General features: G+C 63.5%; 45 protein-coding genes and 1 pseudogene (2 of these 46 cut by a window edge). 24 read left to right on the forward strand and 22 right to left on the reverse strand.

The window, feature by feature from the left end; genetic code table 11:
* Positions 1-856, forward strand: the 3' portion of a protein-coding gene (locus tag NITMOv2_RS14760) for an NnrS family protein (protein ID WP_187299227.1). 362 nt of this gene lie to the left of the window's left edge; 856 of the gene's 1,218 nt are visible here — the last part of the coding sequence; its start codon lies beyond the left edge, outside the window; the stop codon is at positions 854-856.
* A gap of 15 nt (positions 857-871) precedes the next feature.
* Here NITMOv2_RS14760 and NITMOv2_RS14765 read toward each other — a convergent pair whose 3' ends face one another.
* On the reverse strand, positions 872-1,189 hold the full coding sequence (locus NITMOv2_RS14765) for a hypothetical protein (RefSeq protein ID WP_053380599.1): 318 nt from the start codon (positions 1,187-1,189) through the stop codon (positions 872-874).
* A gap of 208 nt (positions 1,190-1,397) precedes the next feature.
* On the opposite strand from NITMOv2_RS14765, the gene NITMOv2_RS14770 reads away from it, so the two are divergent.
* From NITMOv2_RS14770 to NITMOv2_RS14795, 6 genes are all read left to right on the forward strand, one after another.
* On the forward strand, positions 1,398-3,149 hold the full coding sequence (locus NITMOv2_RS14770; RefSeq protein ID WP_053380600.1) for a thiamine pyrophosphate-dependent enzyme: 1,752 nt from the start codon (positions 1,398-1,400) through the stop codon (positions 3,147-3,149).
* 21 nt (positions 3,150-3,170) lie between these two features.
* Positions 3,171-4,658, forward strand: coding sequence for a molybdopterin-dependent oxidoreductase (locus tag NITMOv2_RS14775; protein WP_053380601.1), 1,488 nt, complete (start codon positions 3,171-3,173; stop codon positions 4,656-4,658).
* A gap of 34 nt (positions 4,659-4,692) precedes the next feature.
* On the forward strand, positions 4,693-4,947 hold the full coding sequence (locus NITMOv2_RS14780; RefSeq protein ID WP_053380602.1) for a hypothetical protein: 255 nt from the start codon (positions 4,693-4,695) through the stop codon (positions 4,945-4,947).
* Positions 4,948-5,317: 370 nt separating this feature from the next.
* Positions 5,318-6,919: a DHA2 family efflux MFS transporter permease subunit gene (locus tag NITMOv2_RS14785; protein WP_238590362.1), complete on the forward strand. Its 1,602-nt coding sequence runs from the start codon at positions 5,318-5,320 to the stop codon at positions 6,917-6,919.
* Complete coding sequence (locus NITMOv2_RS14790; RefSeq protein ID WP_053380604.1) at positions 6,916-8,424, forward strand: efflux transporter outer membrane subunit; 1,509 nt, start codon at positions 6,916-6,918, stop codon at positions 8,422-8,424. The genes NITMOv2_RS14785 and NITMOv2_RS14790 overlap by 4 nt, the downstream gene beginning before the upstream one ends.
* Before the next feature lie 4 nt (positions 8,425-8,428).
* Positions 8,429-9,931 carry an HlyD family secretion protein gene (locus NITMOv2_RS14795; RefSeq protein ID WP_083448057.1) on the forward strand — a complete coding sequence of 501 codons (1,503 nt, stop codon included), beginning with the start codon at positions 8,429-8,431 and terminating at the stop codon, positions 9,929-9,931.
* A gap of 157 nt (positions 9,932-10,088) precedes the next feature.
* Here NITMOv2_RS14795 and modA read toward each other — a convergent pair whose 3' ends face one another.
* Positions 10,089-10,877, reverse strand: a complete 789-nt coding sequence (gene modA / locus NITMOv2_RS14800) for a molybdate ABC transporter substrate-binding protein (RefSeq protein WP_187299228.1) — start codon at positions 10,875-10,877, stop codon at positions 10,089-10,091.
* Positions 10,878-11,237: 360 nt separating this feature from the next.
* Here modA and NITMOv2_RS25115 point away from each other — a divergent pair.
* From NITMOv2_RS25115 to NITMOv2_RS14825, 5 genes and pseudogenes are all read left to right on the forward strand, one after another.
* A pseudogene (locus NITMOv2_RS25115) lies at positions 11,238-14,418 on the forward strand (efflux RND transporter permease subunit).
* On the forward strand, positions 14,415-15,650 hold the full coding sequence (locus NITMOv2_RS14810) for an efflux RND transporter periplasmic adaptor subunit (protein ID WP_083448059.1): 1,236 nt from the start codon (positions 14,415-14,417) through the stop codon (positions 15,648-15,650). Before NITMOv2_RS25115 ends, NITMOv2_RS14810 begins: the two are co-directional and overlap by 4 nt.
* 10 nt (positions 15,651-15,660) lie before the next feature.
* The gene (locus tag NITMOv2_RS14815; protein ID WP_053380606.1) at positions 15,661-17,274 is read left to right on the forward strand and encodes an efflux transporter outer membrane subunit; all 1,614 of its coding nucleotides are present in this window, start codon (positions 15,661-15,663) and stop codon (positions 17,272-17,274) included.
* Positions 17,275-17,337: 63 nt separating this feature from the next.
* Entirely contained in the window at positions 17,338-19,269 is a 1,932-nt protein-coding gene (locus NITMOv2_RS14820; RefSeq protein ID WP_053380607.1) for an ATP-binding protein, read from the forward strand.
* Positions 19,266-20,657, forward strand: a complete 1,392-nt coding sequence (locus NITMOv2_RS14825; protein WP_053380608.1) for a sigma-54-dependent transcriptional regulator — start codon at positions 19,266-19,268, stop codon at positions 20,655-20,657. Before NITMOv2_RS14820 ends, NITMOv2_RS14825 begins: the two co-directional genes overlap by 4 nt.
* Before the next feature lie 86 nt (positions 20,658-20,743).
* Here NITMOv2_RS14825 and NITMOv2_RS14830 read toward each other — a convergent pair whose 3' ends face one another.
* Together NITMOv2_RS14830 and NITMOv2_RS14835 are read right to left on the reverse strand one after the other, a co-directional pair.
* A complete protein-coding gene (locus NITMOv2_RS14830; protein ID WP_053380609.1) occupies positions 20,744-21,061 on the reverse strand; it encodes a cupin domain-containing protein in 318 nt (105 codons plus the stop codon).
* A 28-nt stretch (positions 21,062-21,089) separates the two neighbouring features.
* On the reverse strand, positions 21,090-21,527 hold the full coding sequence (locus NITMOv2_RS14835) for a sll1863 family stress response protein (protein ID WP_145976365.1): 438 nt from the start codon (positions 21,525-21,527) through the stop codon (positions 21,090-21,092).
* A gap of 385 nt (positions 21,528-21,912) precedes the next feature.
* Here NITMOv2_RS14835 and NITMOv2_RS14840 point away from each other — a divergent pair, with 385 nt between their 5' ends.
* Together NITMOv2_RS14840 and sthA are read left to right on the forward strand one after the other, a co-directional pair.
* The gene (locus NITMOv2_RS14840) at positions 21,913-22,776 is read left to right on the forward strand and encodes an HDOD domain-containing protein (RefSeq protein ID WP_053380611.1); all 864 of its coding nucleotides are present in this window, start codon (positions 21,913-21,915) and stop codon (positions 22,774-22,776) included.
* On the forward strand, positions 22,773-24,188 hold the full coding sequence (gene sthA / locus NITMOv2_RS14845) for a Si-specific NAD(P)(+) transhydrogenase (RefSeq protein WP_053380612.1): 1,416 nt from the start codon (positions 22,773-22,775) through the stop codon (positions 24,186-24,188). The genes NITMOv2_RS14840 and sthA overlap by 4 nt, the downstream gene beginning before the upstream one ends.
* A 294-nt stretch (positions 24,189-24,482) precedes the next feature.
* On the opposite strand, the gene NITMOv2_RS14850 is transcribed toward sthA, so the two are convergent.
* Positions 24,483-24,941, reverse strand: coding sequence for a MamS/MamX family magnetosome protein (locus tag NITMOv2_RS14850; RefSeq protein WP_053380613.1), 459 nt, complete (start codon positions 24,939-24,941; stop codon positions 24,483-24,485).
* A 192-nt stretch (positions 24,942-25,133) separates the two neighbouring features.
* Here NITMOv2_RS14850 and NITMOv2_RS14855 point away from each other — a divergent pair, with 192 nt between their 5' ends.
* On the forward strand, positions 25,134-26,831 hold the full coding sequence (locus NITMOv2_RS14855; RefSeq protein WP_053380614.1) for a tetratricopeptide repeat protein: 1,698 nt from the start codon (positions 25,134-25,136) through the stop codon (positions 26,829-26,831).
* A gap of 85 nt (positions 26,832-26,916) precedes the next feature.
* Here NITMOv2_RS14855 and NITMOv2_RS14860 read toward each other — a convergent pair whose 3' ends face one another.
* The 6 genes from NITMOv2_RS14860 to NITMOv2_RS14885 all read right to left on the reverse strand — a co-directional run bounded on the left by NITMOv2_RS14860 (position 26,917) and on the right by NITMOv2_RS14885 (position 34,866).
* Positions 26,917-27,639, reverse strand: coding sequence for a hypothetical protein (locus tag NITMOv2_RS14860; RefSeq protein WP_053380615.1), 723 nt, complete (start codon positions 27,637-27,639; stop codon positions 26,917-26,919).
* Positions 27,640-27,687: 48 nt separating this feature from the next.
* The gene (locus tag NITMOv2_RS14865; protein WP_053380616.1) at positions 27,688-28,035 is read right to left on the reverse strand and encodes a PilZ domain-containing protein; all 348 of its coding nucleotides are present in this window, start codon (positions 28,033-28,035) and stop codon (positions 27,688-27,690) included.
* Positions 28,036-28,140: 105 nt separating this feature from the next.
* Positions 28,141-29,592, reverse strand: coding sequence for an RtcB family protein (locus NITMOv2_RS14870; protein WP_083448061.1), 1,452 nt, complete (start codon positions 29,590-29,592; stop codon positions 28,141-28,143).
* 164 nt (positions 29,593-29,756) lie between these two features.
* Positions 29,757-30,191: an archease gene (locus NITMOv2_RS14875; protein ID WP_053380618.1), complete on the reverse strand. Its 435-nt coding sequence runs from the start codon at positions 30,189-30,191 to the stop codon at positions 29,757-29,759.
* Between the two features lie 61 nt (positions 30,192-30,252).
* Positions 30,253-31,404, reverse strand: coding sequence for a M24 family metallopeptidase (locus tag NITMOv2_RS14880; protein WP_053380619.1), 1,152 nt, complete (start codon positions 31,402-31,404; stop codon positions 30,253-30,255).
* A gap of 102 nt (positions 31,405-31,506) precedes the next feature.
* Complete coding sequence (locus NITMOv2_RS14885) at positions 31,507-34,866, reverse strand: DUF3971 domain-containing protein (RefSeq protein ID WP_053380620.1); 3,360 nt, start codon at positions 34,864-34,866, stop codon at positions 31,507-31,509.
* Between the two features lie 235 nt (positions 34,867-35,101).
* On the opposite strand from NITMOv2_RS14885, the gene NITMOv2_RS14890 reads away from it, so the two are divergent.
* From NITMOv2_RS14890 to NITMOv2_RS14920, 7 genes are all read left to right on the forward strand, one after another.
* Positions 35,102-36,367 carry an MFS transporter gene (locus NITMOv2_RS14890; RefSeq protein ID WP_053380621.1) on the forward strand — a complete coding sequence of 422 codons (1,266 nt, stop codon included), beginning with the start codon at positions 35,102-35,104 and terminating at the stop codon, positions 36,365-36,367.
* A 126-nt stretch (positions 36,368-36,493) separates the two neighbouring features.
* Positions 36,494-37,015, forward strand: a complete 522-nt coding sequence (locus tag NITMOv2_RS14895; RefSeq protein ID WP_202967239.1) for a peptidylprolyl isomerase — start codon at positions 36,494-36,496, stop codon at positions 37,013-37,015.
* A 212-nt stretch (positions 37,016-37,227) separates the two neighbouring features.
* A complete protein-coding gene (locus NITMOv2_RS14900) occupies positions 37,228-38,910 on the forward strand; it encodes an NADH-quinone oxidoreductase subunit 5 family protein (RefSeq protein WP_053380623.1) in 1,683 nt (560 codons plus the stop codon).
* Positions 38,911-38,926: 16 nt separating this feature from the next.
* Positions 38,927-42,229 carry a DUF2309 domain-containing protein gene (locus NITMOv2_RS14905; protein ID WP_053380624.1) on the forward strand — a complete coding sequence of 1,101 codons (3,303 nt, stop codon included), beginning with the start codon at positions 38,927-38,929 and terminating at the stop codon, positions 42,227-42,229.
* A complete protein-coding gene (locus tag NITMOv2_RS14910; RefSeq protein WP_053380625.1) occupies positions 42,153-42,482 on the forward strand; it encodes a P-II family nitrogen regulator in 330 nt (109 codons plus the stop codon). Before NITMOv2_RS14905 ends, NITMOv2_RS14910 begins: the two co-directional genes overlap by 77 nt.
* A 155-nt stretch (positions 42,483-42,637) precedes the next feature.
* Positions 42,638-44,614: a sensor histidine kinase gene (locus tag NITMOv2_RS14915; protein WP_053380626.1), complete on the forward strand. Its 1,977-nt coding sequence runs from the start codon at positions 42,638-42,640 to the stop codon at positions 44,612-44,614.
* Complete coding sequence (locus NITMOv2_RS14920; protein ID WP_053380627.1) at positions 44,611-46,014, forward strand: sigma-54-dependent transcriptional regulator; 1,404 nt, start codon at positions 44,611-44,613, stop codon at positions 46,012-46,014. The genes NITMOv2_RS14915 and NITMOv2_RS14920 overlap by 4 nt, the downstream gene beginning before the upstream one ends.
* Positions 46,015-46,019: 5 nt before the next feature.
* Here NITMOv2_RS14920 and NITMOv2_RS14925 read toward each other — a convergent pair whose 3' ends face one another.
* From NITMOv2_RS14925 to NITMOv2_RS24010, 10 genes are all read right to left on the reverse strand, one after another.
* A complete protein-coding gene (locus tag NITMOv2_RS14925; RefSeq protein ID WP_053380628.1) occupies positions 46,020-46,379 on the reverse strand; it encodes a type II toxin-antitoxin system VapC family toxin in 360 nt (119 codons plus the stop codon).
* Between the two features lie 261 nt (positions 46,380-46,640).
* The gene (locus NITMOv2_RS14930; protein ID WP_053380629.1) at positions 46,641-46,832 is read right to left on the reverse strand and encodes a type II toxin-antitoxin system VapB family antitoxin; all 192 of its coding nucleotides are present in this window, start codon (positions 46,830-46,832) and stop codon (positions 46,641-46,643) included.
* A gap of 88 nt (positions 46,833-46,920) precedes the next feature.
* Positions 46,921-48,576 (reverse strand): response regulator, encoded by a 1,656-nt coding sequence (locus NITMOv2_RS24725; protein ID WP_053380630.1) that lies wholly within the window; start codon positions 48,574-48,576, stop codon positions 46,921-46,923.
* Between the two features lie 322 nt (positions 48,577-48,898).
* A complete protein-coding gene (locus NITMOv2_RS14940) occupies positions 48,899-49,297 on the reverse strand; it encodes a response regulator (protein ID WP_053380631.1) in 399 nt (132 codons plus the stop codon).
* Positions 49,298-49,388: 91 nt separating this feature from the next.
* Positions 49,389-49,817, reverse strand: coding sequence for a response regulator (locus NITMOv2_RS14945; protein ID WP_053380632.1), 429 nt, complete (start codon positions 49,815-49,817; stop codon positions 49,389-49,391).
* 38 nt (positions 49,818-49,855) lie between these two features.
* Positions 49,856-50,254: a response regulator gene (locus NITMOv2_RS14950; RefSeq protein ID WP_053380633.1), complete on the reverse strand. Its 399-nt coding sequence runs from the start codon at positions 50,252-50,254 to the stop codon at positions 49,856-49,858.
* Between the two features lie 29 nt (positions 50,255-50,283).
* Positions 50,284-51,861, reverse strand: coding sequence for a response regulator (locus NITMOv2_RS14955; RefSeq protein ID WP_053380634.1), 1,578 nt, complete (start codon positions 51,859-51,861; stop codon positions 50,284-50,286).
* A 9-nt stretch (positions 51,862-51,870) separates the two neighbouring features.
* Positions 51,871-52,326 (reverse strand): response regulator, encoded by a 456-nt coding sequence (locus NITMOv2_RS14960; RefSeq protein WP_238590363.1) that lies wholly within the window; start codon positions 52,324-52,326, stop codon positions 51,871-51,873.
* Entirely contained in the window at positions 52,310-54,019 is a 1,710-nt protein-coding gene (locus tag NITMOv2_RS14965; RefSeq protein ID WP_053380635.1) for a PAS domain S-box protein, read from the reverse strand. The genes NITMOv2_RS14960 and NITMOv2_RS14965 overlap by 17 nt, the downstream gene beginning before the upstream one ends.
* 195 nt (positions 54,020-54,214) lie before the next feature.
* Positions 54,215-54,367 (reverse strand): hypothetical protein, encoded by a 153-nt coding sequence (locus NITMOv2_RS24010; protein WP_187299229.1) that lies wholly within the window; start codon positions 54,365-54,367, stop codon positions 54,215-54,217.
* A gap of 97 nt (positions 54,368-54,464) precedes the next feature.
* Here NITMOv2_RS24010 and NITMOv2_RS14975 point away from each other — a divergent pair, with 97 nt between their 5' ends.
* Entirely contained in the window at positions 54,465-55,019 is a 555-nt protein-coding gene (locus NITMOv2_RS14975) for a Uma2 family endonuclease (RefSeq protein ID WP_083448063.1), read from the forward strand.
* A 47-nt stretch (positions 55,020-55,066) separates the two neighbouring features.
* A complete protein-coding gene (locus NITMOv2_RS14980) occupies positions 55,067-55,381 on the forward strand; it encodes a HigA family addiction module antitoxin (RefSeq protein ID WP_238590530.1) in 315 nt (104 codons plus the stop codon).
* Between the two features lie 166 nt (positions 55,382-55,547).
* Here the strand turns inward: NITMOv2_RS14980 and NITMOv2_RS14985 are convergent, their stop codons facing one another.
* Positions 55,548-57,671, reverse strand: partial view of a PAS domain-containing protein gene (locus NITMOv2_RS14985; RefSeq protein ID WP_053380638.1) — the final stretch only. 2,745 nt of this gene lie beyond the right edge of the window; 2,124 of the gene's 4,869 nt are visible here — the last part of the coding sequence; the start codon falls outside the window, past its right edge — the gene reads right to left on this strand; its stop codon occupies positions 55,548-55,550.

A 57,671-nucleotide genomic window follows, 5' to 3' on the forward strand; every position in this document is an offset into this window, starting at 1 on the left:
TGCCTCTGCAGCGGCCGTCGTCGATACAGCCTTTCTGGTCATCGTGGCCGCTTTCGTCTGGTGGCAGATTGCGGCAGCCGGAAGATGGGACCGGGCGCCCATCGGCGTCCTGATCAGCCTGTACGCCGGCGCCAACGGTTGGTTTCACCTCCTGGTGTTGCGCGGCGCGGCGACGGACCTTCCCGAGCGCCTCGCGCTCGCCGTCATGCTGCTTCTCTTGACGCTCATCGGCGGGCGCATCATTCCGACATTTACCGGCGAATTTCTAGAACAACAGAACCAGGCCGGGCCGCCCGTATCCTCTCATATCGATGTCCTGACGATCCTCCTGGTCCTCGCGGCCGCCGTGACATGGATCATCCGGCCGGAGAGCATGGCGGCAGGAGGCTTGTTGATACTGGCAGGGTCGGCGAGCGGGATCCGCCTGTTGCGGTGGCGCGGGTGGAGGACATGGCGCGAACCGCTCGTGCTGATCCTGCACGTCGGCTATGCCTGGGTGGCGCTGTCGTTGTTGGCTCTTGGGGGAGCGGCTCTTGGCATCGGGCTGCCGGCCGGGAACGCGGTGCACGTGCTCACCGGCGGAGCGGTGGGGGCCATGACCTTGGCGGTCATGACGCGTGCCAGTCTCGGCCATACAGGGCGGCCGCGGCACGCCGATGGATTCACCGTTGTCATCTATGCGCTGGTCAACGTGGGCGCGCTGCTGCGCGTCTTGACGCCGAATGCCGAGGCTCCAACCGCTTTGACCCATTGGATGCTCGGCGCGGCGGCACTCGGCTGGAGCGGCGCCTATTTGCTCTTCGCGCTGGTCTACGGCCCCATCGTGATCCGGCGAAGCCTGGATGAGGCGGAGTGAGCGGACGGGAGGCTTTCAGTACACGACCGCCGGGCGCTTGCCTTTGATGATCAGCATCAGCCGTTTGCGCTTCAGCGGTTTGTCGGGATCGCGGGTGTAGTGCCCGAGATCCTCCGAGACCTCCACCTCGCTCAGCGGGATCGAAATTTCTTGTCGCATGTGCGGCACCGGCGTATCCAGCGCCAGGTCGACTAATTGCCCGCTGCAGCCGGTGACTTCGGCGTTGAGGCCGCGCTGATCGTCGAATTGCACCGACACCCGCTCCTCGGGATTGATCCACTTCCTGATCACGGCCGCCTTTTCCTCATTGTTCGACGCCGTTCGATGCTCCATCGTTCCCTCCTGTTCCGGCTAAGGACCGCAAGCAGCACTCAGCTCTTCAGCCATTCTTTATAGTCATGTATAGCCCAAGCTGGACCGGCCGCCACTCGGGCTTCCACCAGGCATGCCGGCTGCGCCGTCATGTGCGGCGCACGAAGGGCATTTCGCTTGCACCCTCTATATTAGCCGAAACCCATTCGGCTGAAGCAGGGAGGACGCCATGGCCAACACCGTCGCGGGGATCCTTGTCGATCGGCTCGTGGATTGGGGAGTGCGCACCATCTTCAGCCTTCCCGGCGACGGGATTAACGGGATCTTCGAAGCGCTCCGCACCAGAAGCCAAGAGATTCAGCTGATCCAAGTACGCCATGAAGAAGCGGCGGCGTTCGCCGCCTGTGCCTATGCCAAGTTCTCCCGGCGCCTCGGCGTCTGCTTGGCGACGTCCGGCCCGGGCGGCATCCATTTATTGAACGGGTTGTACGATGCGAAGTTCGACGGCCAACCGGTGCTCGCCATTACCGGTCACACGTTTCACGATCTGATCGGTACGCACTATCAGCAGGACGTCGACCTCGACAAACTGTTTATGGACGTGGCCGCCTACAACGAGCGCGTCATGGGGCCGGACCATGTCTGTAACGTAGTCGATGAGGCCGTCAAGACGGCGATTTCTAAGCGCACCGTCGCCCACATCACGATCCCCAAGGATATTCAAGACTGGTCCGGCGATGGAGCCCGATCCAAGGCGAACATCGCAAAGCACAGCGGCGACCTCTACACCGATCCCCTGCCGTTGCCGCCGCCGGCCCTCCTGGAGCAAGCGGCTCAGATCATCAACCAAGGGTCGAAGGTGGCGATTCTTGCCGGGCGCGGCTGTCTGACGGCGCGGAACGAAGTGCTCGAATTGGCCGAAAAACTCGGAGCCCCCATTATCAAACCGCTGCTGGGGAAAGCCGTCGTCCCCGATGACCATCCCTATACGACGGGCGGGGTGGGACTGCTCGGGACGGCGCCGTCGCAAGAAGCGCTGCAGGAATGCGACACGCTCATCCTGGCCGGCACCAGTTTTCCGTATATGGAGTTCTACCCCCGGCCGGGACAGGCGCGGGCCGTCCAAATCGATCTCGACCCGGCGCGCATCGGCCTCCGCTATCCCGTCGAAGTGGGCCTCGTCGGCCAATGTTGGGACGTGCTGCGCGCGTTGTTGCCGCTGGTACGGCACAAGCCCCATCGCGACTTTTTGTCCCGCACCCAAGACAAGATGCGCCGGTGGAACGAGCTGATGGCGGAGCGCGGCACCAGGACCGACATGCCGATGAAGCCGCAAGTGATCGCCCACCGGCTGAACGACGTCCTGGCCGACGACGCGATCATCTGCTGCGACACGGGGACGGTCACCACCTGGGCCGCCCGCCACATCAAGATCCGGGGCACGATGGAATTCTCCGCCTCCGGCACGCTGGCGACGATGGCCTGCGGATTGCCGTACGCCGTCGGCGCGGCCGTCGCGCATCCGGGCCGGCAGGTCGTCTGCTTCGCCGGCGACGGCGGGTTCACCATGTTGATGGGCGAGCTGGCGACCATGGTGAAATATCGGCTGCCCGTCAAAATCATCGTGATCAAGAACAACGTCCTCGGGATGATCAAGTGGGAGCAGCTCGCCCTGGAAGGTAATCCGCAGTACGGCGTGCAGCTGCAGCCCATCGACTTCGCCGCCTTCGCGCGGGCCTGCGGGGCGGATGGGTACAGCGTGGACGATCCGGCTCACGTCCCCGACATCCTGCGGCAAGCGTTCCGGCAGCAGGGACCGGCCGTGATCGAGGCGGTGGTGGATCCGAGCGAGCCGCCGCTCCCGGGCAAAATCACGATGGAACAGGCCTGGCATTTCGCCAAGGCGCTGGCCCGCGGACAGAAGGATCGCTGGGAGATCATCAAGACGGTCGTCGAAGACAAAGTGCGGGAAGTGGTGTGAGGGACAGTCTCCGGGGCACACGTGGATACGACCGATCTCGGCTTTCCGATTTGGCTGCGGATCAATCACTTCATCAATCTGTTCTGCATCTTCTTCCTGATGCGGAGCGGGCTCCAGATTCTGGCCGACCATCCCAAGCTCTATTGGGACGATCATTGCCGGCCGGGCAGCGAGTGGGTGAAGTTCGGCAAAAAAAAGATGCCGACGAACCGGCTGTTCACCTCGATGGACGAGGCGGAGGACGTGTCGCCGGTCTTCGCGATTCCCGGCGGCCATCACAATCTCGGCGCCGGCCGCAATTGGCATTTTCTGATCGTGCCGCTATGGGTGCTGAACGGCTTGTCGTACGTCGGCTTACTCTTCGCGACCGGCCAATGGCGCCGGTTGATCCCGACGAGCTGGTCGGTCATTCCGGAAGCCTGGCAGAGCGCCCTGACCTTCGCCAGCCTCCATGCGCCGCCGCAATCCTCGTTCGATCCGTATGACTCGCTCCAGCAACTGGTCTATGCCGCGGTGGTGTTCGTGCTCGCTCCGTTCATGATCGCGACGGGCCTCGCGCAATCGCCGGCGCTGATCGCCCGTTATCCCTGGTACGCGCGCCTGTTCGGGGGCCGGCAAGGCGCGCGCAGCCTGCACTTCATCGGCCTCCTGCTGATGGTGGGCTACGTCCTGATCCATCTCACCATGGTCATCCTCGTGCATTTCCCCCGCGACGTGGAACGGATGTTCACGATGTTCGGCTCCCCCGGCACGTCGTCGGCCGCGGCGTTCGCCCTCTCCACCGCCGCGCTGCTCTTCGTGATCGGATTCCATGTCGCCGCGACGGTCTACACCCGCCGGCACCCGCGCGGGTTCCAAGAGCGCGCGACGACGATCGTGGAGCCGCTCATGCGGTTCTTCTTCGGTGGGCTGGAATCGCATCAGCGCTTCGACCGGAGCGACGTGACGGCCGAGCACCACGTCAACGGCTATCCGCCCGAGAACGGCGACTATCGGCGGCAGGCCGAGACCGGTTTTCGAGACTGGCGTCTCCGCGTGAGCGGGCTGGTCGATCGGCCGCTGGAGCTCTCATTGAACGACCTCAAGCGCATGCCGAAACAGGAGCAAACCGTCCGGCACAATTGCATTCAAGGCTGGACCGGCATCGCGACCTGGGGAGGCGTGCGGGTCCAGGATCTCTTGCATCGCTGTCGCCCGAAACCCGGCGCGCAGTGGATCGTATTCCATGCGTTCGTCCAGGAAGAATACGCGCCGGACCACTACTATGAAGCCTTCAGGCTGGATGAGGTGCAGGGCCCGCAAACGATTCTGGCCTACGAGATGAACGGCCGCCCGTTGCCCTCTCAGCACGGCGCCCCCTGCCGCCTTCGTCTGGAAACGAAAGTCGGCTATAAGATGGTGAAGTATCTCCGGCACATCGAGCTGGTGGCCTCGCTCGACCAGGCCGGCTTGGGCCACGGAGGCTATCGGGAAGACTACCAGTTTTACGATAAAGTGGCGTCGATCTGATAATCGAATATGGCTGTCCCAGACGGACATCGCGATGGCGACGTATTTTTTCCATGAAGAAACGCTCCCGACCGGCGAGCACGGCAAGGTGAAACTGATCCGCTATTACTACGACGACATCTCGGCGGAAATCTTGACGCGTTCGTTCTTTCTGTTTCCGGCGACGGCCGGCAAGGAATTTCTCGACAACGAGCGCGTGCCGTTCGCCGACCTCCGGCCCGATCTTAAGGCGCACTTGATTCGATTTCTCTTTCGGCGGGACCAAGCCGCCATGCGGGCCGCCTCATGACGTTCGTCCTGCTCATCCTGGTCGGCATTCCCCTCCTCTGGCTATTGGGCCTCATCTTCTATCTGCTGTCGTGGTTCGATTGGGACCGGAAGCAGGCCTACATCCCGAAGTGATTCGAACCTTCCTCCCGCTGACATCGCTTCACCTAAGACGAGCGCGCGTGTGGATCTATCGAACCCGCCCGTGGTAAGCCCGTCGAACCATGAGCGGGTTCGCACAACCCGCTCGGATGAAATCCACACGATCGAATCGCCGCCTCGGCCCTTGTGCTGAGATCACGCGACTTTTTGCAGCTGTCGCTTGCTGCCCCCGCTGGCCTCGAAGTTGCTGTGCTCGCTATCGAGATCACGACGGTTCGTTCCGATGAAGCATGATGGCGCTGGTCGATCACACACAGCCCCGCCTCCGTGGATGGCACTTCATCCTCTTCAACCTCGTCTTGGGTCTGGCCCACATGGTCGTGCTGTTCAACGCCGGCTCGTACGTGGCGCTGCTGCCGCACGCGGCGGGCGACTTGGGCGGCGTGCTGCCGAGCTTCGGCACGTGGGCACAGACGGATTTCATGATCGCCCTGGCCCTCGCCTTCCCCCTCGCGCGCTGGCTCTCCTGCCGCTATGGAGAGCAGCGCGTCTTTGTCGCCGCCTTTGTCGTCTATGCGGCGGCGTCGGCGCTCTGCGCGATCGACGGCAGCATCGCGGCCTTCGTGCCGGCCCGCATCCTGCTCGGCCTCGCCGGCGGCGTCACCTTGCCGCTGAGCCAATCCCTCTTGCTCCAGGAATATCCGGATCGTGTGAAGTCGTTGGGGCTGGCGATCTGGGGACTCTTTACGCTGATGCCCTTTACGGTGGGGCTGGGGGCGGGCGGCTGGCTCGCGGACCATTGGGGCTGGCGCGCGCTGTTCTATCTCAACATTCCCGTGGCCTTGCTCATCGCCGCGCTAACCGCCGCCCTGCTCCATGGACGAAGTCATGTGGTCCGCTGCGAGCGGTTCGATCTGGTGGGATTCCTCCTGCTCGCCGTGATCTTCGGCGGCCTTCAGACGATGTTGAACGAAGGCAACGACTACGATTGGTTCGACGATCCGTTCTTGCGCGGCATGTTGGTGCTCGTCATCGTGGCGGTCCCCGTCTGGATAGTCTGGGAGCTCGGGGAGCGCCGGCCGGCGGTGGATCTCCGGCTGTTCGCGCATCGCAATTTCGCGGTCGGCTTGCTCTGCCTCGGGTTGGGCTTTCTGTCGATTCAAGGCTTGCTCGCCCTCTTCGTCGTGCAACTGCAGGTGTTGATGGGCTACTCCTCGGAGCTGGCCGGCCTGGTGTTCGTACCCATGATGCTGTTGGGCCTGCCGACGATCGCCGTCATGCATGACGTGGCGAAGCGGTTGGACGTCCGGTGGCTGGCCTGCGTGAACGGATTGGGGTTCGCCGCCACATTCTATTGGATCGGCCTCTTCGACGATCCGCACTCCTACGATCAGATTTTTTGGCCGATGGTGCTGGAAGGCGTCTTCCTCGGCTCGTTCTTCACGCCGTTGACCGTGCTGACGCTGCACGGCCTCTCCGGCGAGCAGATGCTCCGCGCGGCGGAGGCGGCGAACATCTTTCGCATCGCGGCGGGCGCGCTGGGCATTTCATGGCAGGGCGTCGTGGTCTTCAGGCGCATGCCGTTTCATCACCTGCAACTGAGCGACCATTTCGGCGGGCGCATGTCGGCGTCGTATGACGCGCTCCACCAGCTGACGTCCAAGCTCCAGGCGCTCGGCTTCGATCCCGCCATGATCCAGCGCCAGCTGCAACTGGCGATCAAACAGGAAGCCGGCATCCTCGCCTTGAACGACGCCTTTCTCCTGTCGAGCGCGCTCTGCATGGTCCTCGCGGTACTCGTCTGGTTCGCGCACTCCAGCCGCGTGCCGGCGCTCAAGCCGGCGGAAGCAGTGCGCGAGCTGCAGGCGGAGGAGCTGATGGAGCAGCCATGACCGTACGGTTCTCCAGGATTGTCCGGCGCATTGCGAGCCTGCTCCTGTCGAGCGTGGTGGCGGCAGCCGGCTGCGCCTGGATCCCCCAAGGCGATCCGCCGGCTGTTTATTTGGAGCCGCCGGAGCTGAAAGAAACGCTCGCGGAAGTGACCAGCCGGCTGCAGCAGTGGCCGGAGGACCGCTGGTGGGAACAATTCAACAACGGCGAGATCAACCAACTCATGGAGGCGGCGCTCCGCGACAATCCGGGACTCAAGGTGGCCTCGGCCCGCTTGCGGGAAGCGCAGGGGCTGGTGCGCGTGGAAGGCGCGCGGCTCCTGCCCTTCCTGGAAGCCGATGCGTCGCTCACCTACGAGCGGATTTCGCAACACGGCGTGTTCGCGGCGTTGAATCCCGAAGTCGCCGGCGCCCGCATTCTGTTGGGCATCATCAATCCGCTCAGTTTTCGATACGAGTTCGACTTCTGGGGCAAGAACCGCGCGACCCTGGAAGCAGCCTTGGGACAAGCGGCAGCGGAAGAAGCGGAACGGGCCGAAGTCCGGCTCCGGTTGACCACCGGCATCGCCCGCGCCTACTTCCGTGGACAGGCGCTGCACCGGCAGTTGGAATTGGTCCGGGCCATCGTGGACCTGCGCAAGCGTCTCCGCCGGCTTGCGGAAACTCGCTACGCGCTCGGACTGGACAACGACCTCGCCGTGAAACAAGCGATCGCCGACTATGAAGCGGCCGTCACACGCTGCGCCGGCGTCCGCGATCAGTTGGACGTCCAGCGCCACCTGCTCGCTCGGCTCATCGGCAAGGGACCCGATGACGCCCGGCATCTGTTCGAACAGTCGGCTCCGGTCATTCCCGAACAGGCACCGGTTCCGGAGCACCTGTCGATCGGGTTGCTGGTCCACCGGCCCGATCTGGCCGCCGCGCTGTACCGGGCCGACTCGGCCGCGCGGATGGTCAAAGTCGCGAAGACGCAGTTTTATCCCACGATCGATTTGACGGCCTTCGTCGGCTTCAATGCGCTGACGCTGACGAATGGCGCCGACAAGCTGGCGAATTTTCTGTTCTCCGGGCAAAGCTTTTCCTACGGCGTCGCGCCCGGCTTTCGCTTGCCGATCTTCGAAGGCGGCCGCTTGCGGGGCGAATTGGCGGTGCATCGGGCGGAGTACGATGCCGCGGTGGAGTTGTATAACGACACCCTGCTCGGCGCCCTGCGGGAAGTCGCCGACAGCTTGAGCGCCTGGCAGGCCACGCGGGACATGCTGGAGTCGCATCACCGCCTCGTCGCCTCGCTCACCGAGGACTGGCGCCTGGCGAACGTGCGGCTGGTGTCCGGTCTGGATGACGACCGGGAAGTGCTGCGCCATCGCTATCCGGTGCTGGAGCAGGAATATGCCCTGCGGGCTCTGGAGAGCGACCAGTTGGTAGCGGCCGTGGATCTGATCGAAGCCTTGGGCGGCGGGTACCACAATCCCGACATCGCGAAGCGGCCGGCGCAGCCGGCGAGTTGACGTCATGAGCACCACCCATTCCGTCCCCCCTCCGGCGCCCCATCTGTACGAAGAATCGCTGCATGCCCAGCGCAATCGGCGCCTCTTGCTCGTGGCCCTCGTGCTGGCCCTCGCCGGCTTGGCGTACGGCGTCTATTGGTGGACGACGGCACGGTATTGGATTCAGACCGACAATGCCTATGTCACCGGCAACCTCGTGCCGGTCGCGGCGCAGGCCAGCGGCATCATCACGCAGGTCCTGTTCGAGGAAACGCAATTCGTGAACCGGGGCGATGTGATGATCCGTCTGGACGAGCATGAAGCCTATGCGGCGTTGGGTCGCGCGCGGGGCCGGCTGGGCGACACGGTCCGCCGGATCAACTCGCTGTTCTTCACGCAGCGCCAACTGGCGGAAAAATTGGCCGCCCGCCGGGCCCGGCTGGACGTGATCCGGCATGACGTGGACCGCTATCGCCGCGCGGCGCCGAGCGGGGCCGTCTCGAAGCAGATCTTACAGAACGCGCTCGATCAGTTGCAGGCGCTGGACGCCGACGTGCGGGAGACGCAGGCCGAATATGACGCGCTCGACGCGCAGATCGGCGGCACCACGGTCATGGAACACCCGGCCGTCGAGCTGGCGAAGCACGAGTTCATCAACGCGCATCTCGAATACGCGCGGCAGCAGATCCGCGCCCCGGTGTCCGGCTACGTCGCCAAACGCAAGGCGCAAGTCGGCGACCGGGTGAAGCCGGGCACGAATCTCATGACGATCGTCCCGCTGGACCATCTGTGGGTGGAAGCCAACTTGCGGGAGACCGAATTGCGCGACATCCGGCCCGGACAACCGGCCGAAGTGCGCGTGGATCTCTACGGCGACAGACATACGTTTCACGGCACGGTGGAAGGCCTCGTGCCGGGCACCGGCAGCCCCTTTGCCCTGCTGCCGCCCGACAATTCCACGGGCAACTTCATCCACATCACCGAGCGGGTCCCCGTCCGCATCGCGCTCGCCGCAGACGAAATCCGCGAGCATCCGATCAGGCCGGGCCTCTCGACCGTCACGAAGATCCGCGTCAGCGACGCAGGCAATTCGGTCTGGACGTCTCTCGCCAAAGCCGACACCGAGGAGTATCACACGGACGTCTACGGAGACGAGTTGACCAGCGCGGAACTGCTGGCGCAGGGCGTCATCGCCGGGAACGTACGCGTCACAGGCCAGGGTCTGAACGTGGCCGCCGGCCGCCCGGTTGGATTGGATTCCACGGCGCCCCACGATCCGACGACGCTCTCGGACCTCGGTCGTTCGGCAGATGGATTGTATGAGGGACCGCGCCGCTCCCCACCTGACGTAGAACCGCACTCCTCTGTCCCGCCCAGAAGCCCGGATCTGGGCGAGGCTTTCTTTCCCCTCTCCCCCTCGATCGGCCCGGGGTCGGACCGCTTGGGTCCGGCCGCCGGTCCGCCGCCCGCCGTTCCCGAGCCGCTCGATCGACGGCGATCCGGAGAAAGGAATCTCACGGATCGATGACCGGATGGAACGGTAGGGATCACAAGAGAACCGATGTCGGGATCAGCGGCACCGGCCAGCGGGGCAGACGTGAGATCATAAAAGGCGGCCGCCGCCAAGGCGGCGTTCAGAAGAGAAGACCCGGAGGGAGGGTGGTCTCGACGTCGCGCTGCCGTTCTTAACCCGTCACGGCGTGGGACAGCACCGGATCGAACCCGTACTGGATCATGAGTTTTTGGATGCGGGGGCTCGTGACGAAATCGAGAAACTTGGCCGCGATCTGAAGGGACTCCGGCCGGCAGGTCGAGACGACCGCTCCGGCGAACTGAACCGGCGCATACGTCCCGGTCGGGATCTCGTCGATGATCCGCACGCCTCCGTTGTTGATCGCATCGACGCGATACAAAACGCCCACGTCGGCTTTGCCGGTCCGGATGAGATCCACGACCTCCCCGCCGTGCGGTCCATACGTCAGCCGGGCATGCTTTCGGTAGCTCGGATCGAACTTGGCAAACACCCGGGCCGTAATGTCGCCGAGCGCCGAGGTGGTCGGGTCGCCGAGCGCGATACGGACCGAGCCGTTCGGCAATACATCGGAAAACGAGACCGCTAAAGCTGACGAGGCGGCCGACATGACCAGCACGAGAGACGTTTCCGCATAGACCCGCGGTTTGCCGCTGAGCACCAGGCCTTTGTCCTGGAGCTTCCTGAGTTCCTCGACCGAGGCCGGGAGAAACAGGTCGATCGGCGCCCCGCCTTCGATTCGCCGGCGCTGCGTCTGAGACGGGCCATATTCGACGCGGACGGCCGCGCCATATTCCTTCTCGAACATCGGCACGATGTGCTGAAAGACCGCCTTCAAACTCGGAGCCGCGGCGACGGTCAAAGTTTCCGTTTGAGCATACGCTCCGGGGGCCGCGAAGGCCGCCACTGCACCCGCGAACAATGCTGCTGCACTCAATTTCACACATCGCTCCATCGTCATTGCTCTCCTCATGTTCTAGGGCTGGCGGCCTTGGGAAATGGAAGAACAGCAAGACCGATACCCGGGCGGTCTCTCATGGATACGGTGCAAACAACGGGGCTTCGCGAACCTTCGGCTATGGGCCAGCGGTCAAACTGTGAGTTTTCGCACATGACGCTCAGTGCGAAAGTCAAAGACCCCGAGAATCGCCGGCGCCTCGAGGCTGCCGTGGTTATCCCTGGTTCATTGCCGCGGTAATCCTCGGGTTCACTTTTAGAGGGGAAGATCGTCTTATTTTCTTGTCTGCAAGGGACACAACGAGTTGGCAAGGGATTTGCTCGCTTCGCTTATCGGGATCAGTGCATGAATCAGATCGTCCTCATCGCCCTCCGCCGCCCTTACACGTTCGTCGTGATGTCGATCCTCATCGTGCTGTTCGGGGGGCTCACGATCCTCCACATGCCGACCGACGTGTTTCCGAATATCACGATTCCCGTCACCTCCGTCGTCTGGATCTATTCCGGCCTGCTGCCGCAGCAGGTGGAAGGGCGCATCACCTATCTGTTCGAGCGCTTTTTGACCTCGACGGTGGAAGGCATCAAGTACATCCACAGCCATTCCTACTATGGGAGCAGCATCACCAACATTTTTCTCCAGGACAATGTGGATGTGGGCCGGGCCGAAGCGGATATCGTGGGCATCGCGCAGAACGTCGTGAAGGCGCTGCCGCCGGATATTTCGCCTCCGATGGTCATGCGGCTCGCGCCCTCCTCCATCCCGGTGGCCATGCTCCAAATCAGCGCCGACCACATGACGCCCGCGGAGCTCTACAACCTCGCCTACATGCGCATCCGCCCCCTGCTGGTGACGGTCCCGGGGATCGTGCTGCCGCACCCCTATGGGGGCCAGGACATGCAGGTCATGGTCAACCTCGATCAGCAGAAGTTGCTCGCGCGCCGCCTCACGCCCAAGGACGTTCACGATACCCTCATGAAGCAGTATCTCGTGCTGCCGTCCGGTGACATCAAGATCAAGCAGACCGACTGGATCGTGCAAACGAACGCGTCGCCGCCCAAGATCGAGGACTTCGCCAACATCCCGATCAAGCGGGAAGGGAACGCGTTCGTGTACCTGCGCGACGTGGCGACGGTGCGTTTGATGGGCCGGGTGCAGCAGAACGCCGTGCTGGTGAAGGGCAAACAGACCGTCATCATCGTCGCGATGAAGAGCACCGAGGCCTCGACCCTGGACGTGGTCAACGGCATCAAGAAGATGATCCCGCGCGCCAAAGCAGTCTCCCCGGAGGGCGTGGAAATCAAGCTCCTCGACGACGCCTCGACCTTCGTCAAAGATTCGATCTCGGACGTGGTGCACGAAATGGCGACCGCCGGCGCGCTGGTCGGGCTCATCGTGCTCCTGCTCCTCGGTTCCTGGCGGGCGACCGTCATCGTCTGGACCTCCATCCCGCTGTCCATCCTGACCGCCATCATCGGCCTGCATTGGCTGGGGGAGACGATCAACGTCATGACCTTGGGGGGACTGGCGCTGGCGGTCGGCATTCTGGTCGACGATGCGACGGTGATGATCGAGAATATCGACCGCCATCTCGACATGGGCAAACCGCTCGAACAGGCGATCATCGACGCGGCCAATCAGATCGTCGTCCCGACGCTCGTCGCCACCCTCTGCATCGCGATCGTCTGGCTCCCGCTCTTCGAGCTCGGCGGCGTCGCGGGGTATCTGTTCAAGCCCATGGCGGAGGCGATCATTATCGCGATGCTTGCGTCCTTCATCCTCTCGCGCACGCTCGTCCCGACCATGGCGAAATATATGCTGAAGAGTCACCATGCCGCAGCCGCATGACAGCCGGGGAGAGGCCGGCGCGAGCCCGTCGCGGAACCCCTTCGTCCGCTTTCAGAAAGCGTTCGAGCGGCGCTTCGATCGCTTTCGCGAGCGCTACGGCGCGCTGCTCGAACAGGCGATCGCCCGCCGCCGCGCCTTCGTCTCGGTCTCTCTGGCGATCGCGGTGGCCTCCCTCTCCCTGTTCTTCTTCCTCGGCCGCGATTACTTCCCGGAAATCCGATCGAACGTCATTCAGATGCACATGCGGGCGCCGCTCGGCACGCGCATCGAGGTATCGGGGCGCATCGCCACGCTCGTCTCCAATTCCGTTGAGGAGTTGCTGCCCGGCCAGGTCGAACACATCGTGAGTAACTGCGGCCTGCCGGTCGGACCGCACAACCTCGCCTTCATCCCGACGCCGACGATCGGCTCGCAGGATTGCGATCTGACGATCCTCTTGAAGAACGAAAAGTCGCCGGTCTGGGAATACCGGCGTATTCTGCGGAAAGGTTTGAAGGAGCGTTATCCGGGCACCGAGTTCACGTTCCAGCCGTCCGATCTGACGGCGAAGATTCTCAATTTCGGCGCGCCGGCGCCGATCGATGTGCAGGTCAACGGTCCAGAGATGTCTCCCAACTACGAGTTCGCCCGCAAACTGGCGGGCAAGTTCCGCGAGATCCCCGGGGCCGCGGACGTGGTGATCCAGCAGACGATGCGCACGCCGACTCTCCTGGTCGAAGGCGACCGCACGTTCGGACTCGGGGTGAACAAAACGCTGAAGGACATGGCCGACAATCTGCTCATGACGACCGCCGGGAGCCAGCAGGTGGACCAGATCTATTGGCTCGACCCCTCGACCGGCATGTCGTACCTGATCAACGTCTACACGCCGCAACCGCAAGTGAACAGCGTGAATACCCTCAAGACCGTTCCGGTCGACTCCTCGGACAGCCCGTCCACCGACGGCGACGTGCAGCTGCTGGGAAACCTGGCCGACATGACGCCGGAGGGCACGCCGGGCGTCATCACACACGGGAACATCATGCCGCTGTTCAACATCTATGTCTCGGCCGAAGGACGCGATCTCGGCGGGGTGCTGGCCGAGGTCCAGAAGATCACCCGGAACCTGACATCCGAGAAGCCGCGCAGCGCGGAGGTCGAAATCCATGGCCAGGCCTCCCTGATGTACGACGCCTATGCCGAGCTGATCTTCGGATTGCTGGCCGCGGTCGCGCTGGTCTATCTGCTGATCGTCGTCAACTTTCAATCGTGGCTGGACCCGTTCATCATCATCACGGCCCTGCCCGGCGCATTGGCGGGCATCGCCTGGTCGTTGTTCCTGACCCATACGAGGCTGTCGGAGCCGGCATTGACGGGGGCCATCATGACGATGGGCACCGGGACGGCCAATTCGATCCTCGTCGTGTCCTATGCCCGCGAACGGCTGCACGAGCACGGCGACGCGCTGCGGGCCGCCATCGAAGCCGGAACGACCCGCTTCCGTCCGGTGCTCATGACCGCCTCGGCCATGATCATCGGGATGGTACCCATGGCGACCGGCTATTCCCAGAATGCGCCCCTGGGCCGCGCCGTCATCGGCGGCCTCCTCGTCGCGACCCTCTTCACCCTGTTTTTCGTGCCCTGCGTGTACGCCATCGTCTACGGCCGGCGAGCCGCGCGGCACAAGGAACCGGCCTCATGATGACACGCATCGCGGGCAGACACATCGCCTTGTCGGTCATTGTCCTGCTCGTCGTGTATCTGGGCTATCGCGTCTACGAAAGCAGAAGCGATGCCGCGTCGCTGCGCGAGCAGACGCTTGAAGATGCCGTGCCCACCGTGGCCGTCGTCTACCCAAAGCCGGTGCCCGCGACCGAGACGATCACGCTGCCCGGCAATATCGTCGGCTGGTACGAGGCGCCGATCTACGCGCGCGTCACCGGCTACGTGAAGATGTGGTACAAGGACTACGGCGCGCTGGTGCAGAAAGGGGATGTCCTGGCCGAAATCAACGCGCCGGATCTCGACGCGGAATATAACCAGGCCAAGGCGGATCTGGAATCGGAGCGCGCCAAGTATCGGCTCGCCGAGGTGACGGCGAAGCGCTGGGCGGCGCTGCGCCCCAATCATGCGGTCTCCGAGCAGTCGATCACCGTGCAGGAGCAGAACCTGAAAGTCCAAGCCGCAGTGGTGAGCGCGGCGGAGCAAAAGGTCCGGAACATCGAGGCGTTCATCAAGTTCAAGACGATCGTCGCCCCTTTCGACGGCGTGGTCACCCAGCGGAACATCAACGTGGGCGACCTGGTCAGCAAAGAAGGGAACCTGGCCACCCCGAGCGCGAAAACCAACCTCTTCACCGTGGCCGACGTCCACGTCATGCGGCTCTTCGTAAACGTGCCGGCGGCGTTCGGCCCCTTCCTCCAGCCCGGCTTGGCCGCCGAGGTGACGGTCCCGCAGTTGCCCGACCGCCGCTTCACCGCCAAATTCCTGACCGTCGCGAAAGGATTCGACGTGAGCACGCGGACGGCGGTGACCGAGTTCACTATCGACAATGAAGACCACGCCCTCTGGCCCGGCTCCTACGCCGAGGTCCGCCTCACGGCGCCGGTCGATCGGCAAGCCTTCACGATGCCCTCCACCGCGCTGGTGTTCCAGGAGCACGGCACGCAAGCGGCCGTCGTGACGGAGGGCGACCGCGTCCACTTGAAACCCATCACCGTGAGCAAACTCATGGACCAGGTTGTCGAAGTGTCGGAGGGGCTCGCCGCGGGCGACCGCATCATCAACAATCCGAGCGCCGCGCTGCTCGAAGGGGACCCGGTGCGGGTCGTCACACCGGCGCCCGGCTACGACCTCGTCAATACCGAACCGCCGGAGCCGAAGGCGGAGCCGACCGCGCAACCGGTCCTGCCGTCGTCTTCGGCGTCGCCATGACGGGCGGCGCATGAGACCAGAGCTGTCATCCCGTTCGCCTCGCTGGCGCGGCGGCCTGCTCCTCCTGGCCCTCGCCCTGCCGGCCTGCGGCACCGATTGGTTGCCGCACGCGGATCTGGCGCCTGTCTATCATCCGGCTGAATTCGTCGTCCCCGCATCGTGGAAAGGTGCCAGTCCCTTCGTCGAAGCCGATCCGGCGGACGACGAGCTGCGGCCGGATTGGTGGAAGCTGTACAACGACCCTATGCTCGACACCCTCATCGAACAAGCGATGGCGACCAATCCGGACTTGCAGGCCGCCGCCGAGCGGTTCGTCCAGGCCCGCGACGTGATGATGCAGGTCCGCTCGCAACGGATCCCGCAGGTCGGCCTCGGCGGGAAAGCGACGGACAGCCACCTGCACATCAATCCCGACATCTACGACCCTGAGACGCCGTTGACCGGCCCCGTGGCGGCCGGTGGCGGTATCGCGTCCTGGGAGCCTGATTTCTGGTCGGCGATCCGCAACGCCACGCGCGTCGAAACTTATCGCGCCCAGGAGCGGGCCGCCGATTGGGGGCTCGCGCGCCTCAGTCTTCAGGCGGAGATCGCCTCCGACTATTTCACGCTGCGCGGGTACGACGCGCAGGCCGCGATCTATCAGCACTCGATCGATCTCTATAAGCGATCGCTCGCCCTCGTCAACGCCCAGTTCGCCGGCGCCATCGCCTCGGCGCTCGACGTCGCCCGCGTCGAATCCCTCCTGTACAGCACCGAGACAAAATACGCGCAGATCCAAGGCCAGCGCCAGATCACCGAACAGGCGCTCGCCATTCTCGTCAATATGGCCCCCGCCAGTTTCACGATCGAGCCGGTGGATGAGCTGCGCGTCGTGAAGTTCGCGGCCCCGGCGAGCCTTCCTTCCAGACTGCTGGAACGGCGGCCGGACATCGCCGCGATGGAGCGCCGGATGGCGGAGGCCAACCGCGCCATCGGCATCGCCCGCGCCGCCTTCTTTCCCGACGTGCGGTTCCGAGCCGATGGAGGCATCCTCGACGTCGGTTTCAACGCCGTCGAAATCGCCAAGTTCGTCACCGGGTTCTGGTCCTATGGCTCCTTGGTGTCGGTGCCGGCCTTCCAGGGCGGGTATCGCCGCGCCCAACTCCAGAAGTCCTGGTCGGCATACCGGGAAACCGAAGACCGTTACCGCTCCACAGTGCTCAACGCCTTCCGTGAGGTTGAGAACAATTTGAGCCTCACCAACCGGTTGACGGTCGCGGCCGGCCGGCAGGACGCCGCCGTGGGGGCGAACCTCAAGGCACAAAATCTGACGACGGAACTCTATCAGGGCGGCCTGGCGTCCAGCCTGGAGCTGATTTTCGCGCAGGTCAACACCCTGACGGCGCGCATCGACGCCGTGCAGATCAAGACCGAGCTCATGCGGGCCTCCGTGGCGCTCATCCGCGCGCTCGGCGGAGGCTGGGACCGCCGGCAATTGCCGAAGGACGAGCAGATCCAGCCCTTCGGCACGTTCCAGTACGTCGATCTCGACAAACCGCCGCCGGCCGGGGGCATCGACGTCAATGCGGACAATAACTGGCTGCATAACGATCTGACCAAGTTCTCCGTTCCCGGACGGCGGTGATCCGCGAGCGACCGTTTGACTCCGTGTCGGTCGCGCCACTACGATGAGCAGGCGAGGTTGTCGATGCGCCGTCTCCTCCAATTGTTCAACGATCTTCCGATCGCCAGGAAACTCCTTCTGACGGCGCTGATTCCCTTGGCCGCCTTCCTCGTCCTGGCGGTGCAGACCTATCGCAGTCTCGAAACCTTGACGGAACACGAAGAAGAGTTGGATCGCGTCTACGTGACGCAACGGACTGCGGCGGAATATATGCGGTTGGTCGTGGACTACGAGACCGGCTTCCGCGGCTATGTCCTGACCGGCCAGGACACGTATCTGGAGCCGTCGAAGAACGCGCACCAGCACCTACCTTCAATCGAGCACGCCCTCATCACGCTGACCCGCCCCCACCAGGCGCAGTATGAAGCCGTGCTGGCAGCCCAGCGTTTGGTCAAGCAGATGCTGGACGAAAAAGGCGCGCTGATCCAGTCGGTCAAGCACGGGCAGCGTGCCGAAGCGCTGGAGTACATCGAACAGGGCCGGGGGCAGTCGCTGATGCGGCGCGTGCGCGGCCATATGGCGCGCTTTGACCGGCTCGAGCAGAGCGCGCTCAATGACGCGCTCGCGAACATGGGCCGGGCGCGCAACGCCATGGTGAAGCAGACGCTCGTCGGCATGGCGCTGGTGTTCGTGCTGATCGTGTTCGCGCTGCAGTTGATCGCCCGCTCCATCACCGGTCCCTTGGTCGGCTTGGCCAAATCCGTGCGATCCTCCGACGGCATCGTCCCGGCCGATATCCCGGTGCTCGCCCGGCGGGACGAGCTGGGCGAATTGACCCGCGTCATGAGCCAGATGAGCCGGCAGGCGCGCCGGTATCTCGACGATGTCCGGAAGACCGAGGCGGACTTGCGGGCCCTGAACGACGATCTGGCGGCGTCCGAAGCGAAGTACCGCAGCATCGTCGATCATGCGCCCTTCGGCATCTTTACGACCAGCGGGATGCGCGTCACCTTCAGCAACCGGTATGACCGGGTCCTGGCCGGCCTGAATCCCGATGAAGCCGGCGAGCCGGAAGATTTTCGCCGCATGATCCATCCGGAAGACCGCGAGCGCGTGCTCCGGGAATATGCGGCGGCGGTCGCCGACGATAAACCTTACGAGACGATCTTCCGGTTCGTGCGGCCCGATGGCACGGTCCGCAAGGTGCTGAGCCGGCGCATTCCCATCCGGGACGAAGCGGGCCGGACCACGATGTACCAGGGATTCAATATCGACATCACGGCGCTCGACGCCATGCAAGTGCAGCTGAGCCGGGCGGAACGGCTGGCGACCCTGGGCCAGGTCGCCGCCGGCATCGCGCATGAGCTCAGGAATCCCCTCGTCGGCATCGGCTCCACGGCCGCTCTGCTGCGCGACGAGATCGATCCCGCCGACGGCAAGCGCGCCGATCTCGACATCATTTTGAACGAGACGCGGCGCCTCGACCGCATCGTCAACCAAATCATCGATTACGCGCGGCCGCGGGACGTGTTGCCGTCCACCTGGACGGTGGGCGACGTGATCGAGGAGGTGCTGAAGCTGCTCGACACGCGGATCGTCGCGCAGCGGATCGCGGTGGGCCGCCCGCCGTCCCCGGCGCTCGTGGTCCAGGCGGACCGGGACCAGATCAAGCAGGTGCTGCTCAACTTGTGCCAGAACGCGTTGGACGCCATGCCGGAGGGCGGCGAGCTCAAGCTCACCGCGACGGCCACGCGGCAGGGCGACATCCCGGGGGTGTCCATGGACGTCGCGGACAACGGGTCCGGCATCGATCCGAAAGACCTGCCGCACGTGTTCCAGCCGTTCTTCACCGTTCGCAAACGGCAGGGCACCGGCCTGGGGCTGGCCATCTGCCGGAATATCGTGGAGGCGCACGGCGGCGACATTTCGCTGACGAGCGAGCCGGGGCGCGGGACAACGGCCAAGCTCTGGCTTCCGCAGGGAGCGTCGCCGGGCGGCGCGAGGCCGATCGTATGAACGCCACGATCTTTGTGACCGACGATGAGCCGGCGATCCGATCCGCGTTGGTGAAGCGCCTGTCCCGCCGCCAGCATCGCGTGACGGCCTTCGAATCCGGCGACCTGCTGGCCAAGGCGCTGGATCACGACGTGCCGGATCTCGTGCTGCTCGACTTGAAGATGCCGGGGCTGTCCGGTTTGGACGCCTTGAAAGTCTGCCGAGCCAAGGCTCCCTTCGCGCTCGTCATCATGCTCACCGCGTATGGAACGGTGCAGGACGCCGTCGAAGCGATGAAGCTCGGCGCCTATGACTTCGTCATCAAGACGGTCGATCTCGACGGATTGGAACAGGTGCTGGACCGCGCCTTGGAGCTCCTGACGCTCCGTCGGCGCGTGACCTATCAGGCCGAGCGCGACCTGCATCAGTACGACATCAACCATGTGATCGCCGACAGTCCGGCGATGCAGGGGCTCTTGGCGCAGATCCGCGAAGTCGCGCAGAATCCCAAGAGCACCGTCCTGCTGCTCGGAGAAACGGGCACCGGGAAAGAATTCGTCGCCCGCGTGCTGCACCACAACGGCGGCCGCGCGGTCGGACCGTTCATCGGCGTCAATTGCACCGCCATCCCCCGGGATCTGTTCGAAAGCGAGCTTTTCGGCTATGAGCGCGGCGCCTTCACGGGCGCGCATCAGCGGAAGCTGGGCCTGCTCGACCGCGCGGAAGGCGGCACATTGTTTCTGGACGAAATCGGCGATCTCGATCTGGGGATGCAGGCCAAACTCTTGCGGGTGCTGCAGGAACGCACATTCCGCCGATTGGGCGGCACCGCGGACATCGCGGTGGATTTCCGCCTGATCGCCGCCACGAATCAGGATCTGAAGAAACACATCGCCGCCGGATTGTTCCGCGAAGACCTCTTCTTCCGGCTCAACGTCGTCGCGCTTGAGCTGCCTCCCTTGAGGCAGAGGATGGAAGACATTCTCCCGCTCTGCATGAAAGCCCTGCTTCACTATGGGAAGGAGTTCGGCAAAGACGTCACCGACATCGATCCGGACGCCAGGGCTCTGTTGGAGCGGTACCACTATCCCGGCAACATCCGCGAGCTGCAGAACATCATCGAGCGGGCCATGATCTTCTGCCAGGGGCGGACGCTCACGGCCGGCCATCTCCCGCGTGAATTGCACGACCAGGCCAAACAGCCGGCCACCTCGGTCACGCAAGGAGCGGAGCAGCGCATCCGCGTCGAGATGGAGCTCGGCAAACACACGCTGGGGGAAATCGAAGACTCGATCATCGAAGAGACGCTGCGGCTGGCGGATTACAACAAAAGCCTGGCGGCGAAGCAGCTCGGCCTCACACGCTTCGCGCTGGACCGGCGGCTGAAGAAGATCAGTAAAGACGAGTGATGAGTGATCGGTGATGCGTGATGAGCCGGAACAACGGGCGGCGGTACTCCCCCTGATCACTCATCACCCATCACTGATCACCTTCCTTATGGATTCGGCGCGACGAAGACCAACACTTTGAGCCGCTGGTTCGTATGATTCTTCACTCCGTGCTCCTCGCCGGCCGGCGCCATGGTGCCTTGACCCGGTCCTAACACCTGTTTCTCCGCCCCCACCTGAAACGTGCCCTGCCCCTCCAAGACGAGGTAGACCTTGTCCTGCTCGCCGTGGATATGGCCCTTCTGCTCCTGTCCCGGCTCGAAACAGTAGACGTCGCAGAAAAACCGCTCGGTTTGAAAGATATTGTTCTTCTTCATCTTTTCAGAGCTAAACTGCTGATATTCCGAGAGACTGATAATTTTCATCGGCACGATCTCCTTGTGAGAACGGAACTTACGGCAAGCGGGACAAGGCTTTCTGATAGGACTCTTTGAGCTCATCCAGCGCTGAATTGACGCCGGATTTCACCTCCGTCCACTTCGTATCCGTGGCGGAGCGCAGTTCATCCAGCTTGTTCTTGGCGGCGTCCTTCTTCTTCTCCAGCTCGGCGATCGATTTCTGCAATTCGGCCCGCGCGGCGGTCGAGGCTTCGCTCACCTTGCCCTTTAGCGCGATGATCTGCTTTTGAAGCGCGGCCAGCTCTTCATGCGCTTTCCGCTGAAACGCTTCTTTCTGCTGGGCCGTGTATTCCTTCGTCGCCTCGACGGCCTCGCGCGTCTCTTTCGTGATCTTTTCCGTGCCGGACGGCTGATCGGCCGCCGCCTCCAGAGCGGCAAGCCCGGCAACCGATGCCGCAAGGAGCGCTGCCGCCCATCTCCTGTTCATGCTCATGTGTAACCCCTTGTTCATCCGAGTCGTCATCCGCCAACGAGGCACGAGTATAGCAGGCTGTTGAAAAAGTCCGCCAGCGGCGTTCTCCCGGCGCTCAGAGGCTCAACGTACAGAGCAAAGTACGCCTCGCCTCTTCGCTCGGTGCGGCCTTGCTGGACGGCCTTTTTGAACAGCCTGCGGGCTCTTGTGAGACCGTCTGAAACCTTTCGGTTCCCCGTTCTGCCACACTTGGAAAATAGTTTGCCAACATCCTGATAGTCGGCCGGCCCGCCAAAGTCACGGCGCAGGATCGCCCGATGTCCGGCTAAACTTTCCGCGTCCAGCAACCGACAAAGGAAGGCATCAGAAAGAACCGGGCAGCAACCAACGAGGAGCAGCACCCGCTATGCCCCCTGACACGCAGTCCGCCACCACCCCGCTGGAGCAGCTGGAACAGGCTCTCGTGCAGAAGATCGAGAAGGGCGAGGTGGAGCTGCCGTTATTGCCGCAGGTCGCGAGCCAGGTCATGGCGCTCACATCCGACCCCTCGGCCGACGCGGCGAAGCTGTCGTCGCTGATCCATCAAGACCAGGCGCTGGCCGCGCATGTGCTCCGCATCGCCAATTCGCCGGCCTACATGCCACGCAGCCCGGTCGTGTCGCTCCAACACGCGGTCGCCATGCTCGGCATCAATCTGTTGTCCGAAATCGCCTTTACCGCCTCGCTCAAGACCGGCGCCTTTCAAGTCCCCGGCCACGAGGACGAAGTGAAGCGCCTCTGGCGGCACTCGCTGGCGAGCGGCGCCTTCGGCAAAGAAGTGGCCCGCGCCCGGCGGGTCAATGTCGAAAGCGCCTATCTCTGCGGCTTGCTCCATGGAATCGGCAAACCGGTCGTGCTGCGGACCGTGGCCACGTTGACCCGCGACAAGAAGCTGCCGGTGGACAAACCGGAGTTCGGCGTCTTGATCGAGGGCTATCACACCCGCGTGGGCGGCCTCATCGCCGACAAGTGGGGCTTGCCGAAGCAGGTCGCCGAAGCCATCCATTACTACGCCGACTACGACCATGCCGCGTCCTTTCGCCAGGAATGCATGCTCACCTGCGTGGCCGATCGGCTGGCCACGCATCTGCTGAGCCCCGGCGAGATGCCCGAAGAGCAACTGCGCGACCATCCGGTGTTCGCCGAACTGAACCTCTACCCCAACGACATCGATCAGTTGATCGCCGGCAAGGACAAGGTGCTGGCGATGGTCAACGCGATGAACCTATGAGCGCGCCCATCGCCTTCGACATCATCGTGATCGGAGCCGGACCGGCGGGCCAAAAGGCCGCCGTGCAGGGCGCCAAGGCCGGCAAGCGCGTGGCCCTGATCGAGCGCGAGCGTGGTATCGGCGGGAGTTGCGTCTACCGCGGAACCATCCCCAGCAAGACGCTCCGCGAAAGCGCGCTGCAGTTGGATCGCCTGAAACGCGCAGGCGGCGCCTTCGAATTCAGCCTGAAGCCGGACACGCAGATTTCGACGCTGCTCGGCCGCCTGGAGGACGTCGTGAAGACGCACGACGACTTCATGAGCAAGCAACTGCGGCGCAACGGCATTGCGCTCTTTCACGGGCGCGCGCGCTTCGTCAGCGATCGGATCGTCGAGATGCAGGCCGTCGACGGCGCCGTGCAGCAATTCACGGCCGGCTGCATCGTGATCGCCACCGGCTCCCGCCCCGGGAATCCGTCCGACATTCCCGTCGATCACGAACACATTCTCGACAGCGACTCGCTCCTCTCGATGATCTACCTGCCGCGCTCCCTGGCGATCATCGGCGGCGGGGTCATCGGATGCGAATACGCGTCCATCTTCGCGCTGCTCGGCGTGCACGTGACGCTCATCGATCGCGCGCCGGCGCCGCTGCAATTTATGGATCAGGAGCTGGTCCGGCAGTTCATCGAGAGCTTCGAACAGCAAGGCGGACACTATCTCGGAAGCCGGACGGTCAAGGAAGTCCGGTGGGACGGGGCCGCGCACGTCGTGACGACCTTAGGCGACGGCGTGGCGATCAAGAGCGAAAAACTGCTGGTGGCGCTCGGGCGGCAGGCGAACGTCGAAGATCTCAACCTGGGCGCGGCCGGCCTCATGGTGACCATCAAAGGCACGCTCGCCGTCAATCAGTATTGCCAGACGGAGGTGCCGCACATCTACGCCGTCGGCGACATGGTGGGCGCGCCGGCCCTCGCATCGAAGGCCATGGAGCAAGGCCGCCGCGCGGTCCGCCATGCGTTGAACATGCCGGTCGGCGACGCGGCCTCCACGATCCCGCTCGGGATCTATACGATTCCGGAGATGGCAAGCATCGGATTGGACGAGAAAGCCGCGAAGGAGCGGTACCGCGAACCGCTCATCGGGCGGGCGAAGTTCGAAGAAGTAGCCCGCGCCCAGATCTCCGGGAGCGGCCACGGCCTCTTGAAAATGATCGCCGACCCCGCCGGCGAACGCCTGCTCGGCGTGCAGATCGTCGGCGATCAAGCGACCGAGCTCGTGCACGTCGGCCAATCCGCTCTGCAGCAAGGCGCCACGATCGAATCCTTCATCGACAACGTGTTCAACTTCCCCACCTACGCCGAAGCCTATCGCGTCGCGGCCCTCGACATCCTCGGCCAAGCCGCCAAGCGCCAGACGGCCGCTGCGGCGTAAACCTCTTTCATCGGCGTCTTCTGTATAAGCTCTTACAGACTGTTCAAGACGCCCGTCCTTCTCACCCGCCCACCCCGGCGCACCGGGATGCGCCGCTCCGCGGCAAGGCCGCAGGGCGGACGGCGACTGAGACGTACCCTTCTCACCCGCCGCACCCCGGAGCCGCCAAGACGGCTCCTTTCCCGGTGCGGTACGTCGCAGCGAGAGCCGTGACTGAGAACGCAGCTCGGTGAAAAGCGCGTCTCGGCGCGCTGGGGCGGGTGGGTGTAATGGTGGGCCTTTTTCAACAGCCTACTACGGGAGGTATTCGCCGCCGACCCATGCCGGCATCCCATCGTCGCGGCGTAATCGCATCCCTTCTTCCCGGCGGTCGTTATACAACCGCGCGGCCACGAACACCGACTGCCCGGCAATCGTTTCGAACGAGCCTTGCACTTCGATCTCCCGCCCGACGTCCAGCTCCATCACATGTCGGTTTTCTTCCATGAACCACGAAGGGCCGAGATGGACCGGGATCACCCGATCGTCGGGCGTCTTGAGCTGCAGCCGCGCGAACTGCGCGTCATCCTTGAGCTTCACCGTCTCCTGATCTTGAATGACTCCCCGGATGGTCCGCGCGCGATCTTCATGATAAATGCGCTCGGATTCCGTGACGGACTGGTACGGAACCTCATGGGTGACGGGAACGAGCTGCGAAGTTGGCGCACCGCCGCCCTGGAACAGCGGGAAGATCAACAAGACGAGAACCAACACGGATCGATCTCCTTCACTGTTGAATCGATCTGTGCAAGTGAGGTGCCTCTCGGTTCGGCAACAGAATCGCTCTTGGCAAGAGGCCCGAACGGGACAATCTGTCCCAACCGCAGGACAGCTCGTCTCCACCCTTTGACCGCAGGCGCACGTTTCGGATAGGCTCTTTTCACTTCGATTGCGGGGCGAAAGACGATGAACCGATCCGAGCGGCGGCGGCAGGAAGCGATCCGGGGGCGCGGCGCCCAGCAGGCTGACAGCTTTGCCCTGCGTACGCTGCTGGAGGAAGGCACGCGGCACCACCAAGCCGGCCGATTGTCGGAAGCGGAGCGGTCGTACCGCTTGGCGCTGGAGATGACTCCGGGCCATCCGGACGCGCTGCATTTGCTCGGTCTGCTCGCCTATCGCGCCAATCGACCGGACCAAGCCATCGAGCTCATCACGCAAGCCATCGACGCCTCCCCGTCGAATGCCCTCTATTGGTTCAATCTCGGCGTCGTCTCGCAACGAGCCGGCAGGAAAGACGACGCCGTGCGCGCCTACGAGCGGGCGCTCGCGTTGAATCCCACGTATGTCGACGCGCTCATCAATCTGGGAAATGTTCTCAAGGACCTCACTCGCCCGGAAGACGCCGTCCGGGCCTATCGGAAAGCGTTGGCACTGAATCCCGGCCATGCGGACACGCACAACAACCTCGGCGTCGCGCTGAAAGAGCAGGGCTGTCTTTCCGACGCGATCACGGCGTATCGCGAAGCCTTGCGCCTGAAACCGTCACACCTGGAAGCGCTCAACAATCTGGGGCTCGCGTTGCTGGAGACTCGATCGATCGACGGCGCGATCGCCTCGTTCGAACGGGCCCTCGCCGTCCAGCCGGCCTACGGCAAGGCGCTGTATAATCTCGGCATCGCCTCGATTTGGAACGGCGACGATCGGCGCGCCATCGACTGTCTCTCGCGGGCCGCGCAGGCGAAACACAACCATGGTCAGCCGGTCGCGGAAGGCGTGGTTTACCGCTCCCGGCTCAAACACGACATCGAGCAGGTCCGTTATCTGCTGAGCCGCCGGCTGCTGGGGCCTGAGGTGATGGGCTATCTGCAGGCGTTGGAGCACTTGGATCGCTCGTTGTCTGCTCACCATCCGGACCGCAATCGCTGTTCGATCGAACCGGCGCAGGCCGCCGCCATCGCGCCGTCGTTCAACCGCTTTCTGCATCTCGCGCCTTGCGATCGCCTCCTTGCCGGCGCGCTGAATCCGGCGCTGGACGTCGCGGAAGTGGAAGCCCGTTACCTCGGCCGACAGCCGGAAGTCACCTACATCGACCATCTGCTGAACGACGAGGCCTTGGCCGCGCTCCGGCGGTTTTGTTGGGAATCGACGATCTGGAAGAAGGACTACGAGAACGGCTATCTCGGTGCCTTTTTGGGAGACGGCTTTGCGACGCCGCTCTTGCTGCAGATCGCCGAAGAGCTGCGCCTGAAGTTCCCCCGCATTTTCAAGCAGCATCGATTGACGCAAGCCTGGGCCTTCAAACAAGACAACGCCCGGCGAGGATTGAACATCCATGCGGACGCCGCGGCGGTGAATGTGAATTTTTGGATCACCCCGGACGAGGCGAACCGCGATCCGGACACAGGCGGGTTAGTCGTCTATGACAAGGAAGCGCCGCGCGACTGGAATTTCGCGGCCTATAACAGCGAACAGAACAAGCCGAAGATCATGGAGTGGCTGAAGGAATCAGGCGCGCAGGCCATCCGCATCCCGTACCGAGCCAACCGGGCGGTCGTGTTCAACTCCGACCTCTTTCATGAAACCGACGAGATCCACTTCAAAGACGAGTATCTCAACCGGCGCATCAACATCACGCTGCTGTACGGACACCGGCATCAGGACTGACCCTTCGACAGACTCAGGGCAGGCTCCTTCGACAAGCTCAGGGTGAGCGGATGATTGCAGCAGACCCGCTCATGAATAACGCAGGCTAGCTCACTTTCCGAAGCCAAGGCTGCTGTGCTTCGGCCTCATCCGTCTCTTCCAGCATGTCGGCCATCACACCTTGAATCTGCTTGCGGATCGTTCCCGTCGCAAGCTTCATCGCCAGGCCGACGCCGATCAGCAGAAATAGACCGATCGGAGCCATCAGACGCCCGACTTCCATCATCCGGTCTTCCGGCGCGCGCAGGGCGGGCCGACGATCGGGCGCCGCAAACACGAGCATCATCCAGGCCAAGACGTCGCCTTTGTCGGCCAGGGGCTCGACGACGACGAACACCGGCTGACCGGACTGGTCCACCGCCCGCTGCGCCACCGCGCGGTTCTGGCTCTTCCAGGCAGCCCAGGTCGGGTCCTGAAAGGTTTGGCCCACCTGCGCGGGATTGCGCGCCGCCAGCACGGTATTGTCGCGATTGACGATCATGGCATCACGCAGGCCGTCGAGCCGTTGAAGCGAGGTCACCACGTCCTGCAGCCGGGCCACATCCGCCAGCATCACCGAGCGCGACGCCGCGGCGAAGATGCGCCCTGCCGCGATGGCGTGCTCTTCGCCGGCCCGTTCGGTCGCCTGCGCCACCTCCTGGACCCGCGCCAGGTCATGCCGCTTCAACGTGTAGTACAGCATGCTGCCGATCAGGAGCGTCGTGAGCGTACTGATCGCGATGGTTGGAAGGATCGTCTGCTTCGGCCAACGCTTGTCCCGTTCGCTCATGAGGCCTCGTTCGTGGTGAGGGTCCGGGTCGGAGATATCGAGAGCCGGCTACACACTCTGTTCCTGCGTGTCCCGCTGATAGGGCTCCAGTTCCAGCTCTTTCACGACATGTTGGAGTCTCGCCCATTCGTCCGGCGTCAACGTCATGAATTCCAGCCCGAAACTGCCGCCGCGAGACCAGCGGACGACGGCCTGGCTCACTTGTATCGGGGGCTCCCCGCTGGAAACCTCGATGCGCAGTTGCAACGCCGTGCCGACCTTGACGTCGATCAGGCTGAAGACGCGGCAGCCTCGGATGGAGAGGTCGCCTAAATTGCCGTCGCCGGAGACGATGTTGGCGGAGCTGAACGAGCTGCGGAACTGGACGGGGAACCGGGGATGTTGACGGTGTTCCATGGTCTTCATCAAGCGAGAGGAGCGGAGGAGCGAGAGGGGCGCGACGAGCCTTCCCGTATCTAAATCTTACGCCTCACTCGTCACCGATCACTCATCACGTCTGGGCTAGCCCTTTATATTGCCGATCGGCCGCAATTCCGCCACTGTTTTTGTAATTCCTGCGCGGTCGACCGACGCCACCACCTCCGAAATGTTCTTGTAGGCGAAGCCCGCTTCCTCGGCGAGCCCCGACATGGAGACCGCCTTGACGAGGATGCCCTGCCGTTTCATCTGTTGCTGCACCTGCTCGCCGCGGACCGCCTTCTTGGCCTGTCCGCGCGACATCGTACGGCCGGAGCCGTGCATGGTCGACGCAAACGTCTCGCGCATCGCGCCTTCGGTGCCGGCCAACAGATACGAGCCGGTCTCCATCGAGCCCCCGCAGATCACCGGCTGGCCGGTCTTCCGGTAGCGTTCCGGCAGCGCCGGGCTCCCGGGCCCGAGCGCCCGCGTCGATCCCTTGCGATGCACCACCAACTCGCCCTCGGGATACCGCTCGACCTTCGCGATGTTGTGCGCGACGTCATAGACGAGCTCCATGCCCAGCTCTTCGGCCGACTTGCCGAAGACGTCGGCGAAGGCCTCGCGGATCCGATGCGTGATGACCTGGCGATTGGCAAAGGCCGCGTTCGCGGCGCAGTTCATCGCGGCGAAGTAGTCTTGGCCTTCTTCGGACCGGAACGGCGCGCAGGCCAACTGCTGGTCCTTGACGGTCATGCCGTAGCGCCGCATGGCTTTCTCAAAGACGTTGAGGTAGTCGCTCGCCACCTGGTGTCCGAACCCGCGGGAGCCGCAATGGACCATCACGACGATCTGATCGTGGCCCGTGATGCCGAAGGCCGCCGCCGTCTCCCGGTCGAAGACCCGTGCGTTCTCGACGACCTGCACTTCCAAATAGTGGTTGCCGGCCCCCAACGTCCCGAGCTGGTTGATTCCGCGGTTCACCGCATGATCGCTGATCTTGGACGGATCGGCTCCCGCAAGACAGCCGCCTTCTTCGATCCGCTCGAGATCCTGATGCCACCCGTATCCCTGGGCGATGCACCAGCGAGCCCCTTCCCTCATCACATCCTCGAACGATGTGCGATTCAGCCGGACGAAGCCGCTCGAACCCACGCCGGCGGGCACCCGGCGGAACAATTCGGTCATCAACCGTTCGAGGTGAGGCTGCACCTCGCTTCGCGTGAGATCGGTCCGGATCAGCCGCATGCCGCAGTTGACGTCGTAGCCCACCCCTCCCGGTGAGATGATCCCTGAACGCACATCGAAGGCCGCGACGCCGCCGATCGGAAAGCCGTAGCCCCAATGACCGTCCGGCATGCAGAGCGCATAGCGCCGGATGCCCGGCAGGCACGCCACATTCGTGACTTGCTCGAAGACGCCTTCGTCCATCGCTTCGAGAATCGTCGGCGTGGCGTAGATGCGCGCCGGCACCAGCATGCCGGATTTCTCCGACGGGGCGATCTCCCAGACTGCGTCCGAGATGCGGTCGACTCTCATTGATGTGTTGAGTTTCATGGTCTCGTCTATTTGGTCTATCTCGTCTATCTGGTCTATCTGGTCTATCTCGTCTGTCTGGTCTGTCTGGTCTTTCTCGTCTATCTGGTCTGTCTGGTCTATTCGGTCTGTCCGGTCTTCGCACCAGATGGACCAGACAGACCTTGCACTAGATAGACCACGCGTCACACATCCACCACCACCTGCGCCGTCCAGCGGCCGGCGTGCTGCGTGACCTCATACAGATGCTTGGTCACGCCTTTGACATCCGCTCGCAACGCCTGTTTCGCCGGATCGACCGGTTCGCCGTGCACCATCGCCGTGAGCCGCCACCGATCGCCGGATTGAACGAGGTGCAGATCGACTTTGCTGAAGACCACGCCGGCCGCGTCCTTATAGTAGACCAAATCGGACAGCCAATCGAACAGCAGCGCGGCGGGATCCTGGTCTTCGCGTTCGACTTTCTGCTCCCACGCCGTTCCAACAGTGGCGGGATCCGCCATCGCGTCAATCAACGCGCCGGTCGCCGCGACAAACACGTCCTGCAGCGAATCACCCGTCGCCTCAAAGGCCAGATCCGCCACCGCCACATCATCGAGAAATCGATAGGAGAACGCCATGGAGGTCCGCCGCGACCAGTGGAAGGGATGGAGGGAAGAAGCGGATGGCGCAATCCGCTCGCTACCCGAGCTCGAAGATCTTCGGGAAGTCGGTGAGGTTCCGGCAGCCGTCCGCAGTGACGAGCACCATGTCTTCGATGCGCACGGCGCCGAGGCCCGGATAATAGAGGCCGGGTTCGACGGTGACGACATGGCCTTCCTGGAGCAGGGAGCCGGTGCGGCTGATACGCGGCGCTTCGTGGATGTCCAATCCGACGCCGTGGCCGGTGCCGTGAAAGTAGCCCTGCATCCGGCCGTTCACGAGGCCGGTCTTGTAGCCGGCCTTCTCGAACCGCTCGCAGATGCCTTGGTGGATCTTCATCCCGTCGGCGCCGTCCTTGATCTTGCCGATCGCCTCTTCCTGCGCGTCCTTCACCGTCTGATAGAGCCGCTTGAGCTCGGGGCTCGCGGTGCCGCGGATCACCGTGCGGGACATGTCGGCGAAGTACCGGCTCGCGGCGGAGCGCGGGAACACGTCGAAGATGATGCTGCGGTCGGCCGGCAAAGGCCCCGTGCCTTCGTTGTGCGGATCGCAGGCCTGCTCGCCTCCCGCCACGATCGTGTGCTGAGCCACGCAGTCCCGCTCCATCAGCTTGACGTTGATCAGCTTTTTGATCCGCTCGGAAGTCAGCACGTCGCCATCCAGCCACAGCGCGTGATCGCGGATCTCCGCCCGGCGCAGCGCGTCGTGCGCGGCCGCAACCGCCTCTTCCGTCGCCCGTTGCGAGGCTTCGATCAGGCGCACTTCTTCGGCCGTCTTTACGACGCGCCGCTCGTAAAACGGATCGCGCTTGGGCTTCAGGCTGTAGCCCAATTCCTGCAGCCGCGTCGCATGGATGAACGGAAAATTGGCCGGCACCGACAACTGTCTGATTTTCGCCTCTTTCAGGACCACGTTGACAATATCGACGGTGTTCGGCTCCTTGACGCCCTGCTTTTTCGCCCGCTGTTCCACCTCGGAATACGACAAGACGCGATCGACGCTCGCCTGCGTCCTGGCGCGATCCATTTCCAAATCGCTCATCACCAACAGCCGCTCGCCTTTGATCTCCATATAGATGAAGGGATCGGGCGCGATGAATTTGGTGGCGTAGTAGAGATTCGAATCGTGTTCGCTCGCGGCGATGAACAGCGTGGCGATTTCAGGTTGCTGGTGAGAGGCGGCGCGCTTCATGACAATACAATTTTGAATTGTAAATTTTTAATTTCCTCGGTGCGCCCACAGTACCATCGGCGTCGGAGATCGGTCAATCCTTCGGCGACTCCCGCCGGCGCGTCACGGCGTCGCCGGCGCCGGCATCTGGAGGCTTTCCGGCACGTCGGACTTTTCTCCGTCCGGCGTCATCAAATCGAACGGCAACGTGAGCGTATTCTTCAACACATCGACCGCCAACTGGGCGAGCCCCGAGAGGCCGGTTGCGAACGACTTCATCGGCAGATAGGAGACCTCCGGGTCCTCCACCGCCCCCTTGACCGAGAACATCGCGGTGGCCAACCCCTTCCGATCGCCCGCGAAAATCCGGCCGAACAACGGAATGGTTTTCAAAAACTGCGAGTAGGACCCGAAGGGACTCACCGCCACGACCGCGTCGAGCTGGTCCGTCGGCAAATCGTAGTTGCCGGCGGCGGTGATCTTGAGGATGGGGCTGTCGATGATGAAGTTTTCCGTCTGGAACAGACCGTTGTGCACGACCACGGTGCCGACGATCTTGTCATACGGCAACCCTTCCTTTTCCAGGTCCACTTTGCCCTGCAGCACGGCCGGCAGGTTCAAAAGACTGATGATCTTCCACACGGCGCGCTCTTTGGCTTTCAGGATGCGGCCGTTTTCCAGGAGCACTTCCGCCCGCCCGTTCAACGTCGGGTACACGCCGTGGGGATTCCGTCCATGGCCCCGCATGGACCCACTGATCCGCATCTGGCCGGAGATGCCCTGGATCGACGTGTTGGTCAGCCTGAGCAAATCCTGCACTTGCAACCCGGTCGCCCGGACGGAGAATTCGATATCCGCCGGCTCCTTGCGCGGCAGCTGCACCACGATGCGGCCGGCCAGCTGCCCGTGCGTGGAGTTGCCCGCGATGCGGTCGACGTCGAGCACGCCGTCCTGAATGTTCACGCGCGCGGAGAGACCGCCGAACTTCAGATGCTTGTAATGGCCGCGCGTCACCGACGCCAGCATCGTGACCTGGCTCGTAGCCGCCAGGGTTTCCAAAAACTCCCGCATGGGCGAGCGCTCGCCTTTGGGAATGAGCAGATCGATGTCGAGCTGGTTCGATTCGATTTTGCCGGTAATGACGGGCTTGGTCGTCCAGTTTCGGATCGCCGCTTCGAGCGCCACGTCGCTGTCCTGCAGGCGGAACGACAGGCGCTTCACTTCGGCGCCGTTGCGGACGAGCTTCACGCGCGCGTAGAGATCCTGCACATGCCCGTCCAGGCCCTTCGCGAGCATCAGGCCGTTGGTCAACGCCACCCATCCCGTGATGCGCCAGGCCTTCCAATCGGTGTCTTTGCCTTTGACGTCGAGCGACACTTCCAAGTTGCCCGCTTCGAACCCGCCCTTGGAAATCCACTCGGGCAAACCGGAGAGCGACAAGGTGCCCGTCGCGAGCGACGCGTCGATGCTGAACCGCCGGCCGACGTGCAACGTGCCTTTCACCGGAATGCGGACCGAGGGCAGGATCAATTCCACCCGGTTCACGGTGGCGCTGTCGGCCTTGGCCAACTCGCCCTCGAACTCGATCGTGGCCGGCGCGCCGACGGGTTTTTCGACGAGCCCGGGCCAGGCCGCTTTCGCCTCATCCAGAACCAGCACCCCTTTCACATGCGGCGTCGCCGTCGGCCCGGTCAAGAGCACCGCCGCGCTCAACAATCCTTCGAACATGCCGGGCGGGATGGCGGCAGCGGGCACAAGGCGGGACACCTGCGCCGCATCGCCTCGTGTCCGGACGACAAAGTCCTGAAACGTCCCGGCCTGGCCGCCCGTCATAGTCCCTTCCACCTGGACCGCCGTGTCGCCGAGATGGCCGGTCACATGGTCGAACTGGGTCGCACCGTCGGCGAGGACGAACCGTCCCTGCATGCCGGTCAGGCGCTCCGGCAGCCCCGCATGCGTAAAGCTCACATAGCGGGCCGTGACCTCTCCGCCGGCGAACGTAATGCCGCCCGGCTGGTTCAACGGCCCCACGAGGCGGAACGTCGGCTGCGCCATGCCTTCGACATCGCGGATGCCGGCGAAGAACGCCGACAGGCGCTCGGCCTTCACCGTCTTGGCCAAAAATTGCACGAGGTTCGACGCGGCCATGTTGCCGCTGATTTCCAATTCAAGCCAGGGACCCGCTTCGAGGAAGGACACCGTCGCCTTGCCGTCCGTCATCTGGATCGCCCCGTACGACCCCGTGATGCCGAACACCCGGACACGGCCGGTTTCCACCTGCACGAGCGCCGCCACGTCTTTCGCCGGCACCCGCTCCTGGCCGAGCAACGCCTGCCCGTCCTGAATCCGGAATTCGCCGGTCATGGACAGTTGCGGCCCGGCCGCGGCGGTTCCGGTGATCGTCGCATTGACCACCTGGACCTTGCCGTCGATCTGATGGTCGGCCAGCACGGCCGGGATCTGCGGGTGAATCCATTCGGCCGGGATCGCGGTCAACAGCTGCGGCAGGCCCACCGGCGAGCTGCTGAAGGTCACGGCAAAGGTCGGCTGCGGCGTGAGCAGCCCCGCCAGATTGGCGCCCCCCGTGAGCGTCATCTCGTTGAGCCGCGCCGTCATGTCGGACAACACCATGTCGTAGCCGGCCACGCCGGGTATCACGCGCACGACGCTCTGGACGTTGACGACGCCGTGCAGATGCTCCGGCACCGGCCGGGGACCGAGAAAATCCGCCGCCTCCCGCAGTTGCAGGTCGGCGGCCTCGACGCGGCCCTCGAACTGAAACACGGAGGACGGCCCAGTCCCCTCTTCGGCGCTGAGCGACAGCGGCTGCTCGGACTTGCGCACCACGCCGCTGAGCGACACGGCGGACGCTCCCTGCTCGCCCGGATGGGCGGCCGACACGTGAAGCTCGGCCAGCCCGCGATCGGCGCGGATGAGGAGCCCCGCTTCGACGCGGTCAAACGTGACGGAGCGCACGCCGTCCGGCCGGGCCGCGTCGACGATCGTCACGGCGCCGTTGACGATCGTCGCCTGGCGGATCATGAAGACGCGGGTCATCATCTCCATCGTGCGGCGGTCGGTGGCGTCCCGATCGCTCACGCCATCGAGCACATTCCAGTGGCCGGATTCGCTGCGCCGCAAGGTCAACACCGGTTGCTCGATCGTCAATCGCTTGCCGACCACTTGCTTCTTGAACAAGGGAATCAGCCGCAGCACGAGATCGACCCGCTTGGCGGACAGCAGCGCCTCGTCCGACTCGCGGTCATGAATCACCACGTCGGAGAGCTCCACCCGAACGCGCGGGAACAGCACGACTTTGACGCGGTGCACGTCGATCTTGCGCCCGAGACTCTGCTCGAGCTGCTGCAGGACGAAATCTTTGAGATAGTCTTCTCCGGTGAACGTACCCGAAAGGAGCAGGAACGTAGCGGCGAGCACGACGGCGGCGAGAACGACGACAAGTCCGAGCCTGAAACGGGACACTCCACCCCCTCGGTACGTAGAATCCTGCGGCATCTTACCGGATCGACCCGGTGAAATCCATCAAGCCTGCGTCTTTTAAGAGGAATTCCACAGCAAATTCGGCCGAGCCGGCGCCGCGACGACTGGTGCGGGGACCGCCGACCCGCTATACTCGCCGCGCTGAAACGGTTCACCGGTTGGATGGTTTGTTTGGTTCGTAACAAACCCCTGACCCGCCGAATAAGCCGCTACTCGCATGCGCTGGCTGATACTGACTCTGCTCTTCTGCATCAGCGTCGTCACCTACATCGATCGAGTCAACATCTCCGTCACGGCGCGGCAGATGATGCCGGCGTTCGGATTGACGGACCAGGAGATGGGATGGATTTTTTCGGCTTTCGTCACCGGCTACGCGTTGTTTCAAATTCCCGGCGGCTGGTTGGCCGACCGGTGGGGCGCGCGCGCCGTGCTCACCGGAGCCCTCGTGTGGTGGTCGCTCTGCACCGCCTTCACCGCCATGGCCGCCGTGTCGCCGCTGGCGGAGGCCGTGGGGATCGTCGGCGCCCTCCTCGCCGTGCGGTTCACGTTGGGCATGGGCGAAGCCGTGGCGCTGCCGACGTTCAATCGCGCGGTGGCGAATTGGATGCCGGCAGGGTCGCGCGGCATCGGGATCGGCATCGCCATCGGCGGCATTGGCCTCGGCTCCGCCGTCACGCCGCCGATCGCCGCCTGGATCATGGTCAATTGGGGCTGGCAGACGGTGTTCTATCTCTCGGCGGTCATCGGATTGGCGATGGCCGTCCTCTGGTGGGCCATCGCCCGCAACCATCCCCGTGAGCATCCTTGGGTCCGCCGGCCGCCTGCACCGGAGGCCTCTCCCCAGGCGGCCGATTCGCAGTTCCACACACTCTGGCGGTTGCTCGCCGGCAACCGCACCGTCTGGTGGCTGGTCCTCAGTTACAGTTGCCTCGGATACGCCGCCTATTTTTACATGTCCTGGTTTTACCTCTATCTCGTGACGGTGCGCGGATTCGACGTGCTGACGGGCGGGCTGTACGCGTCCGCGCCCTTTCTGGCGATGCTGATCGGCTGTCCCGTCGGCGGCTGGGTCACGGATCGGCTGGCAGCGCGCTACGGTATCACGGCCGGACGGGCCTCGACCGGCATGGCGGGGATGACGGCGGCCGGCGTCGCGATCGCATTCGGCGGCTTCGTGGAGTCTCCGCCGGCGGCGCTCGCCGGGTTGTCGCTCGGCGCCGGCTGTCTCTATTTCACCGTCGGCGCCTACTGGGCGTCGACGACCGATCTGTCCAAAGCCCATGCGGGAACCCTGTCGGGTCTGATGAATACGGGCGCCAATCTCGGCGGCGCCCTCTCACCGGTGCTCACGCCATGGATCGCCGCGCACTGGGGCTGGCCCGCCTCCTTCGCCGTGGCGGGATTGGTCGCGCTGGCCGGAGCGGCGCTCTGGTGGTGGATCGATCCGGGAAAGGGACTAAACTCGGTGACGCGTGACCAGTGACGCGTGACGAGACCGTCCAGTCTCCGGCCCATCACCCATCACCCATCACTCATCACTCGTCACTCATCACTCGTCACTTTTATGCCCATTGCCTCTCACCTCGCGCCCTTGTTACATTCACCCGCCATGACGATGCAATTTCAAAAGAAGGATCCCCGGGCGACGATCGTGACGAAGTTCGGGGAGATCAAGATTCGCTTCTATCCCGACGACGCGCCGCGCCACGTGGAGAATTTCGTCAACCTCGCCAAGATGGGCTTTTACGACGGCACGACCTTTCATCGCATCGTGCCCGGCTTCATCATTCAGGGCGGCGATCCGCTGAGCAAGAATCCCGACCGCACCTTGCACGGCACAGGCGGCCCCGGCTACTTCCTTTCCCCCGAACCGAACGACCGCCCGCACAAGCGCGGTGCCGTTTCCATGGCCAAGATGCCGCGCGAGAGCAACAGCACCCGCGACTTCAACGACAACGGCTCGCAGTTCTTCATCTGCGTGGGGGACAACAGCGGTCTCGACCGGCGCTACACGGTCTTCGGCGAGGTCTTCCGCGGCCTCGACGTCGTCGATAAGATCGTCGCCGCCGCCCGCGACTCCGCCGACAATCCGCTGGAGCCCATCACCATGACGGTGACGGTGAAGGAATAGCGGCTGTCTCAATGGTACGTGTGCCTTTGCACTGGCGTGCACAGACGCACGCCTGCTCTGTCTAATCTTTCAGCATTCACCTCTCCTAGAGAGGCGCACCTCTATTATAAGGATTACCTCTCCTTCATAATTCACCCTACCCGGGCCAGTTGTCATATCGGTACCTTTCTTGCTGAAGCCTCTGTTCAGCAGTGCCCTTGCCGAGAGGTGGTATGCAGTCACTCCCTGCTATTGTCTCCATCATCGCTCCCCTGGTCGCCAGCGGACTCATCGCCCTGCTGGGGACGTCTTGGGGTGAGCGTGTCGCGGCGATCGGCATTTGGGCCGTGGCGATTTCGGCCGGCTCGGCGCTCGTCTCCTTGTATCAAGTCGTCCAGTTCGATCCGGTCCTCGTGAAACTCTCGGGCCTCCCCGACGCGGTCGCCCCGATCGTCTTGGTGGACCGTCTCGCCGCGGTCATGATGGTGTTGATCACCGGCGTCAGCCTGGTCATCCACGTCTATTCCCGCCGCTACATGCAGGGCGACCGCGGGTATGTGAAGTTTTTCAGCCTCACGAGCCTGCTGACTTTCGTGCTCTTGAGCCTCGTCACAAGCGGGCATCTCCTGTGGCTCTTCGCCGCGTGGCATGCCGTCACCTGGCTGCTGACGACACTGCTCTCGTTCAACGACGCGAGCCCGGCGGCGCGGCGGGCCGGGCGCACGACGTTGCGCGTGCAGGGCATCGGCGACGCGGCGCTCTTGTGCGGCATTCTGCTCCTGTACCAAGCGTTCGGCACGTTCGACATTCCGGCGCTCTTTCAGACGCTGAAGGCGGGAGCCGTGCCGATGTTCGGCGCGGGGACTTGGTGGGAGACCGACGTGGTAAGCGCGGTCACGTTGCTGCTCGTGCTGTCGATCATGACGAAATCCGCGCAGTTCCCCTTCCATATCTGGCTGCCCGGCACCATCGAAGCGCCGACGCCGGTGTCCGCCATGCTGCATGCCGGCATCGTGAACGCCGGCGGCTTCCTGGTGAACCGCTTGGCGCCGCTCTATGGCCTGGCCCCCGACGCCCTCTACGTGCTGTTCGTCATCGGCGCGCTCACGGCCCTCATCGGCGCGTCCACGATGCTGACGCAGCCGAGCATCAAACGGACGCTCGTCTATTCGACGATGGGACAGATGGGCTACATGGTGATGGAATGCGGATTGGGCGCCTTCGCCTTGGCGATCTTCCATCTGTGCGCCCACGGCCTGTTCAAGGCGACGCTGTTCCTGAACTCCGGAGCCAACATTCACAAGGCCAGAACCGAATTCAAGCTCCCCGAGCAGCACACCGTGCGCGACGCGACCGGCTTCGCCTTGATGCCGTGGGCCACCGGGTTGGGCATCACGCTCATCCTGCCCTTGCTGATCCTCTTGATGGCTCACGGACTCGTCAACATTCCGCTCTTCGAAGCGCAGGGCACGACCATCTTCCTGTTCTTCGCCTGGGTCACCTCGGCGCAGGCCATCTTCAGCCTCTACCGCATCAACGCCGTCGGGTCGTGGAAAGTGTCGCTCACGATGATTGCCGCCTTGGCGTTCATCGGCTTCACCTATCTGTGGGCCGGCGAATCGTTCACGCATTTTCTCTATCCCGAGCCGGGAGAGGCAGCCGCCTACTTCCAGGCAGCCGCATGGAACGAGATGTTGTTCGAAGCCTTTGTCGCGCTCGCGGCGCTCGCCATCGTGGGGGTGTGGGTCGTGCTGTACGCCAAAGCGCACGGATTCGGGCTCCTGCTCCCCGCCTGGCTGGACCCGCTGCGCACCAGACTCTACGTCGCTTTCCTGAACGGGCTGTATGTGGAAGACCTGCTGCGGGCCCTGAGCCCGCGCTCGACGCCATCGACGTGGCGCAAACGGGCGACCTGATCGGACAGCCGCCGCCATGACTCGACCGACGACCGAACGATTCACCGATACGCAGCGGATGGAGCTGCGTTCGTACGTTCAGTTGGCCGGCGAAGTCATCGCCCAATACTGGCCGATGCGGACCTTCATCCATCACAACCCGCTGCATGGGTTGGAATCGCTGCCCTTCGAGCAGGCGGTGCAGCACGGACGGCAACTCTTCGGCGGGCGGGGCTATCTGCCCAATGAGGAGTACCGGCGGCACGTGGCCGGCGGGCGCATCGCCGAGGACGATGTGCGGGCCGCGCTCGAGCCCCTGGCGCAGGACAAGTCCGTCGTGTTCGGCGGCCGGCGGCTCAGCCATCTCGACCTCCTCGCCGCCTCGATGCTCTACGGCGTGGCCGAGGATGTCCCAGCGGCATCGATAGCCGAGGCGGATAGGGCGGCGGCCGACCGGATCGTCTCATGGTTGGAATCCGCCGTGGTGCCGGGGCCATCCGGCGCGGGCATGCCATCGGCCTCCGTGTCGGGCCTCCTGCCCGCTCGTGAGCCGCTCGGCGTCTGGTGCGATCGCACGTGCGGAACCGCCGTCGTCGAGACGATCAATCGCGAGATGGTGAAGTGGTGCAGCGCGTTTCTCGATGAGGGCGAAGCCGGCTGGTCCATGCCGGGGCGGGAGCACACGTTTTACCGGTCCTGGAAGTCGCTCGCGCAGCACGATCTCACCCTGGGGTTGCTCGGCATCCGCGACGCCGCCGCGCGTCTGCGATCGTTGCCGGATCGCCCGGAGGACGCGCTGCTGGAACACCTGACCGCCATGCGCGTCCCCAAGGGAGCCTGGGAGCCGTACCTCTCGCTCCACCTCGCCGCGCTGCCCGGCTGGACCGGCTACATCAAGTGGCGGTCGCATCAGACGGGCTATCCCTGGCAGGAGGAGTTTCCCATCGATGTCGTCAAATATCTGGCCGTGCGTCTGTTTTACGAACGGGAATTGGCGGACGCGGCTTGCCGCGCCCACCTGGCTCTCCCGGCGCAAGACGATCTGATCCAAGGCTACATGGATGAGTACCCCCACGCCTGCCGGTTGCGACAGGCCTGGGTCGCGGGACTGCTTCCGGCAGGAATGAGAAAAGAAGTCCGGCTGCTGATGAGGACGAAGACGAGGTACGATCATCGCGCATGGGAAGAGCTGGGACGGCGCTACCAGGCGGCCCATCGCGAGGAGCTGTCGCGGCGGCAGAGGGAGACGGCGGCGCGCGCACTGGTGCGCCTCGCCCGCGCGCTGGGTCTCGACGAGGGGGCGATCGAATCGACCAGCCCCTCGGACCTCCGCACGCTGCTCGACTGGCTCGCCGCCTTTCCGCCTCACGATCACGGCCCTGTCTGGCTGAACGCGTTTGAAACCAGCCATCGAAGGCGGGTGCTGGCCGATTTGACCGCGAGCCTCGCCGCCGCCGACGAGGCGGCCGACGTCCACGACTCCTCGTCGAGGCCGCTCGCGCAGGTGGTCTTCTGCATCGACGTCCGCTCGGAAGTCTTCCGCCGCCATCTCGAACACCTGGGCGGCTACGAGACGTTGGGGCTCGCCGGCTTCTTCGGCGTGCCGTTGGACTATCAGCCCTTCAGCGCCTCGCACGCCGTCGCCCACTGCCCGGTGCTGCTGAAACCCAAGAATCAGGTGCGGGAAGTCCCGCGCAGCTATCACGGCGTGCTGGCGGAGCGCCACAAAACCGCGGCCCAGGTGAACCAGGCGGCCAGGGACCTGCTGCATGACTTGAAGGAAAACGTCGTGACGCCGTATGTGATGGTGGAGGCGCTCGGCTGGTGCTTCGGCCTGCCTCTCTTTTTCAGGACGCTGGTCCCCCGCTGGTACGAGGCGATCAGACGCTGGTTCGGCCGCGCCGCCCTGCCGTCCATCGCGACCACGCTGACGGTGGAGAAGCTCGCCCGCGAAGAGGCCGAAGAAATGGTGGCGACGGAACAGCAGGCCGTCATTCGGCAAGTCGTGCGCGACCGGTTCGGCTTGAGCGGCGCGGCGCTGTCGTCCACGCTCCTGGACAAGATCCGCAAGAACGCCGTCGGCAACGCCGAAGGCCTCAACGGAGAAGTGGCGAAGGCGCTGGGCCTCACGCCGGAGGCGGAAGCGGCGTTCTACGAAGACCTGCGCGAGCGCTACCGCATCAGCCCGCGCGGCATTTCGACCCGCCTGGACCGCCTGACGCACACCGGCTTTTCGGTCGCCGAGCAGGCGTATTTCGTCGAAGCGGCGCTGCGGCTGATGGGCCTCACGTCGAACTTCGCCCGCATCGTGCTGTTCTGCGCCCACGGCAGCACGTCCCAGAACAATCCCTACGAGTCGGCGCTCGACTGCGGCGCCTGCGGCGGCAACCACGGGCTGCCGAACGCCAGAGCCATTGCGGCCATGGCGAATAAGCTCACCGTCCGGGAGATCCTGAACCAGCGCGGGGTGAGGATTCCCCACGACACGCAGTTCCTCGCCGCCGAACATGACACGACGACGGATACCGTCCGCATCGTCGACCTGGAGGACGTGCCCGCGACGCATCGGAAGGACCTGCAGCGCCTGCTGGCCGATCTGGACGAAGCGGGCCGGCACGCGGCCTATGAACGGGCCGGTACCCTGCCGCAGGCCGCGCCGCCCGAGCCGCGCGCCGCCCGGCGCGCCGCGGCACGGCGCAGCCAGGATTGGGCCGAAGTGCGCCCGGAATGGGGCTTGTCCAAAAACAGCCTGATCGTCATCGGGCGGCGGACGTTGACGCAGCGGGTGAACTTGCAAGGCCGCTCCTTTCTCCATTCGTACGACCATCAACAGGACGGCTCCGGCAAGTTGCTGGAAACGATCATGACCGCGCCGCTCGTCGTCGCCCAGTGGATCAACATGGAGCATTATTTTTCGACGGTCGACAACGAGATCTACGGCAGCGGCAGCAAGGTCTATCACAATGTGGTGGGCCGCGTCGGGGTGATGACCGGCGTGTGGAGCGACCTGCGGATCGGCCTGCCGGCGCAGACGGTCTTGAACGGGTCGGCGCCCTACCATGAGCCGATGCGGTTGCTCGCCGTGATCGAGGCGCCGCGCGAGCGGATCCAGGGCGTGATCGAGCGGCATCCCCTGCTCGATCAACTGTTCAACCGGGGATGGGTGACGCTGATCGCGCTCGATCCGCGGGACAAACACTTCTATCGTCATGAACGGGGCGGAGGATGGACACGAGAGGCACGGGCGCGAGGAGGATTGAACCATGATGGGGTTGACGCTGCATCCGATGAAGGAAATCAAGATTGTCGTGCAGGGCGATCAATTGAAGTTTGTCACTGAGCTGCTGGACCGCACCGGGGCGACCGGCTACACGATCATCAACAACGTGTCCGGCAAAGGGCATCACGGGTTCCACGAGGGGCACCTGCTGTTCAACGATACGAGCAGCCAGGTCATCGTGTTCACCGTCGTGCCGGACAGCAAGGTGGAGCCGATCCTGGCCGGCCTCGGGCCCCTGTTCAACCGCCACTCCGGCGCCATGTTCGTCACCGATGTCGCCGTGAGCCGGAGAGAGCATTTTGTCGGCAAGTGACGGGGCTGTCCGATAGCCTCTCCCCTCGCGGGAGAGGGAAGGGTGAGGGGGGGAAGAACGAGGGGACTCCGTTGACTCGACGGGCCCGCCTCCAGGCGACTATACTACGGTCCAATCGCAACCGGCGCTCCGCGGAGCGTCAGACGCGCCACACCATGCCTGCTGCCCAACGTCCCGGCAAGACCCCCCTTCCGGCCCAGTCGGAAGTCGCCGCCGCCGAAGTATTGGCTTGGGTGAGCGACTGCATCGAAGGCGGGCTCTGCTTCCTGTCCCGCGGCATTCTGATTTTTGAAAACGGGCAGTTCGGCGAGCTGGTCGAATCCGCCACCGTGCCGGACCACGACACGGGCCGCTCCGCGTCGCTCCGCGCCAGGCTCTTTGCCGACGCCACCGCCTGGAACCAGGAATCGCTCGGCACCCGCCGCGCCACGACCTATCGCCTTACGGATCGTCAGGGCCAGCCCCTCACCTATCACTGCCGTTTCAACGTCGTGCCCTATCACGGCGGCACCGGCGTGCTGCTGGTGCTGCAGGACGTCACGGAGCATACGGCGCTGGCGCAGGAAGCCTCCCAGGTCGCGCGGTTTCAATCCGTCCTGGCCCGCATCGGCACGCTGGCGGTGAGCGACGCCTCGGCGCAAGCGCTGATGAACGAGGCGGTGCGGCATACGGCGGAGGCGCTCGACGTGGAGCTGTGCAAGATTTTGATCGCCCGCGAAACCGACGACCATCTCGCCGTCGTCGCCGGGATCGGCATCGAAGCCGAATGGATCGGCAAATTGACCATCGAAGGCGGCACCCATTCGCAAGCCGGCTTCGCCATCCGCGAGCGGCTGCCGGTCGTCGTCCGCGATCTGCGCAAAGAAACCCGGTTCACGCCGTCGAAGCTCTTGACCGAGCACGGCGGGATCGCCGGCATGTGCGTGCCGATGTTGGTGGAGGAACGGGTCTACGGCGTCATGACGGCCCATTCCAAGCGCGTGCGCGACTTCACGGACAAGGAGCAGGAATTCCTCTGCACCGTGGCCAATACCGTGGCGACGGTGCTCGAACGGCGGCGGCGGGCCGACACGCAGCGCGATTTTTATCACCGCCTCTTCATGTCGGCGCAGGACGGCATCATGCTGACCGACACCGACGGGCGGATCTTGGAATGGAATCCCGCGCTGGAGCGGATGACCGGCTGGACCCGCGGCGAAGCGCTGGGCCAGCGGCCCGCCATCCTGAAATCCGGGAAACACTCGCCGGAATTCTACGACCGGCTCTGGCAGGCGATCCGATCGGGGCAGGCGTTCGTCGATCGCTTCGTGAACCGTCGCAAGGACGGCTCCGAATTCCTGGTCTGGGAAAGCGTCAGTCCGGTGAAGGACCGCGACGGCACCACGCAATACTACATGGCGATCCTCACGGACCTGAGCGAGCGGGAGCAGATGTTGGAGGCCTTGCGGCATACGGAACAGGTGAAGCTCGTGGGACAACTGGCGGGAGGCATTCTGCACGAAGTGCGCAATCCGCTGATCGGCCTGGGGAGCCTCGCGACGCATCTCGCCGAGCAGGATCAGTTGCCGCAGGCGGCCCGCGACCGCTGCCGCCTCATCGCCCGCGAAGCCGCGCGGATCGATGAACTGTTGGAATCGCATCTCGGCCAGCTGCGGCCGCGTCCCTTCGATCTCCGCCCCTGCGATCTGCCCTCGCTGATCGACGACACGCTGACGTTGCTGCGTCCTAATCTGAAAAAGCAACGGGTCGCGGTCAAGGCCGCCATCGCGCCGGATCTCCCACCGGTCGAGGCGTCCCGGGCGCATCTCCAACAAGTTTGCCTGAACATCTCGATGAATGCGATCGATGCGATGCCGAACGGCGGGGAGCTGATCATCACGGTGAAGCCCGAAACCAAACGGGTCGCCGGCATCCTGCTGACCTTCGCCGATACGGGCAAGGGCATCCCGCCGGACGATTTGAAGCGGATTTTCGAGCCGTTCTTCACCAGCGGCAAGGCGAAGGGCGTGGGCCTCGGCCTGACGATCACCCACGACATCATCGAGCGGCACGGCGGACAACTGGCGATCAGCAGTCCTCCGGGAAGCGGGGCGGTCGTGGAGGTCTGGCTGCCATTGCGAGGCGCCGCATGACCTGGCACCTGCTGCTGGTGGAGGATGAGGAATCGGTCCGCGAAGCCTTTGCGCTTCGCCTCACCGATCACGGCTACGTCGTACAGACGGCCGGCTCCGGCGAAGAAGCGCTGGCGCTGCTGCGCGCCTTCGAACCGGACATTCTCGTGCTGGACCTCGTCATGCCGAATCTCTCCGGGCTCGACGTCCTCGCCCGGGTAAAGCAGACCTCGCCCAATCTGCTCGTCATCCTTCTGACCGCCCGCGGCACGGTGAAAGACGCGGTGGAGGCGACCAAGCTCGGCGCCTTCGACTTCGTCGCCAAATCGATCGACATGGAGGACTTGAATCACGCGCTGGCCCGCGCCACGGAATTCCTGACCTTGCAACGCCAGGTTCGCCTGCAGACCGGGCAGGAAACGGAACGCTATGCCTTGGACCGCCTCGTCGCCAAAAGCCCCGCCACCCAGGCGTTTCTGAGCCAGATTCGCGAGCTGGCCAAGAACGACCGCGTGACGGTGCTCCTGCAAGGCGAAACCGGCACCGGCAAGCAGTACATGGGCCGGGTCATCCACTTCAACGGCGCCCGGGCGCACAAGCCCTGCGTCGAAGTGGACTGCCCGTCGATTCCCCGGGATCTGTTCGAGAGCGAGCTATTCGGCCACGAAAAGGGCTCGTTCACCGGCGCGGCCGGCCGGAAGAGCGGATTGATTGAGATGGCCGACGGCGGCACGGTGCTCTTCGATGAGATCGGCGACTTGCCGCTGCCCCTGCAAGCGAAGCTGCTGCGGGTGATCGAAGAACGGACGTTCCGCCGTGTGGGGGGCTCCGCCATCATTCCGGTGGACGTGCGGTTTATGGCGGCGACGAATCGCAATCTGCGGGACGCCGTCGCCAAAGGCGAATTCCGCGAGGATCTCTACTTTCGCTTGAACGTCGTGACGCTGACCGTGCCGGCTTTGCGGGAACGACGCGACGACGTCATCCCGCTCGCCGAGCAGTTTCTGGCCCGTTCCGCCCTCACGCTCAGAAAGCCGGTCCGCTCGCTGGGCGAGAGCGCAAAGGCCCTGTTGACGCAGTACCGGTTTCCGGGCAACGTCCGAGAATTGAGCAATTTGATCGAACGGGCCGTCCTCTTTTGCTCCGGAGAGACGCTGGAAGCGTCCCACTTCCCCGCCGACCTCTCCGGCCATCTCGCGCCCGCCGCCGATCGGACCTCCGCCGTCTCCGGCAGCGAGGCCCGGCCCGATCCCGACGCCGTGACCATTTCGTTTCGCGTCGGTGAGCAGTCCCTGAGCGATCTCGAAGACCGCATCATCATCGAAGTGCTGCAGCGCTCCGGCGGCAACAAAACCCTCGCCGCCAAACACCTCGGCATCACCCGCTGGATGCTCGACCGGCGGCGCAAGCCGCAGAAGTGACCGCGTCAATATTCGCAATGCAATTTCCTGGCGGCGGTTCTTAACGACTGATCGAACGTCCACAGTGAGACCCGTTCGAGCACCGCCGAAGCCAGCAGATGCACATCGATCCACCCCAAACCCTGCCCATAGAGTTTATGAGCCTCTATAAACGTGAGCAGCTCTTCATGGTCGATCGTGGGCGCAGCGGGCAGCATCGCGAGCGCCCCCAGCACTTGCGATCGCTGCCGTAAGTTCCCGCAAGCCAGTTCACCGATAACAAGCGGGTGACAGACGACCTGGTCATCGTCCAACAGCCGGCGAAGGGAAGGAGAGTCGACGCGGAAGTGATCGATCCATACCGACGTATCCACAAGAGTCGGCATACCTAGCCCGCATTATTCATGACGGTTCGTCGCGAAATCGCGGAGCCGCGTCGCGAGGTCCGCGGCTCGACGAATAAGTCGAGCCATGCTTGCGGACGCCGGCGAGTTGGTGAGCCGGCCGTGTCTTGGCGCGCGGAGCCCTGAGGACCCGAGGCGTACTCGTGCAGTACGTCGAGGGCCCGAAAGGCGAGCCCGCCGGCCGAAGGCTCGTCGCAGCAGCGGATCGGCGATTGCAGCAGAAGCGCTCGTGAATAATGCGGGCTAGGCAGAGCGACGCCGGTGGATGTCTTTAAGACGAGGTTCGCTGCCGCCCAGCCGGGCGAGCCGTTTGGCAGCTTCACGTGAAATGAGGGCCTCAAGCCCCAGATGCACCAGCAGCGTCTTTTCTTGGACTCCCGTGAGCTTGATGGCCCGCTTGATCAGGTCATCATCGATGTTGAGCGTCGTGCGCATATGCATGAATATGCATGCGACAGGCATCGTTTGTCAAACAACACGCCGCACCGCTCTCCTGCGCCACACCGCCGGAATCCGCGCCGCCTCACCGCTGCTGCTTGCCCGCCACGGCCTCCTGAATCGCCCCGTAAAGTTGCTCCACGGCGGCTTCCTTGGTCATCAATATGGACGCGCCGGCCTTCAGCATGGCGTGCTGATTGTCGTTCCCCGCGTTGACGGACAACCCGATCACGATCGTCTCCGGCCACCGCGCCGCGATCTGCGTCGTTGCGTCGATGCCATTCATGCGCGGCATATTGACGTCCATCACCACGATCCGCGGACGAAGCTCCCCCGCAAGCTTCACCCCTTCCGCCCCGTCCCCCGCTTCCCCGACGACCTCGATGTCCGCATAGCCGTCCAGAATCGCGCGCAAGCCCTGTCGGACCATGGCGTGGTCGTCGACCAGCAAGACGCGAACTTTCGCGTCTTGGAGCTTTGAGCCAGAAAGCGTTGAGCGTTGAGGTCCAGCGTTTAGACTTCCGGAGTGTCTTACTTCGTTCTCAACCTCAATGCCCAATGCTTTCCCACTCAATGCTTCACTGCCGCCGAGCGGCAGCGTCAGCGTCGCCGTGGTCCCCTTCCCCCGCGCCGATTCGATTTCAAACGACCCGCCCAGCGCTTTCATCCGTTCCCGGATACTGTAGAGGCCGAATTTTGAGGAGAGACCACCCGTAGGTGTTGCAGCGGCGGCAGCAGCAGCGGCAGCAAGATCGAAACCCGCCCCTTCGTCGCGGACCTTGATCCGCAACTCGCCGGCGTCATGGCTCATGGACACCGTCGCTTCGCCGGTGCCGGCATGTTTCCAGGAGTTGAGCAGGAGCTCGCGGACCGATTGGAACAGCAGCACCGTCTGGTCTTCGGGCAGCGTCAACCCGTTGTCCTCCGGCACCTGCACCGCCACCGTCACATCGTGTTTCTTCATGGATTCGCCCAGCCATTTCAAGCCGGCGGCGAGGCCATGGTCGCGCAAGACGGGTGGGCTCAACTCCGCCACCAGAGTGCGCGTGTAGGTGAGCGCGTCGGACAGCACGTCGTCCACTTGCTTCATGATCTCCACACAGGCCGGCAGCGGAAAGGCCAGACGTTTGCCTTGCCCGAGCTTCAGCTTGCCCAGCACCAGCATCTGTTGCAGATGGTCGTGCAGCTCCGTCGCGAGCCGACGCCGCTCCCGCTGCTCGGCCACAGTGAGCTGGGACGCCATTTGACGGACTTGTTCACGCTCACGGATGAGCTCCTCTGTACGCTGCAGAAGTTCGGTCTGTGAGAGTTGGAGCTGCTCGAACGCCTCTTGGCGTTGAGCCAAGGCGGCACCCAGATTTGCATTCAGCCTTTCCAGCTCGGACGGACTGCGCAGCGCCATCGCCTTGGGCAGGAGCGGCACCAGCAGCAGTCCCGTGGACAACGACAGTGTCGCCGTCGCCGCCTTGACCGCACCTTCGGTCCAATAATCCGGATGCCACACGGTCCAGGCCCCCAGCAGATGCGTCGTGCCGCAGGCAAAGATGAAGAGGCCGAACAACACGAACATCCAGCGGAACGGCACATCGCTGCGTTTGTAGAGCAAGTAAAAGAGGCTGACAGAAATAATGTAGTACGCAGCCATGATGACGACATCCGATCCGACGTTGAGCCATAGCACACCGGGCTGCCACAAAAAACATTGTCCGTGCGGCATGAAGGTATCCTGCAACTCGGTCATGGCGCGTCTCCTTTTCGCTGTCGACCGCTGCGTGTCGTGCACCAGTGTCTCGTCTCCTCGCCGCGGAAATCAAGCGATGGGCCCGCCGCATGCCTTTCCCTTTCGTCCATTATGCCTCGCGATCCACACCATCAGTGTCCGTCCGGAACGGAGCCGGCCAGATATTCGTGCGGTACACGACCGTCCCGAGATCCATGTCGCGAAAGAGAGGAGGACGAAGAGGAGCAGCAGGATCACGCCCTACAGGACGGTTCTCCGCTACAAGAGCAGGTGGAAGGCAACGGCTCCAACAACGGCGTTGCGAGATAACGAGATGGCGGAATCACGTCGCCATCGGCTTGTGAGAATGGTCGAAGGTCCCGAGTACGGTGCTCATAGCATGGAGGAGGTCCCGCTTCTCGAACGGTTTTCGAAGAATCTGGTGGGCACCGAGCAGTTCTGCCGCGTGAGCGATCTCAATCATTTGGGATTGTCCGCCTCCGGTCATGGCGATGATCTTGGTCTCCGGACACGACCGCTTCAACTCCATGAGAATCTCGATCCCGTCTTTATTCGGCATGAAGATGTCGGTGATGACGACATCTGGCCGGTGCTTGTGGATGAGCGCAAGACCGGCCCGACCGTCCGCGGCTTCCTCGATGCTGAAGCCTTCTCGGCTCAGAATCGCGACGATCGTCGAACGGATCAGCCGCTCATCATCTATGACAAGAATCCGTGGCATGGGATACCTCCCAACCGGTGTGCTGTACGACAAGCTTTCCCTCTGGCCCCGCGCCGATTACTTTCGGTTTGGACAGCGATCGGCGACTGTTCTATCGGGGCACCCGTGAGACCATGGTCCAATAGAGCTCGAAATCCTTCACCACTTTGGCGAATTGGTCCAGGCTCATAGGCTTTCGGATGTACGAGCAGGCCCCGCCGGCGTAGGACCGGACGATGTCGTCTTCGCGGTCGCTCGTCGTGAGCATCACGACGGGGAGCGATTGAAGTTGCGGATCCGCCTTCATGGCGTCCAGCACTTCAAACCCGTTTTTCTTGGGCAGGTTGATGTCCAACAGGACCAGCCCGGGCCGTCTGGTCTGCCGATAAGGTCCTTCTTGTCGCAAGTACGCCAAGGCTTCCTCGCCGTCCCGCACCTTGCTGATCACGTTCATCAACCTGGCGTCCGCGAAGGCTTCTTCGATGAGCACGATGTCGTCTTCATTGTCCTCCACCAACAGCAGCTCCACCGGTTCCGTCATTGTCGCGGCCTCCCGTGCTTGTCAGAGTGAACTGCCCGTCACGCACGACGACCGGACAGGGGCTGATTCGGCTCAGAGGAGGGCAGGACCTTCTTCAGGGCCGCCCCCAACTCGTGCAGCGAGAACCCTTTCGCAAGAAAATCGGTCACGCCGAGTGCACGGGCTCGAGCCTCCCGCTCCTCCGTGCCGGCCCCGGTGAGCATGATGACCGGAGCCAGCGGATCAATCGCACGAATCTCTTTCAGCACGGCCAAGCCGTCCATCTCCGGCATCTCAAAATCGAGGATCGTCGCCTGGGGCCGTTCCCGCCGGAACAGGTCAATCCCTTGTTGCCCATGATTCGCCGTCAGCACATGGTGCCCTTTGCGCGCCAGCAGCGTGGCCAGCAGGCCCCGAATTTTTGCGTCGTCGTCCACCGCCAGAATGGTCGCCATCATCCTTCCTCCTGTGAATTGCTCTTCTTGGGCTAGGCCGCGCGGCCAGCGAGATTCGGGTGCGGAGCCGCCAGTATTTCCCGAACTTTGCGACCCAACGTATCGGGTGTAAACGGTTTTTGCAGAAACGCGGGGCCCGGCGCCTGGACGGCGCCGGGGGCGAACGCCTTGTCCGTATATCCGGACATATACAGAACCCGCAGGCCTCGACGGATTGAGCAGGCGCGTTGTGCAAGCTCGGGCCCGCTCATCCCGGGCATGATCGTGTCCGTCAACAGCAGATGGAGGGGCCGGGGGTCCTCCTCCACAATGCGCAGGGCGTCCGAGACGTTCTTCGGGGCGAGTACGGCATAGCCTTGTCGCTCGAGAATCGCCTGTGCGAGCGCCCGCACCATTTCCTCATCTTCCACAAGGAGAATGGTTTCAGCCCCGCGGAGTGACGCCGTGGGAGCCGAAAGCGGCGCCGGCTGCTCGGCCGCCCCTTCGAACCGCGGCAAGTAAATCTTGAAGGTGGTCCCCTTGCCCGGCTCACTCAGCACGACAATACTCCCCCCGCTCTGTTTAACGATCCCATGGACGGTCGCCAAACCCAAGCCGGTCCCTCGCCCGGGACCTTTGGTGGTGAAAAAGGGCTCGAAGATTCGCGCCTGCGTCTCGCCATCCATGCCGCATCCCGTATCGCTGACCGCCAGCATCACGTACGACCCCGGCTCGAGGGACAGGTCGTTGGAGGTCACGGCGCCGCTCAGCTCCACGTTCCTGGTTTCAATGGTTAGTTCGCCGCCGCCCGGCATGGCGTCCCGCGCGTTGACCGCCAAGTTCATGATGATCTGCTCCATCTGTCCCGGGTCGACCTTGACGCGTCCCAGCGTCGGGTCGGGGCAGAGGATCAACGCAATGTCTTCGCCGATCAGCCGGCGCAGCAGCTTGGTCATATTGGAGGCGACCTCATTCAAGTCCAGCACCTTCGGCTCCAGGAGCTGCCGCCGGCTGAACGCGAGCAATTGGCGAGTCAGCGAGGCGGCCCGATGCCCGGCCTCCTTGATCTGATCGAGGCCGTTTCGCACAAAGGGATCGGAAAACCCGATATCGCCCAGCAGCATGTCGCTGTAACTGTTGATGACGGTCAGGAGATTGTTGAAGTCGTGCGCGATGCCGCCGGCAAGCTGCCCGATGCCTTCCATCTTCTGCGATTGGCGCAGCCGCGCTTCGCTGTCCCGCAGGGCTCGTTCCGCCTGTTTGCGTTCGACCGCGTAGCGCACGGCGCGCGTGAGCAGATGACTGTCCAGCCGCCCTTTGACCAAATAGTCCTGCGCGCCCCCGCGGACCGCCTGGCTCGCCAACCCTTCGTCATCCAGCCCCGTGAGCACGACGATCGGCACGTCTTGCGCGCGACTATGCAGTGTCTCGAACGTCGCCAGCCCATGACTGTCCGGCAGGGACAGGTCCAGCAACACCAAGTCATGCCGGCCTTGGGCCAACTGCGTCAGCCCCCCGCTCAGGCGGTCGGCCCATTCCAGTTGGATGCCGGCGTCTTCCTTCTCCCTCAACAGTTCTCGGATCAGACAGGCGTCGTCTTCGTTGTCTTCAATGAGCAGTACATGCATCATTTGGCCTCTCTAACAGGTTTTGTGGGCCACGGGGATTCTGGAGATCACGGTCCAATACAGCTCGAACCCCTTGACGACCATGTGGAACTGAGCCAAATCGACGGGCTTCCGGATGTACGAGCAAGCGCCGCTGGCATACGACCGGACGATGTCCTCTTCGCGGTCGCTCATTGTGAGCATGACGACAGGCAGAGACCGCAAGCCTGGATCGGCCTTCATCGCCTGAATTACTTCAAACCCGTTCTTCTTCGGCATATTGATGTCCAGCAGGACTAAGGTCGGGAGAGGCGCGACGTGGTATCGTCCCTCGCGCCGCAGATAGGCCAAGGCCTCTTCTCCGTCAGAAACGGTGTTCCTGATGGTGACCAGCCGAGATTCGGCAAACGCTTCTTGAATAATGACCACATCGTCTTCGTTATCTTCGACGAGCAAGATGTCGACCGGCCGGTTAGTCACGGCGGTCACCGCCTGTCTCGCAGCCGGCCTGCCCGAACGTCAGAATGAATTCCGCCCCGCCTCCCTCGCGTGGCTGGACCCAGGCGCGCCCGCCATGCCGCTCGGCCACCTGCCGGACGATGGCCAATCCCGCTCCGGTGCCCTCGACCTCCCGTCCCACAGCCCGCTGAAAGAGCTGAAAGATGCGTTCCGCGTGCTCGGGAGCCACGCCGGGCCCGCGATCGCGAACCATGAGGCCGACTTCCCCGCACCCTGCGCCGAGTGAATAATACGGCGCAACCTCCACCTCGGGCGGTTGTCCATCGCGCGTGAACTTCAGCGCATTGGCAATCAGGTTCGAGAGACCCTGGGTCGCCCACGTCTTATTCACCCGCAAGCGAGGGAGATCCGTCGCCACCCGAACGCGGGCGCCCGTCTCCCTGATTTTCGCCTCCAGCTGCCGCAGCGCTTCCTGCACCAGGCTCGCGCCGTCGATCTCTTCGGCGGGCTGCTCCATCCGTTGCGCCCGCGAGAGCGCCAGCAGGTCGGTCATCAGCCGGTCCATGCGTTGCGCGCCACGGACCACCCGCCGGAGAAAATCCTTGCCCTTGTCGTCCAGGCGCTCCGCATAACGGTCGTAAACGAGGCGCGAGAAGTTTTCGATCGCGCGGAGCGGCTCGCGCAGATCGTGCGACGTCACATAGAGGAGCGTCTCCAAGTCGCGATTCTTGTGTTGAAGCTCCACGGTGCGCTCCTGGACGCGCCTTTCCAACTCGTCGTGCGCGCGACGGAGAGCCTCCTCCGCCCGCGTGCGGTCGGTGATGTCGCGCGCGATGGCATACATGCGCCCGTCCGGTTGGGGGGTGGACTTCCACGACAGCACGCGCCAGGAGCCGTCCTTGTGCTGATACCGGTTGTGAAATTCAAGAACCTGTTCGCCGGCCGCGGTCTGCCGCTCGATTTCACGCACGGTGTCCGCTCGGTCGTCGGGGTGTACGAAATCAAGAAACGGTCGCGCCAGCAAATCTTCGGTGCTCCAGCCCAGCGTCTCGGTGAAGGCGGGACTGACGCGCTTGAAGTAGCCGTCCTTGCTGGCAATACAGAGCATGTCGAGCGAGAGGGTGAAAAACCGATCCACTTCCTGCTGCGCCTGGCGGCGCGCGTCCAGTTCCGCCCGCAATCGGCTGTTGACCGCCTGGATCTCCTGCGCTCTTCGGATGATCTCCGCTTCCATCTCGCCTGTCCGTGTCCGGAGTTCCTCCGTGATTTTCTGTTGCTCATGCCCTGCTTGCTTCAGACGAACGAACTCCGTGACATCCTCCACGCGGTGGATGATATAGGCCACTTCTCCATTGGTCCCGAAGACCGGCGAATTGACCGGGCTCCAATAATGCTCCTCGAATCCCCCGCCCTCCGAATCGGGACGGCGAATGTCGTATTTTTGGACGGCCATGGTATCCGGCATGCGGTGCTGCAGCACCCTGTTCAGCGATGCGCATAAATTGGATACGCCGGTGGCCGCCGGGTCGTCGGGATTGTCAGGGAACACGTCGAACAGATACCGCCCCACGATGCCCTCGCGCGTGGTCATGGTCGCCCGCAGATATCCGTCGCTCACGGCCGTGATCAGGAATGCGGGAGTCAGGACGAGATACGCGCCGGGAGCCGACTCGAAGAGCGCGCGAAAATCAGGCTGGACAAGGCCGCTTGCAGGCGTCGTCATGGAAACGCTCCCCGACACGAGGAACTTAGCTCAGAGCCTCCGGAGACATGCACGAGACAACCTGCTGGATCTCTAAAGGTGCACAGGCAGGTATGAACCGAGGATATCGAATCCGTGATTCACGACAAGTTATTTGGCGTTCTCGCGCATCGCAATGAACTGGTAGTCCTACCTGCGATGCCGTCCATGCGCAGCTTATGCAGCAGTGAAGCCGTACCGCCCGCCGGCAATGACGGTAGCTGGCATGATGGCGGGATAGAAGGTGATGAAGGTATAGCCGCTCCCGAAGACTGGCGTGAGGGCGACGCGGGCGAGCGTCGCCGCTGGCAAGGCCGCTCCAGTCAACATGGACGGATTGACGGTGGCTAGCTTCGTGAGCTCCGGCTTGCGCTTATCCCCGACCCTTGCTAGTCTGTGAGAACCTTTCCCAGAGAGACGGTACGCTATGTCCCGCTCGTCCACAAAACTGACCTACGAAGAGCTTGCTCTTCTTCCCAACGACGGGAAGCGCCATGAATTGATCGATGGAGACCACTTCATGACCCCTTCCCCGAATACGAGACACCAGCGTGTGCTCAGCAGACTCCACTATGCTTTGATGTCCTTCCTCGACCGGCATCCTCTTGGCGAGCTGTTCATCGCACCCTACGACGTCGTCATGTCTCCCCACGATGTCTGCGAACCCGACCTCGTCTTCGTCTCGAAAGACCGGTCCTCCATCGTGACCGACTCCAATATTCAAGGCGTGCCGACCTTGTTGGTCGAAGTACTCTCCCCGGGGACTCGCAAGCTCGATGAAGTCTACAAGCGCGACCGCTATGCCCAGTTCGGCGTCCAAGAATATTGGATCATCGACCCGGAAATCGACATCGTGAAAATATTTCGTCTCACGGAGCACGGCTACGGTCAACCTCATGAACTGCGGCTGGAACCAGGCGCCGCGTTGACCTCTTCTCAGCTCCCAGGATTCTCTCTCCCCCTCGCCACGCTCTTCAGATAGGTCTGTCTCGTTTGTTTGGTCTGTTTGGTCTGTCTCGTCTGTCTCGTTTGTCTGGTCTATCTCGTCTGTCTGGTCTATCTGGTCACTCGTCACTCGTCGCTCGTCACTGTATCGATCCGCTTAATCTGAGCGTTACCGATGCCGCCAAGCATCTGCGCGTGACCCGCCAGACGCTCAATAACCTGGTGAACGAAAAAGCGGGCATCTCGCCGGACATGGCGATCCGGCTGTCCAAGGCCTTCGGCAGCAGTCCGGAGACCTGGCTCGGCTTGCAGATGGATTACGATCTTGCCCAAGCCGAGAAAAAGGCCTCCGCCCTGAAGATCGCGCGCATCGGTGCGCAGCATGCCGTAGCTTCCTAAATCCGGCAGCGGGATGGGCACCGTTTGTTTGGTTTGTCTGGTTTATTTGGTTCGTCTCGCTGTCCTCTCCCGGCACAAAAGAAACCAGACAAACCTTCTTTCAACCAGTTCCGGTTACAAAACAAACAAAACAAACCAAATAAACCTTCCTCAAACAGCACCGTGCTCAGGTCCCATTGAGCGTTTGATGAATCGCCCGATACAGATGCTCGACCGCCGCTTCCTTCGTGAGCAATGTGGCGGCGCCGGCCTGGCGCATGGCGCCGTCGTTCTCCGGGCCGGCGTTGACGGAGAGGCCGATCACCACCGTATCGGGCGAGTCCCTTTTGATCCGCGCGGTCGCCTCGATGCCGTTCATCCGTGGCATGTTGATGTCCATCACGACTACGCGAGGCCGCAGTTCGCCGACGAGCGCGACTGCCGCCGCCCCGTCCGGCGCTTCGCCGACGACCTCGATGTCCGCATAGCCCTCCAGAATCGCCCGCAAGCCCTGCCGTACCATGGCGTGATCGTCGACCAGCAAGACGCGAACTTTCGCGTCTTGGAGCTTTGAGCCAGAAAGCGTTGAGCGTTGAGGTCCAGCGTTTAGACTTCCGGAGTGTCTTACTTCGTTCTCAAGCTCAATGCCCAATGCTTTTCCACTCAATGCTTCACTGCCGCCGAGCGGCAGCACCAGCGTCGCCGTGGTTCCCTGCCCCGGTGACGATTGAATGTCAAACGACCCGCCCAGCGCTTTCATCCGCTCGCGGATGCTGAAGAGCCCGAATTTGGAGGAGAGGCCGCCGGTAGGTGTTGCAGCAGCAGCAGCAGCAGCAGCAGCAAGATCGAAGCCCGCGCCTTCGTCCCGCACCTCGATCCGCACCATGTTGGAGTCCTGCTCCATAAGCACCCAGGCGCGCCCCGTGCCGGCATGTTTGGACGAATTGATTAGCAGCTCGCGCACGGACTGGAAGAGCAAGATGGCTTGGTCCTCCGGAATGACGCCATGGCTCGCCTCCGGAACCGTCACCGTCACCGTCATCTCATACTTCTTCATGTACTCGGCCAACCACGTCAAGCCGGACGCCAGCCCCTGCTCGCGCAGGCCCGGCGGGCTCAGCTCGGCGACGAGCGTGCGGGTGTACTTGAGCGCCTCGGAAAGCACTTCGTCGGTCTCCTTCATCACCTTCGACGCGGCCGGCGTGGTGTCGGCGAAGCGCTTGTGCACACCGAGCTTCAACCGGCCCAGCACCAGCATCTGCTGCAGATGGTCGTGCAACTCCGCGGCGAGTCGCTTGCGCTCCCGCTGCTCGGCCAAATTGAGCTCGGTGGCGAGCATGCGCAACCGGGCCTCCGATTGCACCAACTCGGATGTCTTCTCGTTGACCGCCTGCTCCAACTCGAGGTTCCAGCTTTGCAATCTCTCTTGCGCCTCGCGCAGCGCCAGCTCAGCCTGCGCCCTGGCCGTGACGTCGGTCAGTGTCACTAACACGCGCCGCCACTCCAGATCATGCTTCGGGGCTACGAGTGAAAATTGGACGTTCAACGGCTCACCGTCCAGCCTGCGCAACAGAACCTGCCAATTAAGCAGATCGCGCCCTTCGGCGAGCGCCACCATCTCTTCAAGGAACACAGCGGCGGTTTCCGGAACGAAAATAGCCTCGAGCGAGTGGAGGAGATTTCCTTTGGAGCCCGCTTTGAACATGCGCACCGTTTCTTCGTTGACATCGCACACCCGCACAAGTTGAACCGCCCGTTGCACGACTTCCGGATGGCGCTGCAAATGCGTGCGGAGATCGGTGATTCCCTGTCGATCGATGTCGTCGAGCAGCGCTTTGACGCCCGACCAATCCTCTTCCCAAATCGAAACGCCCGCGCTCTCGAAGGTGTAGCGATACTTCGCCTCGCTCGCGCGCAACCATTCTTCCGCCCGCTTGCGCTCGGTGATGTCGAGCGACACGCCGCTGAACCGTACGGCCTCGCCCTGCTCGCCGTAGTAGAATCGTCCGTACAAGGAGAGCCACCGCTGTTCGCCGTTGTCGGCCCGGAAGAGGCGATGTTCTTCGGCGAAGAAGCCTCGATCGCGTTTGGCCCGTTCCACCGCCGCCATGACGCGGGGAAGGTCCTCAGGATGCACCCGTTCTTGCCATCGCTGCATCGAGACCGGTCCGGCCTCAGATTCATAGCCCTGCATCTGCGCATGCCGCTGATTCCATGTGGCGGCCCCCGTTCGAACATCGACGTCCCACGATCCGAGATCGGCGCCTTCGAGCGCGAGCCGCAAGCGCGCTTCGCTTTCGCGCAGCTTCTC

Source organism: Nitrospira moscoviensis (genome assembly GCF_001273775.1).
GTDB lineage: Bacteria > Nitrospirota > Nitrospiria > Nitrospirales > Nitrospiraceae > Nitrospira_D > Nitrospira_D moscoviensis.

Excerpts from the sequence above, each read along its gene's own strand:
- NITMOv2_RS14830 (WP_053380609.1), bottom strand. The coding sequence starts at position 21,061 with ATGAAAATTATCAGTCTCTCGGAATATCAGCAGTTTAGCTCTGAAAAG.
- NITMOv2_RS14975 (WP_083448063.1), top strand. The coding sequence starts at position 54,465 with ATGTCCCGCTCGTCCACAAAACTGACCTACGAAGAGCTTGCTCTTCTT.
- NITMOv2_RS14765 (WP_053380599.1), bottom strand. The coding sequence starts at position 1,189 with ATGGAGCATCGAACGGCGTCGAACAATGAGGAAAAGGCGGCCGTGATC.
- NITMOv2_RS14965 (WP_053380635.1), bottom strand. The coding sequence starts at position 54,019 with ATGACGACGCCTGCAAGCGGCCTTGTCCAGCCTGATTTTCGCGCGCTC.
- NITMOv2_RS14810 (WP_083448059.1), top strand. The coding sequence starts at position 14,415 with ATGATGACACGCATCGCGGGCAGACACATCGCCTTGTCGGTCATTGTC.
- NITMOv2_RS14855 (WP_053380614.1), top strand. The coding sequence starts at position 25,134 with ATGAACCGATCCGAGCGGCGGCGGCAGGAAGCGATCCGGGGGCGCGGC.
- NITMOv2_RS14900 (WP_053380623.1), top strand. The coding sequence starts at position 37,228 with ATGCAGTCACTCCCTGCTATTGTCTCCATCATCGCTCCCCTGGTCGCC.
- NITMOv2_RS14950 (WP_053380633.1), bottom strand. The coding sequence starts at position 50,254 with ATGATGGCGACCATTCTGGCGGTGGACGACGACGCAAAAATTCGGGGC.
- NITMOv2_RS14870 (WP_083448061.1), bottom strand. The coding sequence starts at position 29,592 with ATGAAACTCAACACATCAATGAGAGTCGACCGCATCTCGGACGCAGTC.
- NITMOv2_RS14840 (WP_053380611.1), top strand. The coding sequence starts at position 21,913 with ATGCCCCCTGACACGCAGTCCGCCACCACCCCGCTGGAGCAGCTGGAA.
- NITMOv2_RS14955 (WP_053380634.1), bottom strand. The coding sequence starts at position 51,861 with ATGATGCATGTACTGCTCATTGAAGACAACGAAGACGACGCCTGTCTG.
- NITMOv2_RS14940 (WP_053380631.1), bottom strand. The coding sequence starts at position 49,297 with ATGCCACGGATTCTTGTCATAGATGATGAGCGGCTGATCCGTTCGACG.
- NITMOv2_RS14790 (WP_053380604.1), top strand. The coding sequence starts at position 6,916 with ATGACCGTACGGTTCTCCAGGATTGTCCGGCGCATTGCGAGCCTGCTC.
- NITMOv2_RS14785 (WP_238590362.1), top strand. The coding sequence starts at position 5,318 with ATGATGGCGCTGGTCGATCACACACAGCCCCGCCTCCGTGGATGGCAC.
- NITMOv2_RS14825 (WP_053380608.1), top strand. The coding sequence starts at position 19,266 with ATGAACGCCACGATCTTTGTGACCGACGATGAGCCGGCGATCCGATCC.
- sthA (WP_053380612.1), top strand. The coding sequence starts at position 22,773 with ATGAGCGCGCCCATCGCCTTCGACATCATCGTGATCGGAGCCGGACCG.
- NITMOv2_RS24010 (WP_187299229.1), bottom strand. The coding sequence starts at position 54,367 with ATGTTGACTGGAGCGGCCTTGCCAGCGGCGACGCTCGCCCGCGTCGCC.
- NITMOv2_RS14945 (WP_053380632.1), bottom strand. The coding sequence starts at position 49,817 with ATGACGGAACCGGTGGAGCTGCTGTTGGTGGAGGACAATGAAGACGAC.
- NITMOv2_RS14880 (WP_053380619.1), bottom strand. The coding sequence starts at position 31,404 with ATGAAGCGCGCCGCCTCTCACCAGCAACCTGAAATCGCCACGCTGTTC.
- NITMOv2_RS14925 (WP_053380628.1), bottom strand. The coding sequence starts at position 46,379 with ATGCCGACTCTTGTGGATACGTCGGTATGGATCGATCACTTCCGCGTC.
- NITMOv2_RS24725 (WP_053380630.1), bottom strand. The coding sequence starts at position 48,576 with ATGACCGAGTTGCAGGATACCTTCATGCCGCACGGACAATGTTTTTTG.
- NITMOv2_RS14895 (WP_202967239.1), top strand. The coding sequence starts at position 36,494 with ATGACGATGCAATTTCAAAAGAAGGATCCCCGGGCGACGATCGTGACG.
- NITMOv2_RS14910 (WP_053380625.1), top strand. The coding sequence starts at position 42,153 with ATGATGGGGTTGACGCTGCATCCGATGAAGGAAATCAAGATTGTCGTG.
- NITMOv2_RS14795 (WP_083448057.1), top strand. The coding sequence starts at position 8,429 with ATGAGCACCACCCATTCCGTCCCCCCTCCGGCGCCCCATCTGTACGAA.
- NITMOv2_RS14915 (WP_053380626.1), top strand. The coding sequence starts at position 42,638 with ATGCCTGCTGCCCAACGTCCCGGCAAGACCCCCCTTCCGGCCCAGTCG.
- NITMOv2_RS14905 (WP_053380624.1), top strand. The coding sequence starts at position 38,927 with ATGACTCGACCGACGACCGAACGATTCACCGATACGCAGCGGATGGAG.
- NITMOv2_RS14890 (WP_053380621.1), top strand. The coding sequence starts at position 35,102 with ATGCGCTGGCTGATACTGACTCTGCTCTTCTGCATCAGCGTCGTCACC.
- NITMOv2_RS14835 (WP_145976365.1), bottom strand. The coding sequence starts at position 21,527 with ATGAGCATGAACAGGAGATGGGCGGCAGCGCTCCTTGCGGCATCGGTT.
- NITMOv2_RS14865 (WP_053380616.1), bottom strand. The coding sequence starts at position 28,035 with ATGGAACACCGTCAACATCCCCGGTTCCCCGTCCAGTTCCGCAGCTCG.
- NITMOv2_RS14780 (WP_053380602.1), top strand. The coding sequence starts at position 4,693 with ATGGCGACGTATTTTTTCCATGAAGAAACGCTCCCGACCGGCGAGCAC.
- NITMOv2_RS14770 (WP_053380600.1), top strand. The coding sequence starts at position 1,398 with ATGGCCAACACCGTCGCGGGGATCCTTGTCGATCGGCTCGTGGATTGG.
- NITMOv2_RS14875 (WP_053380618.1), bottom strand. The coding sequence starts at position 30,191 with ATGGCGTTCTCCTATCGATTTCTCGATGATGTGGCGGTGGCGGATCTG.
- NITMOv2_RS14815 (WP_053380606.1), top strand. The coding sequence starts at position 15,661 with ATGAGACCAGAGCTGTCATCCCGTTCGCCTCGCTGGCGCGGCGGCCTG.
- NITMOv2_RS14820 (WP_053380607.1), top strand. The coding sequence starts at position 17,338 with ATGCGCCGTCTCCTCCAATTGTTCAACGATCTTCCGATCGCCAGGAAA.
- NITMOv2_RS14860 (WP_053380615.1), bottom strand. The coding sequence starts at position 27,639 with ATGAGCGAACGGGACAAGCGTTGGCCGAAGCAGACGATCCTTCCAACC.
- NITMOv2_RS14930 (WP_053380629.1), bottom strand. The coding sequence starts at position 46,832 with ATGCGCACGACGCTCAACATCGATGATGACCTGATCAAGCGGGCCATC.
- NITMOv2_RS14920 (WP_053380627.1), top strand. The coding sequence starts at position 44,611 with ATGACCTGGCACCTGCTGCTGGTGGAGGATGAGGAATCGGTCCGCGAA.